Below are 41,169 nucleotides of genomic sequence, written 5' to 3'. Positions count from 1 at the left end.
GGTTGGTCATATTCCGGCAATGGCGGCGGTGTCGAAGACCTCGACCTCGTCCTGGACTTCGACCCCGCGCGTCTGTCGCCTTGGGGTGAGCGCCTGGTGAACGGACCGGGCGGCCTGCGGGATACTTCGCGAACCGCGAGCGTGTTCCCGGCCGAGGAGAAGGCCGCCGAACGGAGCGCCCGCAGGCAACGGGCGCCGGTCACGCCGCGTCAGATCAAGGGCATGCCCTGGGTCAGGTAAGGGCGGCCGCCGCGCAGTGCTGCTCGATGAAAGCCTCGTGCTTCGGCATCTGCGCCACCCGCTCGGTGATGCCGGTGCGGATCCTCGATAGCCGCAACCTCAGCTCATCGTCCGAAATGACGTCCGCCACCGGATGATAGCTTTCGGGCATCAACCCCTGCCCGGCCAGCACCGCGAACCAGCTCGTCTCCTTGAAGAGGTCGTTGTGCTTCGCCATGACCTCACCACGCTGCGAGAACAGTTCCAGCTTCTCCTGCAGGGCATCCGGAATGGCCATGCTGCTCACGTATCGCCAGAAGGGCGTGTCGTTCCGTTCAGTGACGTAGTAGTGCGCGATGAGGAAATCGCGGACGTTGTCGTACTCGAACCGCATCTCGTCGTTGTACCGAGCCACCATCGAGCGGTCGATGCGATCGCGCGGGAACATCGCGAGAAGCTTGGCGATGGCGACTTGGATGAGGTGGATCGAGGTCGATTCCAGTGGCTCCAGAAAACCGGAGGAGAGACCGATCGCGACGCAGTTCCTGACCCACGTCTTTCGCCGGACGCCGGTGACGAAGCGAAGGATTCGCGGATCCGCGAGGGGCGCGCCGTCCAGCCGCGACATGAGCTTCTCGGTCGCCTCGTCCTCGGAAGTGAACTCCGTGCAGAAAACGTATCCATTGCCGGTGCGGTGCTGCAGCGGGATTCGCCATTGCCACCCTGCCTCCCGGGCCGTCGCGCGGGTGTAGGGGAGCGGGGGGGCGTTCTTCTCGCACGGCACCGCGACGGCGCGGTTCACCGGCAGCCAGTGGCTCCAGTCGTCGTATCCGGTAGCGAAGACCTCTTCGATCAGAAGGCCCCGAAAGCCCGAGCAATCGACGAACAGGTCGCCGGAGACGCGGCGACCATCTTCCATGACGATAGAACCGATGTCGCCGGCATCGTCCTGTTCAGCACGGACGACCTTGCCTTCGATCCTCCGAACGCCCCGCTTCTCCGCGAAGCGGCGGAGGTAGGCGGCGTAGCGCGCCGCGTCGAACTGGAAGGCGTAGTTGATGTTGGGCAGAGCCCCTGCCCCCTCGGGCGTCCGCATGAACTTCTGTTCCCGCGCGGCCTGCGTCTCGGCATTGAAAGACGCGTAGCCGAGGCTGCCGCCTTGTTTCGCCCAGCGTAGCCAGTAGTGGACGAATCCGATGCCGTCCATGTCCACCCCGAGCTTTCCGAAGGGGTGGAAGTAGCTATGGCCCAACCGACGCCAATCCGCGAACTCTATGCCCAGCTTGAAGGTCGCGTTGGTCTCGCGAACGAACTCGTCCTCGTTTATTCCGAGCACGCTGTTGTAGAGCATGATCATCGGAATGGTCGCTTCGCCGACGCCCACCGTGCCGATCTGCTCGGACTCTACCAGCGTGATCGTATAGAGGTCTGTTCCAAGGATCTTGCCGAGCGCCGCGGCGGTCATCCATCCGGCCGTCCCGCCGCCGACGATGACGATCTCCTTAATCGCATTCTTCTGCATCGAAGGTTCCGACAGTTAGAAGTTGGCTTGGAAGGATGGGAGCGAACCGTGAGTTTCCAGGTAGGCGTCTACCGAGTCCATCTCGGCGATCTCGGCGGCGATGAAGCCAAGCATCTGTTGGAAGCGCTGCATCTGTTCGGCTTCCGGCATCGCATCGACCATCGGATCGTATGTGTCAGGAACGACGCCATGCCCGATCAGGCTCGCCGTCCAGTCCGGCTCCTGGAACGTCTCGTTGTCGTAGAGTGGTACGATGCCGCACGCGGCGAAGGTCTCGATCTTGTAGGCCAGTTCTTCGGGCGGCCGGGCGTCCCTCGCCCGGTCCCACAGGGGATCGTCCCGCCGCTTGTTCAACGTGTAGTGAAGGATCTGGTAGTCCCGAACGCGACAGACGAGATCGAAGACCAGCTCGTTGTAGCGCCTGGCCTCCTGCATGTAGTCCGCATCGACGGGGAAGCGGGTCACCAGGTGGCTGATGCCGATCTGCACGAGGTGCAGCGGCACCGCATCCAAGGGATCGAGCGCGGCGGCCGCCTCGCCGATCGCGACGCAGTTGCCGATCCACGGCCGGCGCCTTGCGCCCGGCACCAACTTCGCCGAGGCGACCTCTCCGCTGACACGTAGACCGGTGAGCGCCGGCACCGTTTCCAGGACGCTCTCCGCTTCGTCCTCTTCGTCGTCGAAGGCCACGCTGACAGCGGTACGATCCTGGAGCGGAAGAACCGAGATCCAACCAGCGCGGAAGGCTTGGTTCTGGGCGAAGGCCGGCTTCGGGGTAAGCGGTTGGGCGCTGCCGGTCAGGACGCGATTGGTCGGAAGCCAACGGCTCCAAGGCTCGAACCCGTCGCCGGGAGCGTCGCGCAGGAGAAGCGCTTCGGGACCCGTCGCATCGACGAATAGATCCGCCTCGACCTGCCTTCCGTCGTGAAGACGGACGGCTTCCAGGCGCTCTCCCTCCCACTTCGTCGCTTGGACTACGCCTCTTTCGACCTTGACGCCCGCTTCGACCGCAAGCTGACGGACGACGCCTAGATAGAACATCGCATCGAGGTGATAGCCGTACCCGGCGCGGGAGAAGCCGGCGGCCTGCTCGCTCAGCAGAGCGCGCTTGCCCTGCTTCGCTGCGACCGCGCCGAGCGAGAAGTCCTCTAGCGGCAGGTTGAGACCGGCCTTGCGCGCCTTCAACCAATACTGAAGAAAAGGTACGCCCAGCATCGGCGCACCGTAGGTGTCGTAGGCGTGCATGAACGGCGGCAGGCTCCGCGCCCAGCCGCTGAAGCGCTGGCCGAACGAGAACGACGCCTTGCAGTGCTGAACGAGGAACGACTCCTCGACGCGCAGCATGCGATGCAAGCCTTGGACGGTCGGGAGCGTTGCGAAGACGTCCGACCGCGTGAGCTGGGTCGGCAGCTCGACGACGCGGACCTCGACGCCGGTGTCCCCGAAAGCACGCTGCAGCGCCAGAGCCGTCAGCCAACAGGCAGCGTCGCATCCCATGATCGCGACGCTCTCGACCGGACGCGTCATGCTCCCCTCCCCGGCGCGGGCGCCGCCCGGCAGTAGTCATCGACGAAGTCGGCATGCGCGCCCATCCGGGCGACTTGCGCTTCGATCTCTTCGCGTTGCTGCCGCATCTCAACTGCCGAGCGGCTAGGCGGTATGTTGTCCGTCACGCGGCTGTAGGCCGAAGGCACGAGGCCCTGTCCGAGCAGTACGGAGAGCCAACTCGCCGGCGTGAAGAGACCATCCTGATACGCCTCGACCTCACCGCGATGAACGAAGGCTTCGATCTTCTCCGCGAGGCTATCTGGAATTTGCAGCGCTCTCATATCTCGCCAAAGGGGGGCGTCCTCACGCTGGTTGAGATGATAGTGCAGTACCAGGAAGTCACGGACGCGGTCGTACTCGCGCGCCATCAGGCGATTGAACTCGAACGCTGGACGATGATCGCCAGCCGAACGCGGAAGCAGTTTCAGGAGGTTCACGATCGCCATCTGAACGAGGTGAATGCTCGTCGACTCGAGCGGCTCGAGGAAACCGCTCGACAAGCCGATCGAGACGCAGTTGTTCACCCACGCTCGCTGACGCCGTCCCGTGCGGAAGCGCAGCATGTTCGGCTCTCGGATCGCCTCGCCCGCCAAGTTGCCCAGCAGGACTTCCAACGCGCGCTCGTCGTCCGTGTAGCGACTGGAGTAGACGTAGCCGTTGCCCGTGCGGTGCTGCAGCGGAATGCGCCACTGCCACCCGGCTTCCCTCGCCATCGCGCGGGTGTAGGGACGTGGCGGTTCGGTGGACGTCGACGGCACGGCGATCGCGCGGTCACAAGGTAGCCACTGGGACCAATCTTGGTACGGCTCGGAAAGCGCCCCCTCGATCAGCAGCCCCCGAAACCCCGAACAGTCGACGAAGAGGTCTCCCTCGACGCTTTGGCCGGACTCGAGGTCGAGACGGGCGACATCACCTGTCTCGGCGTTCCGGACCACGTCGACGATCCGGCCCTCCGTCCTGGTCACCCCCCTCTGCTCGCAGAAGCTGCGCAGGTACCGACCGTAGAGCGTGGCGTCCAAGTGGTAGGCGTAGGTGTAGGTCGAACTCACCATCGTCGGATCGACGCTCGGCAGATCGAAGCGACCGCCGCGTGCGGCCTGGATCGCGAAGGAGAACTCTTCGATGTCGGTTCGGTCGCCGTTCAAGGCAGCGCGGATCCAGTGCTGATGGAAGTCGATGCCGCCGATTGGTCGTCCGTGCACACCGAAGGGGTGGATGTAGGACGATCCCGCGAAGCCCCAATCCACGAACTCGATGCCGAGCTTGAACGTGGCTTGGGTCTTACGCATGAAATCGGCTTCCAGGATGCCGATCATGTCGTTGAAGTCGCGAAGCTGCGGCAAGGTCGCCTCGCCGACCCCGACGGTTCCGATCTCTTCCGACTCGACGACCCGGACCCTGTGCATGCCCTGCGGTAGGCAGCCGACGAGCCCGGCCGCCGTCATCCAACCCGCGGTGCCGCCACCGACGATCACGATGCTCAAGGCTTGAGTCATTCTGCTCTCCCGCAGGCGAACTACAGCAGATCATACACGTTTCCGCGAGCAAAGTCCTTAGTCGGAAACGCCGCAGAGGTGACAAAGTGGGGGCTGAAACGAAAGCGCCGCCCCGAAGGGCGGCGCTTTGCTCTTACGCTCTAGAAGCCGTTAGTACTTCAGGCGAACACCAAAGGTGAAGCGCACGTCGTTCTGGAACTTCGCGGTCGGCAGGCGGAACCCACCGTCTTCGGCGTTCTGAACCTGTTGCTCGGTCACCGTTTTGGTGTTGAGCAGGTTCTGGCCCTGCACGCTAAGCTCGACGTTGTCGCTCACGCGGTACCGGATCGAGGCATCGAGGAAGCCCTGGTCCTGCGTCCAGATGGGCGACGCGACGCAGCAGTCGATCACCGTGACGAGGTACTCCGACCGCCAGTTGTACGCGGCACGAAGCGCGAGCGGCCCCTTCTCGTAGAACCCAACGAGGTTGAACGAGTGCTCGGACAGTCCTTCCAAGGCATTCACCGAGACTGCGGAGTTCTCGGCATCAAGCTGCGCCGTATCGGTTCCGTCCCCGGATTCGCCGGTATTCGGAACGCGAGAGTTCGCGATGCCTTGGTTGTCCACGTAGGTGTAGTTGCCCTGGAACCCGAGGCCGTCGAACGGCGCCGGCAGGAAGTCGAAGAAGCGTTGATAGCTGACTTCGAGACCCTGGATCGAGGCGCCGTCGCCGTTGAGCGGACCGCGGATCTCGACCGTCTCGGTCGTTCCGTTGTTCTCGATCTCGCGCAGGTAGCGTCCGACTTGAATGTAGTCCTCGAACTCCTTGTAGAAGACCGCGAAGGAGAACGACCCGACGTCGGCGAAGTAGTGCTCGAGCGACACGTCGAACTGCGTCGCCATGACCGGAAGCAGGAACGGGTTCTGGGCCGACCCTTCGTAGAAGATGTCGATGCCGGTGATGTTCCCGTTCCCATCACGGATGTAGAGCGGGTCGTCAGTCCCCTGTCCCTGCGGGAAGCGGGCCCCGAAGCTGAGGTAGTTCCGCAGGTTGCCGATGTCCGGACGCGACATCGCACGCGACGCGGCGAGGCGGAGCAACCACTCGTCCGTCAGGTCGAACTTGATGTTGAAGCTCGGCAGGAACCGGTCGTACTCGCTATTCGCCGTGGAGTTCAGCTGCGCGTTGTCCAGGAAGTTGTACTGCGCCTCGGACAGGTAGCAGGCCTGCGTGAACCCGACCGATGGCCGTTCGACGACGCCCGTCTGCTGGTTCTCGCGAGAAGGCAGCGGGGCGCAAGCGCGTGCTTGATACTCCGCGAAGCTGAGCTGCGTGGTATCGAGCGTGACGCCCGAGGGCTCGTACTCCTGCTCACCAGTCAGAGGGTCGATGACCGGCGTACCGTCATCCTCGAAGGCAAGCTGATACTCGGTCCGCAGCCCGTCCGGCAGCTGAGGAACGACGATGCCGCCCGTACTGCTGTTCTTCGTGTTGACCCAGCGCAGGCCCAGATTGCCCGAGAACGGGACGCCGAAGATCTCCGCGTCGGCCCCGCCGAAGTTCAGCTGAGCGTAAGCCGCAAGCGTCTCTTCTTCGACGTCCGCGATCTCGGCGAGCCTGAAGCAGGTCCCGTCGATCTCGTCGTCCCGCTCGCTGCCCGCGCCGTTGCCGTTGGAGCAAGTCGGCCACCAGCCGTCGGCGCTGACGAAGCCAAGCGCCGGCGCACCGTAGGCCGCCGCGAACCCTTCCTGGTCCTGCATCAGGTCCATGTCGAAGAAGACGTACTCGCGGGGCGACACAGGGCTGTCACCGAGGTCGAGGTCGAAGATTCGATTCTCGAGACCCGAAGCACCCGGATAGCCCAGGAAGCCGTCAGGACCGAAACGGCCCGCGATCTCCGGGTTCAAGTCCGCCTGCGAGACGGGCCCCGCGAGCGGGCTCGCGTAGTCCGCGTTCTGCGTCCAGTTGTTGGCGACGTTCTGCCAGTTGTAACCGGACCAGCGGACCGTCTGATTACGGTCGGCATAACGCACGCCGACCTTCAGCGAGTTCAGCCAGCCCGAGTTGTCGAAGTCGTACTCCGCGTCGCCGCGCAGCGCGAGCTCGTCGCCCTCGCTGTCCTCGACGTGGTCCATGATGTGCTTGACGTAGTAGTTCGCCGGGTTCGTCAGGCCACCATCGGAGTAGTTAATGTTCGTACCCGGACGGAATTCCGCCTGCGGGTAATCACCGGTGATGTCGAGCGCGAAGTCCGCATAGCTGTTGAGCGCGGCTTCGATGTCGTAGTTCTGTACTTCGGACTGCACGTACTGCGCGTCGAAGTTCAGGCGGAAGTTGTCGACCGGCGCGTACTTCAGGTTGAAGCCGAAGTCCTCGGTGACGTTGTTGTTGTTGTTCGAGCGCGTAACCGTCTGGAAGTCCGCGCCGCGGGCCCGCGGAGCGCAGCCGTCCCAGCCGTAGCAATCGTTGACGAGACCTTCGCCTTCGCCGTTCTGCAGGAACAGCGCGTTCTCACCGCTGTTGTCGTTACCCCACCAGCCGATGTCGTTGGTCAGGACGCCGCTCTGGAAGAGGCCTTGATCGTCGAAGACGAAGTCGCCCGTTCCGACGGCAGGTTGCGGAGGAATCGGGTTTCCGTCTGCGTCCGCGTTCTGAACGATGTAGAAGATGCTCTGCCCGTAGGACAGGTCCGCTGGAAGGCTCGAGAGGACGTACTCTTCCCAGGACTGATCGTATTTCGACCGGTTGTACTGGACCGTGGCGAGCCACTTGCGGTCGTTGTCCTGCCACTGCGCAGCCGCAGCGATGCCGGTCCGGTCGCGGTTGTAGGTGTTGTCGCGGAAGATCGTCGCGCCGGGGATGAAGAAGATCCCCTCGCTGGCCTGATCGATCGTACCGTCTTCGTTGCAGTCCTGATAGATCGCGTGACCCGGCGCGTCGTAGGTGACTTGGCGACCGTCCGCCGTCAGGTAGTCGACGTTGCAGAAACGGTTCATCCGGTAGAGCTGGATGCCCTCGGACTTCGTCTCGACCTTCGAGTAGGCGGCGTTCACCATGACGCCGAACTCGCCGATACCGGTCTCCCAACGGTCGGAGAACAGGCCGGAGACCTCAGGCGTCGTCGATTCGGCGAGGCTGTTGTAGTTCGCGTTGCCGGAGAGCGCGAGCAGGCGGCCTTGCTGATCGAACGGCACTCGCGTGCGCAGGTTGATCGTGCCGGCGATGCCGCCTTCGATCAGTTCCGCCATCTGGTTCTTGTAGGTGTCGACGCCGGCCATCAGTTCGGGCGAGATGTCGCCCCAGGAAAGGCCGCGCGAGGAGTTGGCCGAGAAGGTGTCTCGTCCGTTGAACTCGGAGCGGACCTGCTGAAGGCCGCGGACGATGACGCCCGAGGGCTCCGCCGAGAAGTGCGCGGTGTCAGAGCTGGCGGCGAAGCGGTTCACCGTGATGCCGGCGACGCGCTGCAGCGCTTCGGCGACCGACTTGTCCGGGAAGGAACCGATGTCGGTCGCAGTGATAGAGTCGACGATCGTATCGGCGTCGCGCTTGATGTCCTGAGCGTTCTGAAGCGCTTGCTTCACGCCCGTGACGACGATGACGTCGCTATCGTCGGCGACTTCCGTCGAGACCTCGTCATCGGCCTCGACATCTTGCGCCAGCGCGCTGCCGACAAGGCCGAGCGCGAGCACGGAGGCGCCCGTCAACGCCCACGTTTTGGTGGTTCTCTTCCGCAGTTTGGTCATCCCTGACACCTCCCTTAGCGCGAGGGACGTTGCCCCCACAGTCTCAACCCGGTCGGGCATTATGGTCACCGCAACAGGGGAAGCGCTCCCCTGCCCCGCCAACGCTTTATATCGTCACGCCGCCCGCGCCGCCGAATTCGTTTTCAAACCGGTTCCCCCGGTCCGTGAAACGTGATGATAGCGCTTACAATACGCTCATCAACCACGAAGTTGCGTCGTAGCGCGTTGTTTTCGACGTTTGCTATAAGATCGCCGGGCGAGACGATCATTTTTCTATTGTGAAGCGAACGGGTCACACCCATGGACCGAAGGCCCGAGGCGTGATTGCCCTGCGTCAAAGCGCGATTGGTTACGACCGTTCGAGAAGGGCTTCGATCTGTTTGCCATCGACGCAGAAGGGTGCTTCTTCTTCGCCGTGATGCAGAACTCTACGCCGCAACCGATCCCCGAACGCCAGAACGTCACGCCGAGCGAGTTTAGGGAGGAAATCCTTCCGGCTGGTCGTCCCGTGATCATGAGGGGTCTGGTCGCTGATTGGCCCATCGTCGCGGCGGGTCGGCGGTCCCCGGCCGCTCTGTGCAGCTACATCCGAGGGTTCGACAGGGGCCAGCCGGTCAGTACGGCATTCGGCCCGCCCTCTCTCAATGGCAGGCTCTTCTACAACGACGACGTCAGCGGGCTGAACTTCCGATCCAACAAGGCGAAGCTCTCGGCCTCCCTCGATTACCTGATCGAACACCAAGACGACGACGACGCCTCCGCCTTGGCGGTGCAGTCGGTGCCGACGCGCGGCGCCCTGCCCGGCTTCGAGGAAGCCAACCCGAACCCGATCCTCGGGGGCGTGGAGCCAAGGGTCTGGATCGGAAACAAGGTCATCATCGCGCCGCACTACGACCCGTCGGAGAACATCGCTTGCGTGGTGGCCGGCCGCAGGCGCTTCACCTTGTTCCCGCCGGAGCAGATCGCGAACCTCTACATCGGCCCGTTCGAACTGACGCCCGCGGGCGCCACGATCAGCATGGTCTCGCTCGAAGACCCTGACCTGGAGCGCTACCCGCGCTTCGCGGAGGCGATGAAGGCGGCTGTCGTCGCGGACCTGGAGCCCGGTGACGCGATCTACGTGCCCTATATGTGGTGGCACCACGTGCGTTCGCTCGGAAACGTGAACGTCCTCGTCAACTACTGGTGGTCGGACCACGATAAGGCCAGGGGCGAGCCGCGAGATGCCCTCCTCCACGCCATGCTGGCGATCAAGGCCCTACCGCCCCGACAACGCGCGGCGTGGCGCGCGCACTTCGACCACTACGTGTTCCAGACGACGGGCGATCCGGGCGCCCACCTGCCCGAAGAGCGGCGCGGGATCATCGGCACCCTGACGAACGATGCCATTCGAAGCATCAAGGGCGCGTTGGCGACGAAGATGACACGCGGCTAGTGCCGCTTCGGCCGGGCGCCGACATGCGAGAGCAAAGAGCGGCGTCGCGGCCCAACGAGGCGATGACGAACCCCTGCCTAGGCCGCCCGCTCGCCGACGGACGGCATCGCAGAAAGGCGAAAAAGGTGCGGGCGCAGCATGAGCGGTGGCGCCGGATCGCCCGAGGCGCACCGCCGAGCGTATCGAGGCGGAAGCCAACGTAGCGAGGAGGTATCGCGGTCCGGAAGCCCTGCCGCACTCCCCAGCCGTCCGTCTTGCCTTCGCGTCGGAAGAGGGCCTGCCGCCGGGGTCCGGATGGTGGGCGCACGTGGGTTCGAACCACGGACCCCTGCCGTGTGAAGGCAGTGCTCTACCACTGAGCTATGCGCCCGGACGGCGCGGGTTACCCCCGCCCATCGTTCCGATCAAGCGATAAGGTAGGTCAGGCCGCGGCCAGCATCCGATCGACCTCGTCGACGAGGTCCCGCAGGTGGAAGGGCTTGGAGAGAACCTTGGCGTCCTGCGGCGCCTTGTTCGCCGGGTTGAGGGCGACGGCCGCAAACCCCGTGATGAACATGATCTTCATCGCGGGGTCGATGTCGGCGGCACGTCGAGCGAGCTCGATCCCGTCCATGACCGGCATGACGATGTCGGTCAGCAGCAGGTCGAACTCGCGCAGCTGGAGCTCGGTCAGGGCCTCGTCGCCCTGGCTAGCGTCAACGACCACGTGCCCAGCCTTCTCGAGGGCCTTCTTCAGGAAGCCCCGCATGCTGTCGTCGTCTTCTGCGAGAAGGATCGCCGCCATAACGTTTGTCGCCTCAACCTGAACGAAGGCCTCGCCTTATCCTTACGGACTTACCGCGGCTTTAACAAAAACCGTTCCGAGATGGTAGGCACCCGCCGTTTGAACGGCTTAACTAGGCCGCAAGGGCACGTCGTCCCGCAAGGCAGAGGTCTTGGTCGCGAGCATCGTCAAGGACGGCTATCCAGGCCACAGGATCACGCGTCCTACCGCGTGGACTGCGCCTTACGTCTTCGCATGCCCGCATGCGGGCCGAACCTATCCTACCGCCTTCGTCGAGGGCACTCGGCTCAGCCTGCTCGACCTGCGCCGGTCTGAAGACGCCTATGTCGACCTCCTCATGCCCGAGGCGGAGACGGCGGGCGTTCCGGTCCTGACGGCCGACTTCCCCCGGGCCTTCGTGGACGTGAACCGCGCGCCCTACGAGATGGATCCCCTCCTCTTCGACGGGCCCATCTCCGCGGAGCGTACCCGGTCGAACCGCGTGCTGGCGGGCTTCGGCGTGATCCCGAAGCTCGCCGCGGAGGGCCGGGCCATCTACGCGCGCAAGCTGCCCGCCCAAGAGGGCCGCGCCCGCATCAAGTGGTGCTACGAGCCCTATCACGCCGCGCTGCGGACGCTGATCACCGAGTGCCTGACCTTGTTCGGGATCGCGACGGTGATCGACTGGCATTCCATGCCGTCGGCAACGGCTGGGCGCTCCCTCCCGGACATCGTCTTCGGCGATCGGTTCGGCGCATCCTGCGGCGCGGGCGTCGTGGCAGCTTGGGAGAAGAACTTCCGCGACGCGGGCTTCGGCACGGGCCGCAACAGCCCTTACGCTGGCGGCTACGTCACTTCGCTCTACGGGCGACCGACCGAGGGCGTTCACGTCCTGCAGGTCGAGGTGAACCGCGGCCTCTACCTAGACGAAGGCCGCGTCGCGCGAAGCGAGGGGTTCGAACCGTTGCGAGCCCGCCTCGGCGAGGTCGCGCGAGGCCTCTTAGAGGGCAGCACGACCTACTCCTTCGCGGCGGAATGAAGCGTTCCGGAACATCCCGACCCCCCGAAAGAAAAACGGCCGCAGCACGAGGCTGCGGCCAGTTTAGGGAGGAAACGCCCAGAAAGGGCATGACGGCCGAAGCCGTCGATTGAGTAGATAGCGAGCACGAAACCGGCTGGCAAGTATTTTTTTGCGGCGCACAAGCAAGTGAGCAGAAACGTTCAGAGCTCTTTCCGCCGGTCTCGCGCGGCGTTGTGGGGGGCGGCGCCTTCGCCTAGAGCGACGAGATGACGAACGACTCGATCGCTGAGAAGCCCGATCCGCGGCCACGTCCAGGCCGAGACCGGCTGAAGAAGATCGGCGGGCGGGTCCGCCACCCCTGGCGCGCGTCGCAGAAGTTTCCGATGCCGAACCCGCAAAGCGGGCTCAAGATCGTGATCGTGACCGACGCCTGGAAGCCGCAGATCAACGGCGTCGTGACGACGCTTGATACGCTCGGCCGGATCCTGGAGCGCTTCGGCAACGAAGTCCTCTACATCACGCCGGAGAAGTTTCGCTCCGTCCCTATGCCCGGCTACACGGAGATCCGCCTGTCGCTGTTCCCGAACCGGCGCGTCGCGGGCATGATCAACAACTTCAAGCCGGACGCGATCCACATCGCGACGGAAGGCCCTTTGGGGCGGGCGGCACGGCGGTTCTGCCGACGGCGGAAGTACCCCTACACGACGAGCTTCCACACCCGGTTTCCCGAGTACACCTACGAGCGGATCCGCTTCCCGATCGAATGGGGCTACGCGCTGCTGCGCGACTTCCACAAGCACGGCGAGGCGATGATGGTCTCGACGCCGGCGCTGATGGAGGAGCTGACCGCCAAGGGCTTCGAACACATGCGCCTTTGGGAGCGCGGCGTGGATACCGACGCGTTCCGGCCGATTCCCTCGGACGTCTACGACGCCCTGCCCCGTCCGATCTTCACCTATGTCGGCCGGCTCGCGGTCGAGAAGACGATCGAGGACTTCCTCGATCTGGACCTGCCCGGCACCAAGGTGCTCGTCGGGACGGGACCGCAGGCCGAAGAGCTTCGCGAGCGCTACGGCAAGCGGAAGGATGTCGTCTTCGACGGACCGCAGTTCGGTGACGAGCTCGCCAAGCGGTACACGGCGTCCGACGTGTTCGTCTTCCCCTCGCGGACCGATACGTTCGGCCTCGTCAACGTCGAGGCGCTGGCCTGCGGCACGCCGGTCGCTGCCTTCCCCGTCCGCGGTCCGCTCGAGATCATGGAGCACGCCCCCAAGGGTGCCGGCTGCCTCGACCACGATCTGCGCAAGGCTTGCTTGACGGCGCTCGAGGAGGCCGACTCCGCGGTCTGCCGGCAGCATGCGCTTCAGTTCTCCTGGGACAAGTCGGTGCGCCAGTTCATCAGCAACTTGGAGATCCCGGGCTTCGACGAGGCATTCTGGCTCCGAAGCGCCAAGATGGTCGAGGATCCGTTCCTGCCCTGACCTTGTTTCCCGACGCAGCTTGACAGGCCCCGCCCCCCCGTGGACAGCCGGGCCCGAGCGAGAAGAGGCTTCTCCAGCGTGAAGATCGAAGAGCTTCCAAGGTCGGACGCCGTTCTCGCGGTCGACGTGATGGGCGCCGATGGCGGCGTCGAGACGGTGATCGAGGGCTGCGTCCGAGCCCGAGCGGCGGGCCTGCGCGCGCACCTCAAACTCTACGGCCGCGAGGACGAGGTCCGCACCGTCCTCGAAGGGCGCGACCTGACAGGCTGCACGGTCGAACACGCCGAGGACGTCGTCACCATGGACGACAAGCCGACGCGGGCGGTGCGCCACGGCAAGAACTCCTCCATGTGGGCCGCGATCGGCGCCGTGAAGGCGGGCAAGGCGGGCGGCGTCGTCAGCTCGGGCAATACCGGCGCCCTGATGGCGATGTCCGTCCTGCAGCTTCGCATGATCGAGGGCGTCGACCGCCCCGCGATTACGGCCACCTGGCCCACCGTGAAGGGGCAGACCGTGGTGCTCGACGTCGGCGCCAACGTCGAGGCGAGCGCCGAGCAGCTCGTCCAGTTCGCGATCATGGGCGAGGCCTACTACGCCGCGCTCAAGGGCAAGGAGCGTCCGACCGTCGGCCTCCTCAACGTCGGCGAGGAGGAGGCGAAGGGCCACGCGCTGATCCGCGAAGCCGCCCGCATCCTGCGCGAGGCGGATCCGGACATGGACTTCCGCGGCTTCGTCGAGGGCGACGACATCTCCGGCGGCGAGGTCGACGTCGTCGTCACCGACGGCTTCACCGGCAACATCGCGCTCAAGGCCGCGGAGGGCACGGCGCGCATGATCGGCGGCTGGATGCGCCAGGCGCTGATGACCGACATGCGGTCCAAGGCCGGCGCCTTCCTGCTCGGCCCCGCGCTCCAGCACCTCAAGAGCCGCATGAACCCGTCGAGCGCGAACGGTGCCCCCCTTTTGGGGCTCGGGGGACTCGTGGTGAAAAGCCATGGCGGCGCCGATGCCGACGGCGTCGCCAGCGCGCTGCAAATCGCGGAGGACCTCGCCGTGCACCCCTTCCAAGAACAGATCCGCTCGACCATCGCCGAGGTGAACGCCCGCCTCGCCGCGAAGGACGACGCCGCGAACGAGGCCGCGGAGTGAGGCGCGCCGTCGTCCTCGGCTCCGGCTCGGCCCTGCCCGACCGCATCGTCACGAACGAAGAGCTGTCCCAGCGCGTCGAGACCTCCGACGCGTGGATCCGCGAGCGCACCGGCATCAGTGAACGGCGCGTGGCGGCCGAGGGCGAACTGACCTCGGACCTCGCCGCCCGGGCGGCCCGCGCCGCGCTGAAGGATGCGGACCTGACGCCGGAGGACATCGACCTCGTCATCGTCGCGACCGCGACGCCCGACCTGACCTTTCCGTCCACCGCCGCCTTCGTGCAGGCGAAGCTCGGCATCAAGAAGGGCGCGGCCTTCGACGTCGCCGCCGTCTGCACCGGCTTCGTCTACGCGCTGTCGACCGCCAACGCCTTCCTGTCGACGGGCCAGCATAACCGCGCCCTCGTCATCGGCGCGGAGACCTTCAGCCGCATCGTCGACTGGGAGGACCGCGGCACCTGCGTTCTCTTCGGCGACGGCGCGGGGGCCTTCGTCCTCGAGGCGCAGGACACGGAAGAGCGCGGCCTGCTCGGCAGCGTGCTGCGCTGCGACGGCTCGATGACGAGCCTCCTCTACGTCGATGGCGGCCCCTCCGCGACCGGCACGACCGGCCACCTGCGCATGGAGGGCAACAAGGTGTTCAAGGAGGCGGTCGGACGAATCGCGAGCGCGATGGTCGAAGCCTCCGAGGCGGCCGGCGTCGGCCTGTCCGAGATCGACTGGTTCGTGCCCCACCAGGCCAACCAGCGAATCATCGCCGGCGTGGTGAAGAAGCTCGAGCTCGATCCTGCTCATGTGGTCTCCACCATCGCCCGGCACGGCAACACTTCCGCCGCTTCGATCCCCCTCGCCTATGACGAAGCGCGTCGGGATGGGCGCATCCGCGATGGCGACCTCGTGATGATCGAAGGCATGGGTGGCGGCTTGACTTGGGGCGCGGCGCTGTTCCGAGCATGAGTTCGGATTGACCTTGCGAACGACTCGCGTAAAGCAGTCGCTTAACTCAGGTCAAAGAGGTCACCATGGCACGCACCCGCACCCGCGCCGACTTGACCGAGGCGGTCTACAAGGCTGCCGGCCTGTCCCGCACCGAGTCCGCTTCGCTCGTCGAGAACGTCCTCGACTCCGTCGCTGAGGCACTGGAGCGAGGCGAGACCGTCAAGCTCTCCTCCTTCGGCACCTTCCAGGTCCGCTCGAAGAACGAGCGCATCGGCCGCAACCCGAAGACCGGCGAAGAGGTCCCGATCACCCCTCGCCGCGTGCTGACCTTCCGGCCGAGCCACGTGCTGCGCGCCAAGGTCACCGACTGCCACGCCAAGTCCAGCTGACGACCCCCAAGAACCGGTTGCGCCGCTCCCCTGCCCTGCCTATAGGGGGCTTCGGTCGCGAAAGCGGCCCGGTCGGAGTGTAGCGCAGCCTGGTAGCGCACTTTACTGGGGGTGAAGGGGTCGTCGGTTCGAATCCGGCCACTCCGACCATTTAGACTCTTTTCCTTGGCGCTACCGGCGGGCTGACCGCCCGCCTGCTTGAGCGCGGGCTGGCGGCACGGGCCTTTGGCCTGTGCGCCAGCGGCGCGGGGCCAGAGGGCGTCGGGTTGGGTGATGGGCGCGCGGAAGCGTCCGTCCGAGCCGGGTTTGAAGAAGTCCGGGGTGTCCCGCGCGCGGCTCGCCGCAGCGAAGGGTTGAGTAAGGTTTGCTGCGGCGTGAAGGGTCCCACACCGTAGCTCGCACGCGGCACGGGACCCTCCACGCCCCTCAGCGCGATCCGCCGGGGCCGTTCTTCAGCTCGCCCGGCGCGTGTCTGGCCTGAGAACGTGGGTAGCACTCCATCTACCAGACGCCTCAGCACGTGGTCCCGCAGCGGCAGGCAAGGGAGACGTCAGCTGTCCGCCCCGCCCCGGCCCTGCCGCGACGAGGAGAGGATGGCACGGGGCCGAGGGGGCGGGGATAAGTCGTAGGGAGGTCGCGGCACGCGGCCGCGATTGGCGACCGCCCTACGGGTGACGGCCAGCGGCGTCTCCGCCGAGCGCCGCCCTCGCCTACCCTCACCCCAAATCGGCGATTTGGACCTCTCTCGTCCCGCCAAAGGCGGGTCGCTTTGGGTAGCCGCCCTACGCCGCGGCCACGGGAGAGGTGGCGGCGGCTCGCGTCGCGAGCCGCCCCTTCGTCAGTCGAGGTCGCCCGCCGAATCGAGGCCTTGGCTGCCTGCGCTCTCTGCCGGAACCACCGCGTCCGTCGGGAAGCCGCGTTGGCGCATCAGCGCGTTCACGTCGACCTCGTGGCCGCGGAAGGCGGCGTAGCCTTCGATCGGATCGACCGTGTTCCCCACGCTGAGGACATGATCGATGAAGCGCTGCGCCACGTCCTGGTCGTAGGCGCCGCCCGGGGCCTCCGCGAAGGCTTCCCATGCGTCCGCCCCGAAGGTGTCCGCCCAGAGGTAGGCGTAGTAGCCCGCCGCGTACCCTTCGCCCGAGAAGATGTGCGCGAACTGAGGCGTCCTGTGCCGCATCGGCAGCTCGTCCGGCATGCCGAGCTCTTCGAGCGTCTCCTTCTCGAAGGCGTCGGGATCGACGTTCGAAGCGTCCTTCAGCGTGTGGAGCTTCATGTCGACGAGCGCCGAGGCGAGGTACTCGGTCGTCGCGAAGCCCTGGTTGAAGGTCGAGGCCTTCTTGATCTTCGCGACGAGTTCTTGCGGGATCGGCTCGCCGGTGTCGACGTTCAGCGCGTATTGCTGAAGCACTTGCGGCGTCGCGAGCCAGTTCTCGTGCACCTGGCTCGGGAACTCGACGTAGTCGCGCGGCACGGCGGTGCCCGCGAGGCTCGGATAGGTCACGTCGGACATGAGGCCGTGGATCGCGTGGCCGAACTCGTGGAACATCGTCTCGGCGTCGTCCCAGGAGACGAGCACCGGCTCGCCAGGCGCGCCTTTCACGAAGTTCGCGTTGTTCGAGACGATCGGCATCGTCTCCTGCCCGCCCAGCTTGTCCTGCGTGCGGTAGGCGTTCATCCACGCGCCGGACCGTTTTCCCTCGCGCGCGTAGGGATCGAAGTACCAAAGGCCGTGCAGCTTGCCGTCCTTGTAGACCTCCCAGACGCGCACGTCGTCGTGGTAGACGGGAACGGTGTCGATCGGCCCCTTGAAGGTCAGGCCGTAGAGCTCGCCCGCCATCCAGAACATCCCCTCTCGGAGGTTCTCGAGTTGCAGGTACTGCTTCACCTCGTTCGCGTCGAGGTCGTACTTCTGCTTACGGACCTTCTCGGCGTAGTAGCGGTAGTCCCAGGGCGCGATCTCGATGTCCGCGCCCTCGGCATCGGCGACCGCCTGCATGTCGGCGACCTCTTCGGCGACGCGCGCCTTGGCGGCCGGCCAGACCCGCATCATCAGGTCCATCGCGGCTTCGGGCGTCTTCGCGACCTGCTTCTCGAGCGCGCGGTCCGCGAAGGTGTCGTAACCTTGCAGGTGCGAGCGCTCTTCGCGCAGGCGGAGGATCTCCGAGATCAGCTCGTTGTTGTCGTACTCGTCGCCGTTGTCGCCTCGGTCGTAATAGGTCCGCCAGACCTGCTCACGCAGGCCGCGCTCGTTCGAGTAGGTCAGGAACGGGTCCATGGACGAGCGGGTGTTCGTCACCGCGTACTCGCCTTCGCGCCCCTTGGCCTCGGCCGCCTGCGCCATGGCCTGGACGAGGTCGTCCGGCAGGCCGCCGAGCTGGTCCTCGGACACGTAGGTGACGTAGGCGCCCTCGTCGTGCAGCAGGTTCTGGCTGAACTTGGTGTAGAGGTGGTTCAGACGCTCGTTGAGGTCGGCGATCTTCGCCTTGGTCTCGGCGTCGAGCGCCGCGCCCGACCGTTCGAAGTCCGTGTAGTAGTCCCAGACGAGGCGTTGCTCCTCGGCGCTGAGCGCCGCCATCTGGTCTTCGTCCTCGTAGACCGTCTTGATCCGTTCGAAGAGGGCCTCGTTGGCGGTGATCGTCGCTTCGTAGTCGGAGAAGATCGGCACGAGCGCGGTCTCGATCTCCTGGAACTCCGGGCTCGACAGGTTCGACGACCAGATGCCGTAATAGGTGCCGAAGCGGTCGAGGGCCCCGCCCTGCTCCTCCATGGCGAGGATGGTGTTCTCGAAGGTCGGCGCCGCGTCGTTCCCGGTGATCTCGTCGATCTCGGCGAGGCCTTCGTCGACGGCGGCGAGGAGCGCGGGCTCGAAGTCCTCGAGGCGCACCTGGTCGAAGGCCGGCACGCCGCCGTAAGGCCCCTTGAAGGGCGCGGTCAGCGCCGTGTCCGGGTTGGCCTCGGGCGTCGCGGCGTCGGTTTGGTTCGCTTCTTGAGCGTTTGCGTCCATGCTGCTTTCCACTGCCCCACAGGCCGTCAGCGCCATCAGGGCGGCGCCGAGCAAGAGTGCGTTTCTCATTCTAAAAATCCCAACCGTTCACGGGCTTCGGTCTAGCTCAGACCGAAGCCAACCCCAAACGCCGCCTGGCGGCCCGGCGTCAGCCCTCTTCTTTGAGCTTGGCGAGCACGTCGAAGGGCGTGATGCGTCCCCCCGCCCCCGGATCCGCGGGCGGAACGGCGCCGTCCTTTCGCGGATGGGGGTCGATCGCCAGGACAAGCTGCTCGAGGAGGACGTCGCCGAGGTCGATGGCGCCGCCCTCGACGGGCTCTGGCGCCTCGAGATCCGCCTCGAACTCGCCCTCCTCGATCTCGCCGGCATCCTCGGTGTAGGTGACGAGGAAGGGCTCCTCGATCACCTCGGACATCTCCTCGAGGGACACGACGCATTGGCGGGTGAGGCGGGCCCGCACGACCCCCTCGACCTCGATCAGGCCGCCCGTCCGGGCCGCCGTCGCCTCGCCGGAAAGCGCCTCGACGCCCGGCAGGCCGAACGCCTTGGCGAGCGCTTCGCGGTCGGCCTCTTCCATGGTCAGCTCGACGGCGAAGGGCTGGCCGGCGGCCAGCTTCGCGGTCTCGATGCGGCGGGTGAAGCTCTTATAGGGCGAGGTCATCGAGGCTCCTCCATCGACTCTTGCGTGGTCTCGGGGTCGGGAAAGGTCACGTGGCCGGACTTGAGATCGGCTATGGCTTGCGTTCCGAGCGCACGATCCGCCGTCCGGGTGTAGGCCGCGAGGCGCGGCGCCGCCGGGGACGCGTCCTCGCCGAACACGTTGCGCGAGATCGCGTCGTCAAGCGAGCCCTCCGCGTCGAGCGCGCGCTCATAGGCGCCGAGGCGGCCGTAGAAGTCCTCGGCCAGCCCCCGCACCTTGGCCCCGACCTTGAGGTCGCCGACGCCCATCTCGCGAAGGCTGTCGTCCATGTTGCGGAACATGACGTCGAACAGCTTCTGCGCGAAGGGCTTGGTCTGTCCCGCCTCGCGCTTGAGGCGCCGAAGGACGAGGAACATGTGCAGGGTCAGGAGGTCGTAGCGGCCCTCCACCGTGTCGGGCACGCCGTAGTCGGTGTAGAAGGCAGGCTCGCGCGCCTGCGCCACGATGCGCGTGTAGAGGTCCACCGCCGCCGCCTGTTCGGGGTCGTGCCCGAAGGCGCGGGCGAGCCTGTCCTTTAACGTTGCGAGAGCCAAGAGCGTCCGATCTTGCGAAAGCGGCCGCGTCGTGCGACCCAACGAAGCCGTGATATGGCGTGCCTGACCGCGCGTTCCAAGCTCGACCCCGCCGGAGAGACTCCATGCGTACGCTCCTCCTCCTCGCCCTCACGCTGTCCCTGACGGCCTGCGTCTCGACGCGGGCGCGGCATGGCTACGTGATCGAGCGGGGCGAGGACTCGCTTCAGGCCGAAGTCGGCATCGACACGCGCGAATCCGTGCTGGCGCGCTACGGCGAGCCGTCCGTCCGGCCGGCCATGTCGAACGACGTCTGGTACTACGTCTCCTCGGCGACGAACTCGCGCGCCTTCTACGAGACGCAGACGACGCAGCGGCAGGTGGTCGCCTTCAACTTCGACGACGAGGGCCGGGTCGCCTCGATCGACAACTACACGCTGGCGGACGGGCGGGACGTGAACATCGTCGGCCGCGAGACGCCGACGCGCGGCAAGGAGCTGAGCTTCCTCGAGCAGCTGATCGGCGGGGTCGGTCAGATGCCGGGCATTCCGCAGGGCGCCGATCCGGGCGGGACGGGCGCGCCGGACCGGTAAGCGAACCCCGGACGGGAAAGCGGCGAAGCTTTCGCTCCGCCGCCCTCCCCCAATCTCCGGTCGATGCGCTGCCTTACGCGGCGGTCGTGCCTTCGTCGGGCGTCCCGTCGATCGTCGAGTTGCGACGACGTTGGAAGCTCTCGAACTCCTCACGGTCGCGGGCCTTGCGCAGCTCCGAGACGTACTCTTCGAACTCGGCGCGGGCTTCGTCCAGCTTGCGGCGCTCCTCGTCGAGGCGGGTCATCTCCTGATCGCGCCAGTCGTCGAAGGCGGCGTTGCCGGACTTCGGTTGCGCCGAGCGCTTGACGCTGCTCATCAGGTGCGACCCGGAGCGCTTCGCCTTGCCCCAGTTCGAAAGGTCGATCCCCATCTCACGGCCGTAGCTCATGTAAACGATGGCAGCGAGACCGAGGGGCCAAAGACCAACGACGAACAGAAACACCATCAGCGCAATGTTGAGCGGTGTCCACGCCGGACGTAACTGGCGTGTAAACTCCCGCTCGTCGAAGACGCGGGGCGAATTATTAGACGTAGTCTCCATCAGGACTCCTCCGAGGCTAAGGCGGCGGGAAGTTGCCGTGTCCTGAAGGTTGGAAGGCTCACGCTTCCTTTCAAGTGGTTTAATCTCGAAAATCGATAAATCGGCCGTGAGTCCGCTGCACGTCAACCGTAGCGTCGTGCCGCCTCGGCTTCGAAGGCCTCGACGAGCTTCAGGAAGCCGCGCTGCATCAACTGCCCCGCCGCCGCCTCCATCAGGCGGTTCTTGAAGGCGAAGTCGATGCGGAAGTCGACGACGCAGCCCGCCCCGTCCTCCTCGAACCGCCAGTCGTTCGTCAGGCGCTTGAGAGGTCCTCGGACGTAGTCGACGCCGATCGTCCGCGCGCCGCGGTCGAGGCGCACCTCGGACCGCATGGTCTCGCGGAACATCTTGTAGCCGACGACCATGTCCGCGAGCAGACGGCCCGTGCCGTCAGTCACCGCCTCCTCGCGCACCCGCAGCGCCTCGATCCAGGGAATGAAGCGCGGGTAGTCGCGAACGTCCGCGACGAGGTCGAACATCTGTTCGGGCGTGTAGGGAAGCGCCCGCCGCTCGTGATGGGCGGGCACCCGTCAGCCTCGGGCGGCGCGGGCCGCCTTGAGCGCCGCGAAGTCGGCGTCCGCGTGGTAGGAGCTGCGCGTCAGCGGGCTCGCGGAGACCATGGCGAACCCCTTGGCGCGAGCGACCGCCTCGTAGCCCTTGAACTCCTCCGGCGTGACGAAGCGGTCGACGGCCGCGTGCTTGCGGGTCGGCTGCAGGTACTGGCCGATGGTCAGGAAGTCGATGCCGGCAGAGCGCATGTCGTCCATGACCTGCATGACCTCTTCGCGCGTCTCGCCGAGGCCGACCATGATGCCGGACTTGGTGAAGGCGTTCGGGTCGCGCTCCTTGACCCGCTCCAAGAGGCGCAGCGAGTGGTAGTAGCGCGCGCCGGGGCGGATCTTGAGGTAGAGCCGCGGCACCGTCTCCAGATTGTGGTTGAAGACGTCGGGCCGCGCGTCGATCACGCTCTCGACCGCACCGAGCGGCTTGCGCAGGAAGTCCGGGGTCAGGATCTCGATCGTCGTGCCGGGCGAGGCCGCGCGGATGGCTTCGATCACCTCGACGAAGTGCTGCGCGCCGCCGTCCTCGAGGTCGTCGCGGTCCACGCTCGTGATGACGACGTGGTTAAGGCCCATCTCGGCCACGGCGCGGCCGACGTTCTCCGGCTCCTGCCGGTCGAGGCCCTGCGGCATCCCGGTCTTCACGTTGCAGAAGGCGCAGGCCCGCGTGCAGGTGTCGCCGAGGATCATCATGGTCGCGTGCTTCTTGTCCCAGCACTCGCCGATGTTCGGGCAGGCGGCCTCTTCGCACACGGTGACGAGGCCCTTGGAGCGGACGATCTCGCGCGTCTCGGCGTAGCCCTTGGAGACCGGCGCCTTGACGCGGATCCATTCGGGCTTGCGCAGCACGGGGCTGTCGGGGCGCTTCTGCTTCTCGGGATGGCGCAGCGCGGCGCGGCCCGTGCGCTCGTCGATGAGGGTGACCATGGACGGCAGATAGAGGCTCGAAGGCCCGGTGTCACGATGGCGCAAGGCAAGAGCGGCCCCCGCCGCGCAAGACAGTTTGCCGCCCCGTGGCGTGGTCAGCCCCCGCACTGCGCCTTAGCTCGGTCAGGTCCCCTACCGAGAGAGGCCCTCATGACGCTCAAGACCCCCGCCCTTCTGACGACGTCCCTCGCCGCGCTGCTCCTCGCCGCCTGCGGCGGTGAGGCAAGCGAGGCGCCCGCTCAGAGCCGACAGACAGCGGAACAGGCCGCGAGCGCCGACGAACCCGTCGACCAGCAGGTCATCGAGGCGGAGGCGGAGAGCGTCGAAGAAGAGAACCCGCTCGCCGCGATCCCGGCCGGGACCTACGTCGTCGACCCCGGCCACGCCTACATCACGATGAGCTACAGCCACCTCGGCATGTCGCACCCGGTCCTGCGCTTCGACTCGTTCGACGCGACGGCGGAAGTGAACCCGGACGCCCCCGCCGCCAGCACGCTGCGCGTCGAGATCGACCCGACCTCCATCAACTCGGCGGTCGAGAAGTTCGACGAGCACCTGCAGAGCGCCGACATGTTCGACGTCGCGCAGTACCCCGAGATCACCTTCGTATCGACCGGGATCGAGATGGAGAGCGCGACGAGCGGAACGTTGACCGGCGACCTGACGATGAAGGGCGTGACCCGCCCGGTCACGCTCGACGTGACGCTCAACGGCGCGGGCATGCACCCGATGGCCGAGATCCCCGCCTTCGGCATCAGCGCGACGGGGACGCTCGACCGGACCGAGTGGAACCTCGGCTACGCCGTGCCGAACGTCGGCGCGGAGGTGGACCTCAGGATCGAAGCGGAGTTCCAGCAGGCGCAGGACGAGGCGGAGTGAGATCCTCTGGCGGGGCGGGGGCCTGTGTGACCTCGCCCCGCGGCGTGAGGCTCGCCGCCCGTTTGATCTGGGCGCTGGTCTTGCGGCTGCCGTCGTGGGACCAGCCGGGGCGCGCGAAGGCGTAGGCGAGCCTCTGGCGCATCGTCAGGCCCGGCCGCCCGACGTCCCGGCCGATAGAGACGTACTCGTGCACGGCCACCCTGAGCGGGTTGAAGGTCGCGATGTCGGAGACGAGCCCGTAGGCCACGGGTTCCGTCTCGTCCTCGGGCACGAAGGTCCCGAAGAGCCGGTCCCAGACGATGAGGACCCCGCCATAGTTGGCGTCGAGGTAGCGCGGGTTGCGTCCATGATGGACGCGGTGATGCGAGGGGGTGTTGAACACCGCTTCGGCCCATCGCGGCAGCCGCCCCACCGTCTCGGTGTGAATGAAGAACTGATAGAGCAGATTCAGCGAGCTGCAGAAGGCGATCAGGCCCGGATGGAAGCCGATCAGGACGAGCGGCACCTTCAGGACGAACAACCCCGTCGTGAAGCCGAACCAGGGCTGCCGAAGCGAGGTCGTCAGATTGTAGTGCCGAGAGCTGTGGTGGACGACGTGGTTCGCCCAGGCCCAGCGGACCTCGTGGCTGAAGCGGTGGCTCCAATAGTAGGCGAGGTCGTCGAGGACGAAGCAGGCCGCGACCGCCCAGAGGCTCAAGCCTATGTCGAGAAGCGCGAAGCGATGCAGCCAGAGAAGGCCTGCGTAGATCGCGGCGTAGACCGTGCCTGCCAGCAGGAGGCCGAAAGCGACGTTCCCCGCGCCCATGAAGAGGCTGGTCGTCGCGTCCTTCGATTCGTAGGCCCCGCGGGCCCTAGCCGTCGTGATCAGCGCGATCTCGAGCAGGATGAAGGCGATGTAGACGGGCGCCGCGAAGGAGGAGAGGTCTGGCAGCTCGTCGGGGCTCATGCCCCTACCCTAGCGCCGGGCCGCCCCGCCCGACAGCGCCTCGGGTAGTGGTCCCGGGACGACGCCCGCCTCGGCCAGCCACCGAGACAGCGCCTCGGGATCCTCGGTGCGCAGCGTGACGACCGGCTCCTCGAAGCTCCTGAGGCGAAGCCGCAGCTTGTGGTCCTGCGCGTCCGCGCGGCGGAGGTCGCCGGGCACGAGGTTGCGCAGGTGGGTGTGGCTGCCGTGCGAGCGGACGATGCAGGCGCCTTCGCGGGTACGAAAGAGGACGGCGTTCTCCGTCTCGAAGGGCGGGCCTTGCGGCGGCGCGCCGGTCGCCTCCTTCACCAGCGCGGCGGCGGCGTCGCGCGTCGGCAGGGCGGCCTCGGCGTGGCCCAGCCTCTTGAGAAGCCAGCCTATCCCGCCGATCGCCGCGAGGACGAAGAGGCCGTACAAGAGCAACGCTATCGGGCTCGTCATGCCTTCTAGCTAGGGATCGCGCTCGCTTCCGCCCGCTGAACTTCTCTTCAGAATGCAGCCTTGCGCATCGCCGCGTTGACCCTCCTTCCTCAGCCGATAGGTCAGACGCTGGAGAGGAGGTGCACGCGATGAACGCCGAACGAGCCCTGACGGTCAGAACGCTTCGCGGGGGCGAGGTCGAGCCCGCCCTCCCGGCCATCGCGGCGCTGCGGATCGAGGTCTTCCGGGACTATCCCTACCTCTATGACGGCGACGAGGCGTATGAGCGCCGCTACTTGGAAGGCTTCGCTCAGGCCAAGGACGCGGTCGCGGTCGTGGTGGAGGACGAAGGCCGCGTTGTCGGCTGCGCGACGGCCTCGGCCATCACAGACAGGGACGAAGCCTTCGCCGCGCCGATCGCGCCCCTCTTCGACCTCGCCGCTGTCTACTACCTCGGCGAGTCGGTCCTTCTGCCCGCCTATCGCGGCCGAGGGATCGGCCACGCCTTCTTCGACGGCCGCGAAGCCGCCGCGCGGGAAGGCGGCTACGCGCGCGCCTGCTTCTGCGCCGTTGAGCGGCCCGAACGCCATTCCTTCAAACCGGCGGGTTACCGCCCGCTCGATGGGTTCTGGCGGGCGCGGGGCTACGAGAGGCTCGACGGCGTGAGGACGGCCTTCGCCTGGCGCGAGGTCGGTCAGCACGAGGAGACCGAGAAGCCGATGGCTTATTGGACGAAGGCGTTGGAGCCGGAAGCGTGAACGCGCTTCGCCTCGCCCTCGCCCAGTACCCGATCGAGGAGCCAGCGACGCTCTCCGCCTACCTCGGCAAGTTGACCGCCTGGTGCGAGGAGGCGGCAGGCGCGGGCGCGCAGCTCCTGGTCTTTCCCGAGTATGCGGGCGCCGAGGCGATGGCGGTGTTCGGGCGGGCGGCGAACCGCGACCTCTCGGGCGCGACCGAGAAACTCCAGGACCTGCTGCCGGCGGTGGACGACCACCTCGCCGCGCTCGCGGCCCGCCTGGGGGTATGGATCGTCGGGCCGAGCGCGCCGCGGCGGACGGGCGACCGCCTGGTCAACCGCGCGAGCGTCTTCTCGCCGGACGGCATTCTCGACGTCCAGGACAAGGCGATCCTGACGCCTTTCGACCGGGAGGAGTGGCGCTTGTCCGGCGGCGACGCGCTGACGCTGTTCGAGACGCCCTTCGGCAAGGTCGGGGTGCTGATCTGCTACGACGTCGAGTTTCCGCTCCTCGCCCGCGACCTCGCCGCGCGGGGGGCGGCGCTTCTGGTCTGTCCGTCCTGCACGGACACGCTCGCGGGCTACTGGCGCGTGCGGATCGGGGCGCAGGCGCGAGCGCTCGAGAACCAGTGTGCCGTGGTGCAAGCGCCGACCGTGGGCGAGGCGCCGTGGACGCGGGCGCTCGACGTGAACCGGGGGGCGGCGGGGCTGTTCTTGCCGCCCGATCAACGGAGCGTGCCGGACGGCGTCGCCAAGCTCGGCCGCATGGACGAGCCGGGCTGGGTCCATGCGGAGGTTGGCTTGGACGCCGTGACGGCGCTGCGGGAACGCGGCGAGGTGCGCGGCTTTCGCGACTGGGACGAGCAGGCGCGGGTTCTGCCCGACTAATCGCTACTGCGGCCCGCTGCCCGAGGTCGCGCCCTGCCCGGTCTGACCGGAGGCGAGCGGCGCCGTCTGGCCGCTTGCTGCGCTCGGCGAGGCCTGACCTGCCTGTTGCGCGCCCGGACTGAGCGTTTGGGTCTGTTCGCCACCCCCGCCGGGCGTCATGGCGCCGCCCTCGCCGCCGCTTCCGGAGGGGCCGGACTGCGCGCCGGAGCCCCCACCGCCCATCTCTGCGCCGCCCGTGCCCCCGCCGCCGGCGGAACCAGCGGCGTAGTCGGTGGCGTACTCCTGGTCGGTCGGGATCGTCTGACCCTTCGGCGCGTCCTCGAGCGGGTCGGAGCAGGCGGCGAGGAGCAGGATCGCCGTCAGGGAAAGTCGTCTCATATGTCCTCTCCTTCTTTCGTCGCGTCGTCCGCGGGCCAGCCGCCGCCCAGGGCCTTGAACAGCGCGGCGGCGTCGATCGTGACGGCGCCGCGCGCCTGGGCGAGCTGATCCTCGGCGCTGACGAGGTCCTGCTGCGCCTCGAGCACGTCGAGCAGGGTGACGAGGCCCGCGGCGTAGCGTTCGCGCGCAAGGGCGAGCGCGCGGCGGTTCTTGTCCGCGAGGGCCTCCACCGTCGTGAGCCGAAGGCGATCCTCGCGCAGGCCGACGATCGCGTCCTCGACCTCGCCGATCGCGGTGAGGACGGCAAGGCGGTAGGCGGCGAGCGCGCCCTCGGCCTCGGCCCGGCGCTGCTCGACCCGCGCGCGCCTGCGCCCGCGGTCGAAGATCGGCGCGAGGACGTCCGCGCCCAAGGACCAGGTGCGGCTGCCCCAGTCGAAAAGGCTGTCCGCGTCCTGGCTTTGCAAGCCGACCTGCCCCGTCAGGGCGATGTTCGGGTAGAGGTCCGCCTGCGAGGCGCCGATGGCGTAGGTCGCCGCGCGCAGCTGCGCCTCCGCCGCGCGGATGTCGGGGCGGCGGCGCACGAGGTCGGCGGGCACGCCGACGGGGATGGCGCCGTCCTCCGGCACGGGCGGCGGGGCGGGATCGAGGAGGTCTGCGAGGCTGCCCGGCCGCTCGCCTGTCAGGATGCTGAGGCGGTGCCCGGTCTGCGCGATCGTCGCGCGAAGGGGCGGCAGCTGGACGCTGATCGCGTCGATGGCGGCGGCCGCCCTGAGAGAGTCGAGCTCGGTGACGAAGCCCGCATCGGCGCGCTCTTCGACCAGGGACGCGACCTCCTGCGCCGCTTCGAGGTTCGCCTCGGCGGCGCCCAACCTCGCCTGCGCGATCCGTAAGCTGACGTAGTCGCGAGCGATCTCGGCGACGAGGCTCGTGCGGAGGTCGGCGAGCTCGTAGGCCGAGGCCGCGACGCGGGCGTCCGCCGCCTGGAGGGTTCGGGTGAGCCCGCCGAAGAGGTCGAGCTCCCAGCGGGCGTCGAAGCCGAGCTGAAAGATGTTGATCGTGTCGCCGGGCGTGGGGAAGTTGCTGCTCGCTCCGCCCGGCGCGGCGCCGCCAGTGTCCTCGGCTTGCGCGGAAGCGCTCTGCTTTCGCGAAGCCGCGGGGCTTTCGGTTCCGCCCCCTGCGACCCCGCCGCCCGTCGCGCCGCCGAAGGGAAAGCCGTTCTCGCTGATCCGTGTACGGGTGGCCGAGCCTGAAGCGTCGAGGCTCGGTCCCGCCCCGCCCCGCGCCTGCGCCCGTTCGGCCCTGGCGGCGCGCAGGCGCGCTTCGGCTTGGGCGAGCTGCAGGTTGCCGAGCGCACCCTCCTCGATGAGGCGGGTGAGGGCCGGGTCGCCTAAACCGCGCCACCAGACGGCGAGGTCTTCGCCCGTCGCCCGCCCCGTCGCGGTGCCTGCCGATCCGCTCACGGCCTCGAAGCCGCCCTGGGGCGCGGGCGGCGCCTCCGGCTCGGGCCCGAGGGTCGTGCAGCCAGCGGCCAGGGCGGCGAAGAGGAGCGCACGCCTCATCCCGCCTCCGTGCCGCTCGGCTTGCCGCGGAGGAAGAGGACGAGGACGGTGGCGGACAGGGTCAGGACCGAGAAGATGAGAACACCTGCTCGTAGGCGAGGATGGAGACCTGCGCCTGAAGCTCGCGGTAGACGGCGCCCGGCCCGCCGAACTGCTGCGCGGCGCGCACGTACTCGTCATTGTAGGGGCTGGCGTAGACGGACAGCGTCTCCTGGAAGCTCTGCCGCCCGCGCGCGAGCAGGGTCGTGCCGAGGGCGACGCCGACCGAGCCGCCTAGATTCCGGGCGAGGTTGATGAAGGCGCCGACCTGCTCGCTCTTGTCGGGCGGCACGCCGATATAGGCGTGGCTCTGCACGGGCACGAAGAGGAAGGCGAGGCCGAGCGCCTGGACGAGGCGTACGCCGACGATCTGGGTGAAGCTCCACTCGAGGTTCACCTTCGAGGTCAGGTAGAGCGAGAAGGTCAGGATGAGGAAGCCCGGCAGGATGAGCGTCCAGGTCGGCACCGACCCCGTCAGCCGCCCCGCCACCGGGATGAACAAGAAGACGAGCACCGCGCCGAGCGCGACGGCGATGCCGGCCTGCGTCGCCGAGTAGCCGAAAGCCTGCTGCAGCATGAGCGGCAGGACCGTCGTCGCGCCGAAGAGGTTGAGGCCGATCGCGAAGAGCAGGCAGAAGGAGATCGCGAAGTTCGGGTTCTTGAAGAGCCGGATGTCGAGGATCGGGTTCTTCTTGTTCAGCTCCCAAAAGGGCAGCACCCCGAGGAACAAGATGACGACAGCGAAGGCGACGCGGATCAGCGTGCTCGCGAACCAGTCCTGGGGCTGCCCCTCATCGAGGAAGATCTCGAAGGCCGCGAGGCCGCCGACCGCGAGGAGGACGCCGAACCAGTCGACGCGCTTTAGGCCGAGGTCGCGTACCCTCTTGGTCTCGCGCTTCACGGCTGGGGTGTCCTGGATCACGAGGATCATGGCCGTCGCCGCGATGATACCGACCGGCACGTTCGACCAGAAGATCCAGCGCCAGGAGTACTCGTCGGAGACCCAGCCGCCGAGGATGGGGCCCGCGGCGGGCCCGACGACGACGGCCATGGAGTAGATCGCGAAGCCGAGGCCCCGCCTCTTCGGCGTGAAGCTGTCGGCGATGATCGAGCTTTCGGACGCCGCGTTCCCCGCCGCCGCCGCGCCTTGGATGATGCGGAAGAAGATCAGGCTCTGAAGGTTCCAGGCGACCGCGCAGAGCATGGAGGCGGCGGTGAAGAGGATGACGCAGGTGATGAACCAGCGCTTGCGCCCGAAATAGGTCGCGGCCCAGCCGGAGATCGGCATGACGGCGGCGTTGGCGACGAGGTAGGTCGTGAGGATGAGGTCGCTTTCCTCCGCCCCGACCCCGAGATTGCCCGCGACGGTGTTCAGCGAGACCGACAGCGCGGTCGAGTCGAGCGCCTCCACCAGCGTGCCGAAGCTGACGAGGGCGGCGACGAGCAGCGGGCTGACGCCGGGCTTCGCCGCCGAGCGCGGCAGCGCCTCGCTCATCGGACCTTGGCCTTCACCTGCACCGACATGCCCGGCAGGACGGGGGCTTCGCTAGGAAAGCCCGAGAAGGCGCCTTCCTCGAAGCGGATGCGGACGGGCACGCGCTGGGTCGTCTCGACCCAGTTGCCGGTCGCGTTCTGGGGCGGGAAGAGCGAGAACTCGGCGCCGGTGCCGACCTGGAAGCTCTCGACATGGGCGGGCAGCTCGAAGCCGGAAAAGGCGTCGATGGTGACCGTGACGGGCTGACCCGGCCGCATCAGCTGCAGCTGGTCCTCCTTGAAGTTGGCGTCGACCCAGCGGGCGCGGCCGACCAGCGCAAGCACGGGCTGGCCCGTGGTCACGTAGTCGCCGGGCACGGCGTCGAAGTTCGTCACCTGTCCGGTGATCGGCGCGAGAAGCACCGTGTCGCGCTGGTTGAGCTGCGCGTCGGAGAGGGCGGCGGCGGCTTGTTCCCGCCGCGCTTCGGCGGCCTGGACGTCGGCTTCGGCTTGGGTGACGCGGGCGTTGGCCGAGCGCAGCGCCGCCTGCGCCGCGTCGAGCTCCTGCCCCGCCCGCGCCGCGGCGGAGACGCTGAGAAGCCGGTTCACCTCCCGCTGCGCCCGCTCCTGCTCGGCGGCCGCGACCTCGACGGACGCGCGGGCCTGCGCGGCCTGCGCGTCGGCTGCGGAGACCTCCGCCTGCGCTCGCGACAGAGAAACCTCGTAACCGCCGCCCGCGAGGGTCAGGAGGGGCTGGCCCGCCTGGACGGTCTCGTTGTTCCGCACGTGGATGCGGGCGATGTGGCCGCTGACGCCGGGGGAAAGGTCCACCACCGGCGCGGCGATGTAGGCGTTCTTCGTGCTTTCGTACTGCCGCGCGTCGAGCCACCACAGGATGGCGAGGGTGACCGCGACGACGAGCACGAGGAGGATACCCCCCGCAACGATTTTGCCGCGCCACGTATGAAGCCGGTCGCGAATGGTCGGGCCTTCATCGTCGTCCCCTTCGTCGCCTTCCTCGTTCCCGTCTTGTCCGTCGTCCTTCTGCGCAGCGTCCTCGTCCCGCTCGCCGGCAGGCTTGCGCTTCGCAGGGGGCTCGTCTCGGTCGGCCGGGCGATCCTCGGTCTCCCGCTCTTCTTCGCGGTTCGAAGGCGCCGCGGCACCGTCGTCGCGCTCGCGCCGATACAGGCGGCGGTGGTCGTCGAGATCGGTCGAGGCCTGTTCCGCCAAGCGCTGTGCTCCTCTGCGGGCGGTGAGGATCAAGAAGAGGATTTTGCAGCCGCTAACATCGTGCCTCGGCGCTGGTTCCCGGGCCGTTGAATAAACGTTCAAGGAACCGGGCTCCCAGCGTCACTGTCACCCGACAGCTCGGCGCTCGGTCCAGGCGGGCCCGCGCGGCTAGGAAGAAGGGCGGGCATGGCGGACAGCGAACGACCCCTCGTGATCATCACCGGCGGCGGCGGCGACATCGGTTCGAGCCTCGTGAAACGGCTTCAAGACCGCTACCGCGTTGCGGTTCTGGATCGCCACGAGGCCCCTGGCGTCGCGATCTCGCAAACCTTCGACCTGACGAAGAAGGAGGCGGTCGAGGATGCCCTGGCGGGCATCGCCGAGAAGGGCGGCGATCACGTGGCCGCCGTCATCCACCTCGCCGGCTACTTCGACTTCACGGGCGAGCACGACCCGAAATACGAGGCCGTCAACGAGGACGGCACGCGCTACCTCCTCCAGGCGCTGCAGCGCTTCGAAGTCGAACGCTTCGTCTACGCCGGCACCATGCTCGTGCACGAGGCGAAGCGCCCGGGCGAGCGGATCGACGAGGACACGCCGCTCGATCCCGGTTGGGCGTACCCGGAATCGAAGGCGAAGACCGAAACGATCATCCGGGAGGAGCGGGGCGACATTCCCGTTACCCTCCTCCACCTCGCCGGGCTCTACGACGAGGAGACGGCGGTTCCGACGCTGTCCCATCAGATCGCGAGGATCTACGAGAAGTCCCTGAAGTCGGGCTTCTACTCGGGCGACCTTAGTGCCGGCCAGGCCTTTCTGTACCGGGACGACATGATGGACGCCTTCGCCGCCGTCGTCGACCGGCGCGAGGCGCTTCCCGACGAACACGTCGTCCTGATCGGAGAGCGCGAGGCGGTAAGCTACGAGCGGCTGCAAAACCGCCTTGGCGCGCTGATCCACGGCAAGGACCATTGGGGCACGCTGTCGGTGCCGAAACCCCTCGCCAAGGCCGCCGCCGAAGCGCAGCTCAAGACCGAGCCGCTCGTCCCCGACGAGATCGACCGGGGGCAGAAGCCGTTCATCCGCCCCTTCATGATCGACCTCTCTTCGGACCACTACGCGCTGAACACGGACGAGGCGGAGCGGCTCCTGGGCTGGCGGGCGAAGCACTTCATCCTCGACGAGCTGCCCGCCATGATCGCTCGTTTGAAGGAAGACCCGGCGGGCTGGTACGAGCGCAACCACATCACCCCGCCGCGCTGGCTTCAGATGGCGGAAGAACGCGGCGCGCAACCAGACCAATTGCGCGCGCATGCGGACGAGAAGGCCACGGCGCAGCATCGCGCGAACCTGTGGGCTCCCTTCGCGGTCATGTTCGCGGGAACCTGGCTTCTGAGCGCGCCGGCCTTTCTGGGTTACGACAGCGCCTTCCTCGGCTGGTCGGACGTCCTGGCCGGGCTCGCCGTCATCGTCCTCGGCGCGCTCTGCCTGAAGCGGCGCCTCGGCGTTTTGCGATGGGCCGTCGCGCTGGTCGGCATTTGGATCATGTTCGCGCCGATCGCGGTCTCGACACCCTCGGCGGCGGCGTACCTTCACGGGACCCTGGTCGGGACGGTCGTCTTCGGCCTCGCCGTCGCCCTGCCCCCGCCGCCCGGCCTCTCGCCGCTCGCGAAGGAGACGGGACCGGCGGTGCCGCCCGGCTGGTCCTTCAACCCTTCGGCCTGGCTTCAGCGCCTGCCGGTCATCGTGCTCGCCATCGTGGGGCTACACGTCTCGCGCTACCTGACGGCCTATCAGCTCGGGCACATAGACGGCGTGTGGGAGCCCTTCTTCGGCGGCGCTGCGGCCAACCCGCAGAACGGGACCGAGGAGATCATCACCTCACGGATCTCCGAGGCCTGGCCGGTCTCGGACGCGGGGGTCGGCGCGCTGACCTACATGCTGGAGATCCTGACCGGCCTCGTCGGCTCGACCCGCCGCTGGCGGACCATGCCGTGGCTGGTCCTCCTCTTCGGCATCATGATCGTACCGCTCGGTGCGGTCTCGATCACCTTCATCATCATCCAGCCGATCCTGATCGGGACCTGGTGCACGCTGTGCCTGATCGCGGCGGCGGCGATGCTGATCCAGATCCCCTACTCGGTCGACGAGCTGGTCGCGACGTGCGGCTACCTCTGGCGCAAGCACAAGGCGGGCGAGCCGACCCTCCGCATCCTGTTCACGGGCGGCACGGACGAGGGTGAGGACGAGACGCCGGAGGACGAGTTCGCCCGGCCGGTCGGCGCGCAGGTCAGGGACGTCTTCACCGGCGGCATCACCCTGCCCTTGACGCTCATGGTCTGCCTCGCGATCGGCATCGCGGAGATGTTCACGCGGCTGACGCTCGGCGCGGCGGGCGGCCTTGCCGATGCCGACCACCTCATCGGCGCGATCGTCGTGACGGTCACGGTGACGGCGCTCGCGGAGAGCGTGCGCGCGGTCCGGTTCGTGAACATCCCCCTCGGCCTCGCGCTGATGATCGTGCCCTTCGCCTATGGCGAGGACCTCCTCGGCATCGCGCTGCGCGTGCTGGCAGGGGCGGCGCTGATCGCGCTGTCGGTGCCGCGGGGATCGATCAAGAACCGTTATGGCGGGTGGTCGAAGGCGATCGTCTAACCAGACGCTAGGCCGCCGCCCGCAGAAGGGGGGCCGGCCTACGGATGTTCTCTTCCCGCTTGCTCGTACGGGAAGAGCCGTGAGCGCGACACGGAACCTTCCCGAAACCATGCGGGCGGTCGTCATCGGCCGCTTCGGCGCTCCCGAGGAACTGAGCCTTCGGATCGTGCCGGTCGCACCCCTCGACCCGGACGAGCGCCGCAACGCACTGGTCGGGAAGGCGCCGTTCAAGGTCAGCGTCACGCAGCGCTTTCCGCTCGACCGGATCAAAGAGGCCGAGGAGGCGGTCCGAGGCTCCAACGTCGGACGGGTGATCGTATCGGTTTGAGCCGGGCCGCCGAAGGTGGCAGGCGTGCTTGCTCCCGCGGCGGTGCCTTCTAGATGGCTGATGAGGGGAAGAAGGCCGCATGCCGGTCGTGAAGGAGGCGGAATGGGCGAACTGGCAGGCGCTAAGGAGCGTGACGCCCGGCCTGGGCCCGCGCTCCGCGTGCCGGCGGGGCGGACGGTTCTGTTCGCCGTCCTTGCCGTTGCGGGCCTCTCGCTCCTTGCCTGCCTGCCGCTCGCGACGGGGCACCTCTCCCGGCACATGATCGTGCACATCCTGCTGATGAGCGTGGCCGCACCGGCGCTCGCGCTCCTCGGTCAGACTTCGCGCTCCCGCCGCTTCGACCTGCCGCTTCTGCCGGCGACGCTCCTGCAGCTCGGCGTCTTCTTCGCCTGGCACTCGCCGCCGGGGCTCGCCCTCGGGATGAGCGGGCCGCTCGCCATGCTGGCGATGCAGGGCTCGCTTCTCCTCGTGGCCTTCGTATTCTGGCGTGCGGTCCTGCGCGCCGCGGACCGGCACCCCTTCGGCGCGGTGGCGAGCCTCCTCGTCACCGGCAAGCTGATCTGTCTTTCGGCGGTCATCTGGGTATTCTCGCCGAGGGTGCTGTTCGGCGCCGCGAGCGAGGGCGCTCTCGACGATCAGCACCTTGCGGGCCTCATCATGCTCACCGCCTGCCCCCTTACCTACATCGCGGCGAGCACGGTCCTCTGCACGCGCTGGCTCCGCCGCCTCGACCTCGGGGCGGGGGCGTCCGTTCAGTGAGGTTCAGGCCGCCGAGACCCGACAGCCCTAAGCGGGTTCTCGGCTACCTCGCGGGGCTCGTCCTCTTCGGTATCGTCGGCGCGATCGCCCTCGCCTATACCGGTCTTTACAACATCGCCGCCGACCACGGTCACCCGCCGCCGGTCTACTGGTTCTTGGAAGTCGGCATGACCCGCTCGATCGAGCTTCATGCGGACAATGACGAGGTGCCGCCCCCGGCGGCGCCCGGCCTCGCGCGCCTCGGCGCCGGGCACTTCGCGGGCGGCTGCGAGTACTGCCACGGCAAGCCGGGCGTGCCGCCCGATCCGATCTCGCGCCGCATGCTGCCCATGCCGCCCAAGCTCGAGCGGGCGTCGGACCACTGGACGCAAGGCGAGCTCGCCTGGATCCTCGACCACGGCATCCAGGCGTCGGGCATGCCCGCCTGGCCGAGCCAAGTGCGGGCCGACGAGGTCTGGGCGGTGGTCGCCTTCCTGGAAGAGCTGCCGAACCTCAGCACCGCCGAGTACGAACGGATGGTCGCGGGGAACGCACGCCTCGGCGCACGGTCGGCGGACGAGATCACCGATTGGGGAGAAGCGGAGGCGTCGCTGACCGGCTGCGCGCGCTGCCACGACACGCCGGACGCGCCGCCCGTCAGCACGCTGGTACCGCGTCTCGGCGGCCAGTCGCGCGACTACCTGCTCGCCGCGCTCAAGCAGTACCATCTCGGCGACCGCGAGAGCGGGTTCATGATGCCGGTGGCGGCGGCGCTGGACGCGGCGCAGCGCTCGCGCCTCGCGGACTACTACGCGGCCCTCGAGACGCCGCCCCACGAACAGGCGCCGCCCGACGAAGGCGCCGTCGCGCGCGGCGAGCAGCTCGCCCTGTTCGGCGACAAGGACGGAATGATTCCCTCCTGCCGGTCCTGCCATGGCGAGGGGGCACGGGCGGACTATCCCAAGCTCGACGGGCAGTCCGCCGACTACCTCGCGCAGCAGCTGCGGCTTTGGCAGGACGGCGTGCACGGACGAAGCGAGGCGGGCCGGATCATGGCGACGATCGCGCAGCGCATGAGCGCCGAGCAGGTGAAGGACAGCGCGGCCTACTACGCGAGCCGGCCCGCCTTCGCGCCGGGCGGCGGCACGCGGCAGGCCAGGGCGGACGGGGCGCCGTGAAGCGGGCCGGGCCGCTTCTCCTCCTCCTGCTCGTCGCGGCCTGCGCCGGGCCGCAATCGGCCTTGAGCGGCGCCGGGTCGGGGTCCGGCCGCGCTCTCCTGCTGACGATCGTCATGACCGTCGGCTTCACAGCCGTCTTCGCGCTGGTCCTCGGCCTGACCGCGCTCGCCATCTTCGGGCCGCAGGGTTGGCGGGAGCGCTTCGGACGCGAAGGCTGGGTCTACGGCCTCGGCATCGCCTTTCCGGTCGTCGTCATCGGCGCGCTCCTCCTGTGGGGCTTCGCGATCCTGGGGGCGGACGAAGCGCTGGCGGATGCGGAGGACCCCGTTCGGATCGAGGTGACCGGGGAGCGGTGGTGGTGGCGCGTGACCTACCTGACCGATGACGGCCGAAGGGTCGAGAGCGCCAACGAGCTGCGCGTGCCGGTGGGCCGCACGGTCGAGCTCGCGCTGAAGAGCGCCGACGTGATCCACAGCTTCTGGCTGCCCGCCTATGCGGGGAAGACGGACATGATCCCGGGGCGGACCAACACGCTGCGCTTCGTCGCGGACGAGGCGGGCCGCGTCCGCGGCCAATGCGCGGAGTATTGCGGCGGCGCGCACGCCTTCATGGCGTTCTGGGTCGAGGCGATGCCGGAGGCCGCGTTCGAGGACTGGCTGGAGCACGAGGCGGGGCCGCCCCCGGAAACGTCTTTCCCTGACGGGGAGACGGTGTTCCTGTCGAGCGGCTGCGGCGGCTGCCACGCCGTGCGCGGCACGCCCGGGGCGAGCGGCGAGATCGGCCCGAACCTCAGCCATGTCGGCAGCCGGACGTCGCTCGGCGCGGGCATCATGCCGAACGACCGGGAAGCGTTCGTCCGATGGGTCGCCGACCATCAGGAGATCAAGCCGGAGAACAACATGCCGCCCTACGACATCCTGAACGACGAAGAGCTCGCGGCGCTCGGCGCCTACCTCGAAGGGCTTCAGTGATGCTCGACCGGACGACCGACGAGGACCGCATCCGCGCCTTCGGCGCGCTGCCGCAGAAGGGCCTGCCGAACCCGGGGCCGCGGCCCGAGGGCGAGGAGGAAGAACTCCTGAAGATCTGGGCGACGCCCACGGGCTGGCGCCTGCCGACGGCGGTGAACAACACCGTCATCGGCATTCTCTACATCGGGGCGGCCTTCGTCTTCTTCGTCCTGGCGGGCATCCTCGCGCTCGTCATGCGCACGCAGCTCGCCGTGCCGAACAACGACCTTCTGACCCAGGACCTCTACAACCAGCTCTTCACGACGCATGGCACGACCATGATGTTCCTCTTCGCCATCCCGTCCATGGAGGCGCTGGGGGTCATGCTGCTGCCGCAGATGCTGGCCGCGCGGGACCTGCCCTTCCCGCGCCTGTCGGCCTTCGCGATCTGGGCCTACGTCGTCGGCGGCGCGGTGTTCTTCACCACGGTCTTCTACGACCTCGCGCCCAGGGGCGGCTGGTTCATGTATCCGCCCAACACGCTCAAGGAGTTCGCGCCCGGCGACAACGCGGACTTCTGGCTCCTCGGCATCGGCTTCATCGAGATCTCCGCCATCGCGGGCGCGATCGAGATCATCGTCGGCACGCTGAGGACGCGGCCGCCGGGCATGTCGCTCGACAAGCTGCCGATCTTCGGCTGGGCCATGCTGATCTTCGCAGGCATGATCATGGTCGCCTTCCCGGCGGTGATCCTCGCCACCATGCTGCTCGAGATCGAGCGCAGCTTCGGCTGGCCGTTCTTCTCGCCCGAAGGCGGCGGCGATCCCCTCTTGTGGCAGCACCTCTTCTGGTTCTTCGGGCACCCGGAAGTCTACATCATGTTCCTGCCCGCGGCGGGGCTCGTCTCGATGATGATCCCGACGATCGCCCAGACCAAGCTCGTCGGCTACCGCCTCGTCGTCCTCGCCCTCATCGCCACCGGCTTCTTCAGCTTCGGGCTGTGGGTGCACCACATGTACGCGACGGGCATTCCCGGGCTCAGCCTCGCCTTCTTCTCGGCGGCGAGCGCGGCGGTCGCGATCCCGTCGGGCATCCAGGTCTTCTCCTGGCTCGCGACCCTGGCGAAGGGAAGAAGGCGCATCCGCTTCACCCCGCCCGCGCTCTTCCTCCTCGGCACGGTCTTCATCTTCGTGCTCGGCGGGCTGACGGGCGTGATGGTGGCGATGGTGCCCTTCGACCTTCAGGCGCACGACACCTACTTCATCACCGCGCACATGCACTACGTCATGATCGGCGGCATGGTCTTTCCGCTCTTTGCGACCTTCTACTACTGGGCGCCGATGGTCTCGAGCCGCCTCCTGTCGGAGCGCCTGGGCCAGGTCGCCTTCTGGCTGATGTTCATCGGCTTCAACGTGTCGTTCTTCCCCATGCACATCACCGGCCTTCTCGGCATGCCGCGCCGGGTCTGGACCTATCCGGACGAGGTCGGCTGGGGCGGCTACAACATGGTCTCGACGATCGGCGCCTACATCATCGCGGCCGGGGTGGCGGTGTTCATCTGGGACCTGATCAAGAACTTCCGGGTCGGAAACGCGGAGGAGGACAACCCCTGGAACGCAGGCACGCTCGAGTTCCTGCCGCAGGACGACTACTCGACGCGCTCGATCCCGCACGTCACCACCCGCGACCCCCTATGGGACCAGCCCGGACTGGCCGAGGAGGTGAAGGCGGGCCATCACTACCTGCCGAACGCGCCGACGGGCGGACGCGAGACGATCGTCACCTCCGCGATCCACGCCGTGCCGCAATACGTCATCCAGATGCCGGGGCCGAGCTGGACCCACGTCATCGCCGCGGTCGCCACGGCCGCGACCTTCCTTTTGCTGACGGTGAAGGTCGTCACCCTCGCGATGATCTGCGCGGTGGTCGCCGTCGCGGCGATGTTCTTCTGGCTCTGGGACGTCGACCGGGGGCCGGACAAGGGGCCGGTCGAGATCGGGCACGGCATCGAGCTGCCCGTCTACGTGACGGGCCCCGTCGCGCACGGATGGTGGGCGATGATGGTGCTCTACCTCGTCGGGGGCTCCTTGTACCTCTCCTACCTGTTCTCCTACCTCTACATGTGGACGGTGAGCCCGGAGACCTGGCCCCAAGGCGGCGCTGGCCTAGCGAACCTCGGCTGGCCGCTCCTGTCCGCCCTCTGCCTGATCGGCTCGGCGGCCGCCTTCTACTTCACCAAGCGGGTCCTGCCCGAGCGGGGGCGGATCAACCTCGCGCCGGCCTTGCTGATGGGCGGCGGCGCCCTCCTCGCCTGCGCGGGCGTCGCGGCGGAGATCTGGGGACACGTTCAGGCGGGGCTTCGGCCGACGCAGTCCGTCTACGATGCGATGGTCTACCTTTCGCCCGTCCTGACGGGGCAGATCGTCGTCGCCATCTGCTTCATGACGCTCTTCGTCCTCCTGCGCCACGCGCGCGGCAAGCTCGATAACGTCCGCTACGCGAACTACGAGAACACGGCGCTCCTCGTCTACTTCGCCGTCGGCCAGGGCCTTCTCGGCCTCCTCTTCATCCACGGCTTTCCCCGGATGGTCGGCTGATGGCGGGAACCGAGACCCCGCGCGTCCGCGAAGGCTTCTGGCGGCTGACCCTGTTCTCGCTGGCGGGGCCTTTCCTCTGGGCGCTGCACTTCGGCGCGCTCTACGGAGTGCAGCACACCGCCTGCCTCGCGACGGGCGTCGCGCGCGACGGCGGCGGGATCACGGTCTACATCGCGGTCGCGACGGCGGCGTTCCTCGTTCCCCTCCTCGCCCTTGTCTTCAAGCCGCGCCTCGTCGCGAGGCTGTTCAGGGCGCGCTTCGCGGACGAGGCGCTGGAGCGCTTCTTGCTCTCGGCCGCGCGCTTCATGGCGGGCCTGTCGGCCTTCGGCGTCCTGGGCGCGGGGCTCGCGCCCTTCTTCCTTCGAGACTGCCCGCCCCTGGGCTGACCCGGGTTAACCCCAACTACATGCGGTGCTAGCGTCCCGGCCAAGGCCGTGCGACGGATGTTGCACGCTAACAGATCGCGGGCCGACCGCGGCGACAACCGAACAGGGATGGAACGATGACGACGACCACCGCCCGCCGCCTCGCCGCGGCCCTCCTCGCCACGAGCGCGCTGGCGGCGCCGGCCCTCGCCTTCGCGCAGGACGCCGCGCCCCAAGAGGCGAGCGCCGATCAGGACCGCGCGCCCTACATGGACGCTTCGCTCTCGCCGCAGGAGCGCGCGGCCGACCTCGTCAGCCGCATGACCCTCGAGGAGAAGGCGGCGCAGATGTACGACAAGGCGCCCGCGATCGAGCGCCTGGGCGTGCCCGCCTACAATTGGTGGAACGAAGCGCTGCACGGCGTCGCGCGCGCCGGCCACGCCACCGTCTTCCCCCAAGCGATCGGCATGGCCGCGACCTGGGACGAAGACCTGATGCTCGAGATCGCGAACACGATCTCCGACGAGGGCCGCGCGAAGTATCATCACTACATCGCCGAGGACGTACGCGCGATGTATGGCGGGCTCACCTTCTGGTCGCCCAACATCAACATCTTCCGCGATCCGCGCTGGGGCCGGGGTCAAGAGACCTATGGCGAGGATCCGTTCCTGACGGGCCGCATGGCGGTGAACTTCGTTAACGGCCTCCAGGGCGACGACGAGAAGTACCTCAAGACCGTCGCCACCGTGAAGCACTACGCCGTACACTCCGGACCCGAGCCGTCGCGTCACCGCGACGACTACTCCGCCTCCGACGCGGACCTGCACGAGACCTACCTGCCCGCCTTCAAGATGGCGTTCGACGAGACCGAGGTCGCCTCGGTGATGTGCGCCTACAATGCGGTCTGGGGCGCGCCCGCCTGCGGGTCGGAGCGCCTGATGGTGGACCTCCTGCGCGGCGAGCTCGGCTTCGACGGCTACGTCGTGTCGGACTGCGGCGCGATCGGCGACTTCTACTACCCCGAGGCCCACGCCTACGTGGAGACCGAGGAGCAGGCCGCCGCCGAGGCCGTGAAGATGGGCACGGACCTCAACTGCGGCGACGGCAGAGGATCGAAGTTCGACGCGCTGCCGGCGGCGGTGAGCGAAGGCCTGATCGACGAGGCCACGATCGACCAGGCGGTGACGCGCCTCTTCAAGGCCCGCTTCGAACTCGGCATGTTCGACGAC

Annotated in this window: 35 protein-coding genes, 2 tRNA genes and 1 pseudogene (1 of these 38 only partly in view); 20 read left to right on the top strand and 18 right to left on the bottom strand. The window is 67.7% G+C overall.

Going from position 1 to position 41,169, the window contains the following annotated elements; all coding sequences use genetic code 11:
* A pseudogene (locus GGQ59_RS11035) lies at positions 1-240 on the top strand (hypothetical protein); the annotation flags it as partial.
* Here the strand turns inward: GGQ59_RS11035 and GGQ59_RS11030 are convergent.
* The 4 genes from GGQ59_RS11030 to GGQ59_RS11015 all read right to left on the bottom strand — a co-directional run bounded on the left by GGQ59_RS11030 (position 233) and on the right by GGQ59_RS11015 (position 8,469).
* On the bottom strand, positions 233-1,741 hold the full coding sequence (locus GGQ59_RS11030) for a tryptophan halogenase family protein (protein ID WP_183818508.1): 1,509 nt from the start codon (positions 1,739-1,741) through the stop codon (positions 233-235). The pseudogene GGQ59_RS11035 and the gene GGQ59_RS11030 sit on opposite strands and share 8 nt — an antisense overlap.
* A gap of 15 nt (positions 1,742-1,756) precedes the next feature.
* On the bottom strand, positions 1,757-3,268 hold the full coding sequence (locus tag GGQ59_RS11025) for a tryptophan 7-halogenase (RefSeq protein ID WP_183818506.1): 1,512 nt from the start codon (positions 3,266-3,268) through the stop codon (positions 1,757-1,759).
* Positions 3,265-4,785 carry a tryptophan halogenase family protein gene (locus GGQ59_RS11020; protein WP_183818504.1) on the bottom strand — a complete coding sequence of 507 codons (1,521 nt, stop codon included), beginning with the start codon at positions 4,783-4,785 and terminating at the stop codon, positions 3,265-3,267. The genes GGQ59_RS11025 and GGQ59_RS11020 overlap by 4 nt, the downstream gene beginning before the upstream one ends.
* 150 nt (positions 4,786-4,935) lie before the next feature.
* Entirely contained in the window at positions 4,936-8,469 is a 3,534-nt protein-coding gene (locus GGQ59_RS11015; RefSeq protein WP_183818502.1) for a TonB-dependent receptor, read from the bottom strand.
* A 457-nt stretch (positions 8,470-8,926) separates the two neighbouring features.
* Here GGQ59_RS11015 and GGQ59_RS11010 point away from each other — a divergent pair, with 457 nt between their 5' ends.
* Positions 8,927-9,943, top strand: coding sequence for a cupin-like domain-containing protein (locus GGQ59_RS11010; protein WP_281373836.1), 1,017 nt, complete (start codon positions 8,927-8,929; stop codon positions 9,941-9,943).
* 295 nt (positions 9,944-10,238) lie between these two features.
* On the opposite strand, the gene GGQ59_RS11005 is transcribed toward GGQ59_RS11010, so the two are convergent.
* Together GGQ59_RS11005 and cpdR are read right to left on the bottom strand one after the other, a co-directional pair.
* A tRNA-Val gene (locus tag GGQ59_RS11005) sits at positions 10,239-10,313 on the bottom strand.
* 51 nt (positions 10,314-10,364) lie between these two features.
* On the bottom strand, positions 10,365-10,727 hold the full coding sequence (gene cpdR / locus GGQ59_RS11000) for a cell cycle two-component system response regulator CpdR (protein ID WP_183818498.1): 363 nt from the start codon (positions 10,725-10,727) through the stop codon (positions 10,365-10,367).
* A gap of 151 nt (positions 10,728-10,878) precedes the next feature.
* Here cpdR and GGQ59_RS10995 point away from each other — a divergent pair, with 151 nt between their 5' ends.
* The 6 genes from GGQ59_RS10995 to GGQ59_RS10970 all read left to right on the top strand — a co-directional run bounded on the left by GGQ59_RS10995 (position 10,879) and on the right by GGQ59_RS10970 (position 15,834).
* Positions 10,879-11,745 carry an N-formylglutamate amidohydrolase gene (locus GGQ59_RS10995; protein WP_183818496.1) on the top strand — a complete coding sequence of 289 codons (867 nt, stop codon included), beginning with the start codon at positions 10,879-10,881 and terminating at the stop codon, positions 11,743-11,745.
* 248 nt (positions 11,746-11,993) lie between these two features.
* On the top strand, positions 11,994-13,208 hold the full coding sequence (locus GGQ59_RS10990; protein ID WP_246408701.1) for a glycosyltransferase family 4 protein: 1,215 nt from the start codon (positions 11,994-11,996) through the stop codon (positions 13,206-13,208).
* Positions 13,209-13,286: 78 nt separating this feature from the next.
* Positions 13,287-14,357, top strand: a complete 1,071-nt coding sequence (plsX, locus tag GGQ59_RS10985; protein ID WP_343074323.1) for a phosphate acyltransferase PlsX — start codon at positions 13,287-13,289, stop codon at positions 14,355-14,357.
* Positions 14,354-15,313, top strand: a complete 960-nt coding sequence (locus GGQ59_RS10980) for a beta-ketoacyl-ACP synthase 3 (RefSeq protein WP_183818494.1) — start codon at positions 14,354-14,356, stop codon at positions 15,311-15,313. Before plsX ends, GGQ59_RS10980 begins: the two co-directional genes overlap by 4 nt.
* Before the next feature lie 65 nt (positions 15,314-15,378).
* The gene (locus GGQ59_RS10975; protein ID WP_183818492.1) at positions 15,379-15,684 is read left to right on the top strand and encodes an integration host factor subunit alpha; all 306 of its coding nucleotides are present in this window, start codon (positions 15,379-15,381) and stop codon (positions 15,682-15,684) included.
* Between the two features lie 73 nt (positions 15,685-15,757).
* A tRNA-Pro gene (locus GGQ59_RS10970) sits at positions 15,758-15,834 on the top strand.
* Positions 15,835-16,522: 688 nt separating this feature from the next.
* On the opposite strand, the gene GGQ59_RS10965 is transcribed toward GGQ59_RS10970, so the two are convergent.
* From GGQ59_RS10965 to GGQ59_RS10955, 3 genes are all read right to left on the bottom strand, one after another.
* Positions 16,523-18,760 carry a M3 family metallopeptidase gene (locus GGQ59_RS10965; RefSeq protein WP_183818490.1) on the bottom strand — a complete coding sequence of 746 codons (2,238 nt, stop codon included), beginning with the start codon at positions 18,758-18,760 and terminating at the stop codon, positions 16,523-16,525.
* 79 nt (positions 18,761-18,839) lie between these two features.
* Positions 18,840-19,352, bottom strand: a complete 513-nt coding sequence (locus GGQ59_RS10960) for a YceD family protein (protein ID WP_183818488.1) — start codon at positions 19,350-19,352, stop codon at positions 18,840-18,842.
* On the bottom strand, positions 19,349-19,924 hold the full coding sequence (locus GGQ59_RS10955) for a ubiquinol-cytochrome C chaperone family protein (RefSeq protein WP_221400998.1): 576 nt from the start codon (positions 19,922-19,924) through the stop codon (positions 19,349-19,351). The genes GGQ59_RS10960 and GGQ59_RS10955 overlap by 4 nt, the downstream gene beginning before the upstream one ends.
* 104 nt (positions 19,925-20,028) lie before the next feature.
* On the opposite strand from GGQ59_RS10955, the gene GGQ59_RS10950 reads away from it, so the two are divergent.
* The gene (locus tag GGQ59_RS10950; protein WP_183818486.1) at positions 20,029-20,496 is read left to right on the top strand and encodes an outer membrane protein assembly factor BamE; all 468 of its coding nucleotides are present in this window, start codon (positions 20,029-20,031) and stop codon (positions 20,494-20,496) included.
* 73 nt (positions 20,497-20,569) lie between these two features.
* Here the strand turns inward: GGQ59_RS10950 and GGQ59_RS10945 are convergent, their stop codons facing one another.
* From GGQ59_RS10945 to lipA, 3 genes are all read right to left on the bottom strand, one after another.
* The gene (locus GGQ59_RS10945; protein WP_183818484.1) at positions 20,570-21,037 is read right to left on the bottom strand and encodes a DUF2852 domain-containing protein; all 468 of its coding nucleotides are present in this window, start codon (positions 21,035-21,037) and stop codon (positions 20,570-20,572) included.
* A gap of 122 nt (positions 21,038-21,159) precedes the next feature.
* Positions 21,160-21,603, bottom strand: a complete 444-nt coding sequence (locus tag GGQ59_RS10940; RefSeq protein ID WP_183818482.1) for an SRPBCC family protein — start codon at positions 21,601-21,603, stop codon at positions 21,160-21,162.
* A 3-nt stretch (positions 21,604-21,606) separates the two neighbouring features.
* Positions 21,607-22,563, bottom strand: coding sequence for a lipoyl synthase (lipA, locus tag GGQ59_RS10935; RefSeq protein ID WP_183818480.1), 957 nt, complete (start codon positions 22,561-22,563; stop codon positions 21,607-21,609).
* A 150-nt stretch (positions 22,564-22,713) separates the two neighbouring features.
* Here lipA and GGQ59_RS10930 point away from each other — a divergent pair, with 150 nt between their 5' ends.
* On the top strand, positions 22,714-23,442 hold the full coding sequence (locus GGQ59_RS10930; protein ID WP_183818478.1) for a YceI family protein: 729 nt from the start codon (positions 22,714-22,716) through the stop codon (positions 23,440-23,442).
* Here GGQ59_RS10930 and GGQ59_RS10925 read toward each other — a convergent pair.
* Entirely contained in the window at positions 23,396-24,388 is a 993-nt protein-coding gene (locus tag GGQ59_RS10925) for a sterol desaturase family protein (protein ID WP_183818476.1), read from the bottom strand. The genes GGQ59_RS10930 and GGQ59_RS10925 overlap by 47 nt on opposite strands.
* Positions 24,389-24,397: 9 nt before the next feature.
* Positions 24,398-24,847 (bottom strand): hypothetical protein, encoded by a 450-nt coding sequence (locus GGQ59_RS10920; RefSeq protein WP_183818474.1) that lies wholly within the window; start codon positions 24,845-24,847, stop codon positions 24,398-24,400.
* Positions 24,848-24,975: 128 nt separating this feature from the next.
* On the opposite strand from GGQ59_RS10920, the gene GGQ59_RS10915 reads away from it, so the two are divergent.
* Together GGQ59_RS10915 and GGQ59_RS10910 are read left to right on the top strand one after the other, a co-directional pair.
* On the top strand, positions 24,976-25,584 hold the full coding sequence (locus GGQ59_RS10915) for a GNAT family N-acetyltransferase (protein ID WP_221400996.1): 609 nt from the start codon (positions 24,976-24,978) through the stop codon (positions 25,582-25,584).
* A complete protein-coding gene (locus tag GGQ59_RS10910; protein WP_183818472.1) occupies positions 25,581-26,450 on the top strand; it encodes a nitrilase-related carbon-nitrogen hydrolase in 870 nt (289 codons plus the stop codon). The genes GGQ59_RS10915 and GGQ59_RS10910 overlap by 4 nt, the downstream gene beginning before the upstream one ends.
* A gap of 3 nt (positions 26,451-26,453) precedes the next feature.
* Here the strand turns inward: GGQ59_RS10910 and GGQ59_RS10905 are convergent, their stop codons facing one another.
* The 4 genes from GGQ59_RS10905 to GGQ59_RS10890 all read right to left on the bottom strand — a co-directional run bounded on the left by GGQ59_RS10905 (position 26,454) and on the right by GGQ59_RS10890 (position 31,129).
* Complete coding sequence (locus tag GGQ59_RS10905; protein ID WP_183818470.1) at positions 26,454-26,828, bottom strand: hypothetical protein; 375 nt, start codon at positions 26,826-26,828, stop codon at positions 26,454-26,456.
* Complete coding sequence (locus tag GGQ59_RS10900; RefSeq protein ID WP_183818468.1) at positions 26,825-28,387, bottom strand: efflux transporter outer membrane subunit; 1,563 nt, start codon at positions 28,385-28,387, stop codon at positions 26,825-26,827. Before GGQ59_RS10900 ends, GGQ59_RS10905 begins: the two co-directional genes overlap by 4 nt.
* Positions 28,388-28,448: 61 nt before the next feature.
* A complete protein-coding gene (locus GGQ59_RS10895; protein ID WP_183818466.1) occupies positions 28,449-29,921 on the bottom strand; it encodes a DHA2 family efflux MFS transporter permease subunit in 1,473 nt (490 codons plus the stop codon).
* Positions 29,918-31,129 (bottom strand): HlyD family secretion protein, encoded by a 1,212-nt coding sequence (locus GGQ59_RS10890; RefSeq protein ID WP_183818464.1) that lies wholly within the window; start codon positions 31,127-31,129, stop codon positions 29,918-29,920. The genes GGQ59_RS10895 and GGQ59_RS10890 overlap by 4 nt, the downstream gene beginning before the upstream one ends.
* Positions 31,130-31,315: 186 nt before the next feature.
* On the opposite strand from GGQ59_RS10890, the gene GGQ59_RS10885 reads away from it, so the two are divergent.
* The 8 genes from GGQ59_RS10885 to GGQ59_RS10850 form a co-directional block, all read left to right on the top strand.
* Positions 31,316-33,784 (top strand): vitamin K epoxide reductase family protein, encoded by a 2,469-nt coding sequence (locus GGQ59_RS10885; RefSeq protein ID WP_183818462.1) that lies wholly within the window; start codon positions 31,316-31,318, stop codon positions 33,782-33,784.
* 79 nt (positions 33,785-33,863) lie between these two features.
* Positions 33,864-34,112, top strand: a complete 249-nt coding sequence (locus GGQ59_RS10880; protein WP_183818460.1) for a hypothetical protein — start codon at positions 33,864-33,866, stop codon at positions 34,110-34,112.
* 102 nt (positions 34,113-34,214) lie between these two features.
* Positions 34,215-34,871: a cytochrome c oxidase assembly protein gene (locus GGQ59_RS10875; protein ID WP_183818458.1), complete on the top strand. Its 657-nt coding sequence runs from the start codon at positions 34,215-34,217 to the stop codon at positions 34,869-34,871.
* Positions 34,868-36,028: a c-type cytochrome gene (locus GGQ59_RS10870; RefSeq protein ID WP_183818456.1), complete on the top strand. Its 1,161-nt coding sequence runs from the start codon at positions 34,868-34,870 to the stop codon at positions 36,026-36,028. The genes GGQ59_RS10875 and GGQ59_RS10870 overlap by 4 nt, the downstream gene beginning before the upstream one ends.
* Complete coding sequence (locus GGQ59_RS10865) at positions 36,025-36,999, top strand: c-type cytochrome (RefSeq protein WP_221400995.1); 975 nt, start codon at positions 36,025-36,027, stop codon at positions 36,997-36,999. Before GGQ59_RS10870 ends, GGQ59_RS10865 begins: the two co-directional genes overlap by 4 nt.
* Positions 36,999-39,575: a cytochrome c oxidase subunit I gene (locus tag GGQ59_RS10860; protein WP_183818454.1), complete on the top strand. Its 2,577-nt coding sequence runs from the start codon at positions 36,999-37,001 to the stop codon at positions 39,573-39,575. The genes GGQ59_RS10865 and GGQ59_RS10860 overlap by 1 nt, the downstream gene beginning before the upstream one ends.
* A complete protein-coding gene (locus GGQ59_RS10855; protein WP_183818452.1) occupies positions 39,575-39,961 on the top strand; it encodes a hypothetical protein in 387 nt (128 codons plus the stop codon). The genes GGQ59_RS10860 and GGQ59_RS10855 overlap by 1 nt, the downstream gene beginning before the upstream one ends.
* 116 nt (positions 39,962-40,077) lie before the next feature.
* Positions 40,078-41,169: the start of a glycoside hydrolase family 3 protein gene (locus tag GGQ59_RS10850; protein WP_183818451.1), read on the top strand. The gene runs 1,566 nt beyond the window's last position; 1,092 of the gene's 2,658 nt are visible here — the first part of the coding sequence; the start codon lies at positions 40,078-40,080; its stop codon lies off the right edge, out of view.

Origin of the sequence: Parvularcula dongshanensis (genome assembly GCF_014199615.1) — a bacterium.
Classification (GTDB): Bacteria; Pseudomonadota; Alphaproteobacteria; order Caulobacterales; family Parvularculaceae; genus Parvularcula; species Parvularcula dongshanensis.
The sequence above is the reverse complement of the archived record's forward strand: the minus strand, read 5'-3'. Positions and strand labels throughout refer to the sequence as shown.

Bases quoted from the DNA above. Each gene is read 5' to 3' on its own strand.
- GGQ59_RS10965 (WP_183818490.1), bottom strand. From the start codon at position 18,760: ATGAGAAACGCACTCTTGCTCGGCGCCGCCCTGATGGCGCTGACGGCC.
- GGQ59_RS10855 (WP_183818452.1), top strand. From the start codon at position 39,575: ATGGCGGGAACCGAGACCCCGCGCGTCCGCGAAGGCTTCTGGCGGCTG.
- GGQ59_RS10885 (WP_183818462.1), top strand. From the start codon at position 31,316: ATGGCGGACAGCGAACGACCCCTCGTGATCATCACCGGCGGCGGCGGC.
- lipA (WP_183818480.1), bottom strand. From the start codon at position 22,563: ATGGTCACCCTCATCGACGAGCGCACGGGCCGCGCCGCGCTGCGCCAT.
- GGQ59_RS10945 (WP_183818484.1), bottom strand. From the start codon at position 21,037: ATGGAGACTACGTCTAATAATTCGCCCCGCGTCTTCGACGAGCGGGAG.
- GGQ59_RS10920 (WP_183818474.1), bottom strand. From the start codon at position 24,847: ATGACGAGCCCGATAGCGTTGCTCTTGTACGGCCTCTTCGTCCTCGCG.
- GGQ59_RS10960 (WP_183818488.1), bottom strand. From the start codon at position 19,352: ATGACCTCGCCCTATAAGAGCTTCACCCGCCGCATCGAGACCGCGAAG.
- GGQ59_RS10895 (WP_183818466.1), bottom strand. From the start codon at position 29,921: ATGAGCGAGGCGCTGCCGCGCTCGGCGGCGAAGCCCGGCGTCAGCCCG.
- GGQ59_RS10860 (WP_183818454.1), top strand. From the start codon at position 36,999: ATGCTCGACCGGACGACCGACGAGGACCGCATCCGCGCCTTCGGCGCG.
- GGQ59_RS10930 (WP_183818478.1), top strand. From the start codon at position 22,714: ATGACGCTCAAGACCCCCGCCCTTCTGACGACGTCCCTCGCCGCGCTG.
- GGQ59_RS10900 (WP_183818468.1), bottom strand. From the start codon at position 28,387: ATGAGGCGTGCGCTCCTCTTCGCCGCCCTGGCCGCTGGCTGCACGACC.
- GGQ59_RS11020 (WP_183818504.1), bottom strand. From the start codon at position 4,785: ATGACTCAAGCCTTGAGCATCGTGATCGTCGGTGGCGGCACCGCGGGT.
- GGQ59_RS11025 (WP_183818506.1), bottom strand. From the start codon at position 3,268: ATGACGCGTCCGGTCGAGAGCGTCGCGATCATGGGATGCGACGCTGCC.
- GGQ59_RS11030 (WP_183818508.1), bottom strand. From the start codon at position 1,741: ATGCAGAAGAATGCGATTAAGGAGATCGTCATCGTCGGCGGCGGGACG.
- GGQ59_RS10875 (WP_183818458.1), top strand. From the start codon at position 34,215: ATGGGCGAACTGGCAGGCGCTAAGGAGCGTGACGCCCGGCCTGGGCCC.
- GGQ59_RS10990 (WP_246408701.1), top strand. From the start codon at position 11,994: ATGACGAACGACTCGATCGCTGAGAAGCCCGATCCGCGGCCACGTCCA.
- GGQ59_RS11010 (WP_281373836.1), top strand. From the start codon at position 8,927: ATGCAGAACTCTACGCCGCAACCGATCCCCGAACGCCAGAACGTCACG.
- GGQ59_RS10915 (WP_221400996.1), top strand. From the start codon at position 24,976: ATGAACGCCGAACGAGCCCTGACGGTCAGAACGCTTCGCGGGGGCGAG.
- cpdR (WP_183818498.1), bottom strand. From the start codon at position 10,727: ATGGCGGCGATCCTTCTCGCAGAAGACGACGACAGCATGCGGGGCTTC.
- GGQ59_RS10925 (WP_183818476.1), bottom strand. From the start codon at position 24,388: ATGAGCCCCGACGAGCTGCCAGACCTCTCCTCCTTCGCGGCGCCCGTC.
- GGQ59_RS10950 (WP_183818486.1), top strand. From the start codon at position 20,029: ATGCGTACGCTCCTCCTCCTCGCCCTCACGCTGTCCCTGACGGCCTGC.
- GGQ59_RS10905 (WP_183818470.1), bottom strand. From the start codon at position 26,828: ATGAGACGACTTTCCCTGACGGCGATCCTGCTCCTCGCCGCCTGCTCC.
- GGQ59_RS10975 (WP_183818492.1), top strand. From the start codon at position 15,379: ATGGCACGCACCCGCACCCGCGCCGACTTGACCGAGGCGGTCTACAAG.